Here is a 46,234-nt window from a genome sequence, read left to right as displayed (position 1 = left end):
CAAAATACAAAATCCAAAATCCAAAATCCAAAATCCAAAATCCAAAATCCAAAATCCAAAATCCAAAATCCAAAATTCCCCATTCATAGTTTATAATTGGGGATTGTGTCGAATTAACGCCAATATATGCCCAAACTAAAAACTCGCAAAGCAGCGGCGAAAAGATTTCGCGCCACTGGTAGTGGCAAAATCGTGCGCCGTAAAGCTTTCAAAAATCACCTCTTAGAGCACAAAAGTTCTAATAAAAAGCGGAAACTGTCCAAAATGGTAGTTGTCCACGAGCGCGATGAAGAAAATGTACGCGGAATGCTTCCTTATTTGTAATTAATTGGTGGAATAGAAAATATGACAAGGGTAAAACGCGGTAACGTTGCTCGCAAACGCCGCAAAAAAATTCTCAAACTAGCTAAAGGTTTTCGCGGTTCTCAGTCAACTCTGTTTAGAACTGCCAATCAACGAGTGATGAAGGCGCTTCGGAATTCCTATCGCGATCGCAAAAAGCGCAAACGCGATTTCCGTCGTCTGTGGATTACTCGCATTAATGCAGCTGCTCGCCTACACGGTATGAGCTATAGCAAGTTAATGGGCAATCTCAAAAAAGCAGATGTCCAACTCAACCGCAAGATGTTGGCGCAATTGGCAGTCCTCGATCCAGCTAGCTTCAGCAAAGTGGCTGAATTGGCAACACAAGTAAAAGGATAAAGGTAACAGGTGATGGGTAACGGATGTAACAGATGGAAAACTATCGATCGGTTATATCCTCTGTTATCTGCTGCCATTTTTGTGCTTCTAGCTTTCTGCTTTGTTTTTGCAGATGCACGATTGTCCGCATCTGCTGCCCAAATGCCAGAGATTCAACGAAGAGGCTACATCAAGATTGCTGTCAAAGATAACTTGCGTCCGTTAGCATTTAGAGATGCAAGGGGTCAATTGCAAGGTTTAGAAATTGATTTAGCAAAAGCATTGACAGTAGACTTACTGGGTAAAGAAGATTCGGTTCGCCTCCAACCCGTGACAAATCAAGATCGGTTGTCAGCCGTCTTGGAAGATAAGGTTGACATCGCCATTGCTAGAGTCACAGCAACGTCTTCACGTGCTCGTTTAGTGAGTTTTAGCGTTCCTTACTACTTTGATGGCGCTGCACTGGTGACAAAAGATAATACGGTGCAGCAGTTAAGCCATCTGACAAAACGGAAAATAGCTGTACTCGATCGCTCAAGCACAATTGCCTCAGTACGATATTATTTGCCAAGTGCTGAGTTAGTCGGAGTCGATTCTTATCAAGCAGCAATTGCTCTCTTGGAAAAAGATGCAGTTGCTGCTTTTGCCGCAGATGGAAGTGTTCTAAGTGGTTTGGTTCAACAGTATCGTCAGTATCGAATATTACCAAATAAACTGTCCACAGAACCATTGTCTGTGGTGATGCCCAAAGGTTTGCAGTATGATGAACTGCGAAGACGGGTGAATGTAGCGATCGCTCGCTATATCGATTCTGGTTGGCTTCAAGAACGTATCAAATACTGGGGTTTGCCGACGAAAAATGGGAACTGGGGACTGGCGACAGGGGAATAGGAGTCAAGCCTGGTGATTCAACCAGCGCTATTGAAGCTACAATTGTTATCTGAGCCATGAGTTCTATTTGAGAAAAGTTCTGCATTTTTGGCAATGGATAACAATTTAGCAACTATTTATCTCTCAGTTTTAGTCAGTCTGCTTGCATTTACAGTTGTCATCATCTTTCGCCAAATCATTAAAACTCGCAAGCGAGAGGGTTCTCTGTCACGCTTGCGAAAGAAGCTAGCCAAAGAAAAAGGTACGACTCAAGAATATTACGAATTAGCTAGTATTTATTCTGAAAAAAAGGTTTTCTCGCAGGCGATCGCTCTCTTTCAAAAAGCACTCAAAGCAGCTGAAGAAGAAGGAGAAGAAAATGTTGCATATATTTACAATGGGTTGGGTTATGCCTACTTTGCCCAAGAACAGTATGACTTAGCGATTCGTCAGTACAAAGAAGCGTTGAGAACCAAACCTGACTACGTAACAGCGTTTAACAATTTAGGTCATTCATACGAACGGAAAAAATTAAACACCCAAGCACTAGAAGCTTACGAAAATGCACTAAAAATTAATCCCAACAATGCTACAGCAAAACGGCGTGCTGAATCTTTGCGCCGCTTGGTAACTGCGTGAGTAGGGAGTAGGGGGTAGGGAGTAGGGGGTAGTGACAAATGACAAATGACAAATGACAAATGACCACTTACAAAGTATACGTAAAATCTTCAACCAACATACCCGGAACCATATTGCCTCCTAGTTGGCGAGCCTCGTAAGTCCCAACTTCAGCAATGAATTCTTGAAAATTAGTCATATCTATGAGATTTTCTCCCCAAAAACGGTAGAGACTGTCATCAAATCGCAAATTTTCAATAGGTGCAACAATTTCGCCTTTTTCCACCCAAAAACAAGCATATCTGGTCATTCCTGTGATTCTTCCTGTAGGGCGATCGCTCCAATTTAAGTAATGCAAATTCGAGACATATAATCCTGTATCCAAACTAGGAATAATCTCTTCAAATTTTAAATTTCCTGGTGTGACTTCTGGTGCTCGTAAAGCTTCATAGGCATTAGCACCATTGGCAACTTTTCCATACTCCTTAGCGGTACGAGAATTGACCAAAGTATTAACTAAAATTCCTTTCTCAATAATCTGTACTTCCAGCGCGGACATTTCTCCCCATTCATTGAAACGCGGTACTAGACCCCGTTGAAAATTTTCTTTTAAATTAAATGCAGGAGATAACTGCTTTTCATTACGCCAAAGAAAAGCTAAAGCGCTTCCTCCCTGCTGTAAATCAGCTTCACTAATACCTCCCCAAGAAAGCATATGCAATAAGTCGGAGACTGCTGCCGGTGCAAAGTATGTCTTATATTGTCCTCTAAGCAATTCTTTCACCGGACGATAAAGTAACTCTAACTGTGTTTTTGCATCGCTAATTTTTGCAGCATAAGCTTCGGGATTCCAATCACTACCAGCAAAAGTGCCTTTAACAGCTTGTCCGCGATTCGTGAATATAGAATAGTCTAATGTGAAAGTATCAGTACTAAACCAGTGTTTTTGACCATTAGAATCCGCATAAGCCCTAATGACCGATCCCCCAGCATATATCCCGGCAAAATCAAATTCTGCCACTGGTTCTAGTACCGTTGATACGACTAATTCATCAGCTAATAAATTCCCAACATGAACCTCTCGACTGGTATTAGTACCTGATGGCAATACTAAATAGGGGTCTACGGGTAATTGGGGAAGTTCTTCACGTAATTCGCGCAAAGCTGTGTACGCCACTTGCCAATCTACTTCCCAATTTCCAGTAAAGGGAAACTGACGAAAACTACTGCGCCCATCTTGCATCAAAGTCAGTTCTATCCAACCATCAGCAACGCACCCTGTTTGCCGTACTTTGGCATGATTGAAACGCGTAAATTGGCTGCTTTCGCTATTAAGTTTTATCGTGAATTGTTCGCTTTCTGCCTTTTTTATCAGGAGAGTGTCTATCAATTGGTTAAAGCTAACTTCTAAGCAGATAATTTTTCGTGTTTCATGAATTGGGAGTTATGCTAGGGATAGGGAGTAGGAGTAGGAGTAGGAGTAGGGAGGTGGAGAGTGGGAAGTGGGGATGGAAGAATATAAGAACTACATTCTACTTGTCCCCTTTTTCCCCTGTCCCCCCTGTCCCCTTGTGCGCGTGTGTGTGCCTTGTCCCTTTGATTCTCAAGAGCCTCCACCAAAACTTCAACGTTGGCAATAACAAACGGGAAACCTGACCTACCCAAATAGCTTGGTCGTGGTCTCCCTTACCCACAAAAAGGAGTACCGTACATCTGCCAATGGAGTATTACCTATTTTAACCAAACTTGCCAAAATTCTGGAGTTGTGGCTCGGTAGTTGGGTTGCGAGAGTTTTTGTCAGTTGGTTTCATCAGCTTTGCGTACTCGCAACCAAATGGATTTATATCGGCGATCGTCTATGACCAAGAGCGATTTGATTCCATGTAAACCTTTCTTACTGAGGCACGTGTCTCAAAAGAAAGCTTCCCCTGGAATCAAATCGCTCTTGGTCATAGACGATCGGCGATATAAAGCCATTTGGTTGCGAGTACGCAAAGCTGATGAAACCAACTGACAAAAACTCTCGCAACCCAACTACCGAGCCACAACTCCAGAATTTTGGCAAGTTTGGTTAAAATAGGTAATACTCCATTGGCAGATGTACGGTACTCCTTTTTGTGGGTAAGGGAGACCAAACCAAGCTATTTGGGTAGGTCAGGTCGACCCGTTTGTTATTGCCAACGTTGAAGTTTTGGTGGAGGCTCTTGAGAATCAAAGGGACAAGGGAAAAAAAGGGGAACAAGGGGACAGGGGGGACAGGGGAAAAGGGGGACAAGTAGAATGTAGTTCTTATATTCTTCCATCCCCACTTCCCACTCTCCACCTCCCTACTCCTACTCCTACTCCTACTAACCTATCCCTCCCTAACTCCCAACTCATGAAACACGAAAAATTATCTGCTTAGAAGTTAGCTTTACCAATGATAGACACTCTCCTGATAAAAGAGAAAGCGACAATTCACGTAAAACTTAAAGCGAAAGCAGCCCACACCCCGCGTTTTATTATGCCAAAGTACGGCAAACAGGTGCGTTGCTGATGGCTGGATAAACTGACTTTGATGCAGATTGGGCGAGTAGTTTTCGTCAGTTTCCCTTTACTGGAAATTGCGGAAGTAGATTGGCAAGTGGCGTACACAGCTTTTGCGCGGAATACGTGAAGAACTTCCCAATTACCCGTAGACCCCTAAGTATTGCCATCAGGTACTAATACCCAGCGAGAGTTCATTATGGAATTATTAGCTGAGGAATTAGTCGTATCAACGGTACTAGAACCAGTGCAGATTTGATTTTGCCGAGAATATGCTGGGATCGGGCATTAGGGCTTATGCGGATCAATGGTCCAAAGAACTGGTTTAGTACTGATACTTTACATTAGACTATTCTATATTCACGAATCGCGGACAAGCTGTAAAGGCATTTTGCGGGTAGTGATTGGAATCCCGAAGCTTATGCTGCAAAAATTACGATGCAAAAACACACGTTAGAGTTACTTATCGTCCGTGAAGAATTGCTTAGAGACAATATAAGACATACTTTGCACCGGAGCAGTCTCCGACTTTATTGCTATGCGTTCTTGGGAGGTATTAGTGAAGCTGATTTACAGCAGGGAGAAGCGCTCTAGCTTTTCTTTGGGTAATGAAAGCAGTTATCTCCTGCATTTAAAAAAAAATTTTCAACGGGGTCTAGTGCGTAATATGGGGAGAAATGTCCGCGCTGGAAGTACAGATTATGAGAAGGAATTTTAGTTAATACTTTGGTCAATTCTCGTGGGAAGAGTATGGAAAGTTGCCAATTGGTGCTAATGCCTATGAAGCTTACGAGCACCAGAAGTCACACAGGAAATTTAAAAATTTGAAGAGTTATCCTAGTTTGGATAACAGGATTAATGTCTCGAATTTGCATTCTTAAATTGGAGCGATCGCCCTAGGAAGAATCACAGGAATGACCAGATATGCTTGTTTTGGGTGGAAAAGGCGAAATTGTGCCCTATTGAAAAATTTGGCGATTGATGACAGTCTCTACGTTTTTGGGGAGAAAATCTCATAGATATGACTAATTTTCAGATTCATGCTGAGTTGGACTTACGAGGCTCGCCACTAGAGGCATATGGTTCCGGTATGTTGGTTGAAGATTTTACGTATCTTGTAAGTGTCATTTGTCATTTGTCATTTTCATTTGTCACTACCCCCTACTCCCTACCCCTACTCCTACCCTACTCCTACCCCTACTCCTACTCCTACTCAACTTTCACATCTGTAGGCTGATATTTAACCCTAGTTTATTTGCACAAAAACCAACTTCACGGACTTGATTGGGTTCAATGACACGTCCCCAATCCAAAGGAATCACAAGATAACGTGCTGTTCCTTTGGGTTGGAAATTAGCGTTCCATGAATTATTAATGGCAGCTTGCTGCATTTGAAAGGTCAGTTGCCAATTATTTACCTTAGTACTGCTCTGATTTTGAATTTTAAAACTCACACAAAATCCGGTTTGCCAATTGGTGTAAATGTCAGAAGTAACCGTAAGTTGACGAGAAGTTAATTGAGTAAAATTAACAGGAAGGAGTTGCGATAGCATTTGCTGTTTGGGAATATCAACATTTTGCCAATCATCTAGTAAAATACCACCTGTATCAGCACTGTTGGGATTCCAACTCCAGTAAGCAAAACTTAAGTTTTTTTCTTTAATGTATTTCACAAATTCATTTTGCCAAATTCCTTCTTTAGAACTTGTATCTACTTGCCTTCCACCAAATTCTCCAACAAAAATTGGGGCGCGATTTTGGCTGGAAATATAGTGAAATCCTATTTGCCATCGATCGATAAGATTTTTGGGAAAACTAGGTTCGGAAAACCAAGGCTGATCTGCAACTCCAAGACCGTACTCGTGTGGAGAATAGACTAGCTTTCTGCGATTTGATAAACGAACTGGATATCGCAGTACTCCTTCTAAATTTCCGCCTTGCCAATGCTTGGCTAGTTTTTGATTGGGAACATTTTTTTCTACTCCTCCAACTACAATAAGCCAGTTAGGGTTAACTTCAAGTATGGCATTGCCAGCCCTTTCTGCTGCCAGTCGCCAGTCTGTAGCTACATCATCTGTACCCCAGCTTGCTTTTCCATGAGGTTCATTTTTTAAGTCTGCCCCGATAACATTTGCTTGATTTTTATATCTATCGGCAAGCATTTTCCAAGTATCAATCCAGTCTTGTTCTGTAAAGCCATCTCCATACCACAATTCAGAGATGCGTTGATTGTTGAGGCGGTGACAGTCAAGAAGAATGAGCAATCCTTGTTGTTCGGCTTCTTGAATAATTACATCCATGACTTCTAAAGGATTTTTGCCTTCAAGTGCTTTGTTGCTACCAATAGTAAAGTCAATACCACTTATATTTGTCGAACGCAGGGCTTGTAAAGAATAGGGTAATCGAATTAAGTTATAGCCCAAGCTTTTAATCTGTGTCAGTATATCTTTATAATCACGCTTCCACAAACCGTGTGGTACGTTGGTTTCTGTCTCAATACCAAACCAGTTAACACCTCTAAGTATTACTGGCTTACCAGTAGTATCTAAGATTTTTGCACCACGGGTTGAAAGTGGCAATTGTATTGATGGTACATTGGCGATCGCATTTTCTTGGCTGTGAATGGGTGCGATCACCAGAAGGCAAAAAAAAATGACTAAAGCTAATGATAAACTCTTGAATTGATTGTAAAATATTAGTTTCTGTTTTTTACGTTTATAGATGTAGCGCATAATTTTCTGAGAAAGAAAAATACATGAAATTTAAGCAATCGGCTGTCGCACTTTTAATTGGCATATTAGCAGATCGCACTCGATAAAAATTGTCAAAAATTTGATTAACTTAAGAGCAAATTTGCCACTGCTATTGCCAGTTCATCTGGCTCGACTGGCTTAGAAACGTGCGTTTGAAAACCCGACGATATCGCTTGTTCCCTGTCTTCATCTCTTGCATAAGCTGTCAGGGCAATAGCTGGAATTTGTCCTCCCTGTTCTGCTGTGAGTTGTCGTACCTTATGAATCAGGCTATATCCGTCCTCAAATGGCATTCCAATATCGCTAATTAGTATGTCTGGTTTCAACTCTAATAATGCTTTCAAAGCCTCACCTGCTGAAGCTACGGCGATAGTTTGCACCCCAAACTCTTCTAAAGCGGCAACAAGAAACTCGCGTGAATCCGTTTCATCATCGACAATTAGGGTGCGTACCCCCTTAAGCACGGGTAAAAGTTTAGCATTTTCTTCCCTGTTCCCTACAGCAAATACTCCAACGCTGTCTGGAACAAGCGGTAGTTTCACTTTAAAGGTCGCTCCCTTCTCCAACCCTTCGCTAAAAGCATGAACTATACCACCATGCAGTTCTACCAATTGACGTACAATGGCTAAACCTAGTCCCAACCCGGAGTATTTTCTGGTGGTGGAACTATCTGCTTGCCGGAAGCGATCGAAAACATAAGGAACAAACTCTGGGCTAATGCCTTGACCTGTATCTGTTACAGTAATTTCTGCGTGGGAATCTACCCTTTCTAAGCGTACTATTACATATCCACCTTGGAGTGTAAATTTAATAGCATTTGATAATAAATTCCAAACTACTTGCTGCAAACGGTCTGGATCTCCTGCAACTAAACCAGCTTGGGAGTCAAACACAGTTTCGATTTGAATTTGCTTGGCGTCAGCTGTCGGACGGACTGTTTCTATTGCTGCTTCTATCACAGGAATGAGTTGAATAGGTCTGAGGTTTAACTGAAGCTTACCTCGAATAATGCGAGAGACATCCAGCAAATCCTCAACCAACTGTACTTGTGCCTTAGCATTGCGCTCAATGGTCTCCATTGCTCGTGCTGTCGTCACTTCATCAAACTTCCTGGTATTTAGTAACCGAATCCAACCGAGTATGGAATTTAAAGGCGATCGCAATTCGTGAGAAAGTGTTGTCAAAAACTCATCCTTAAGACGGTTTGCCGCCTCAGCTGTGGTGCGTGCTTCCTGTTCGCGAGCAAGCAGTTGGTTGCGTTCATCTTCAGCTTGTTTGCGATCGGTAAAATCACGCATAATTTTACAGAAGCCTTGTACCTGACCCGTCTCATTTCGTAAGGGGGTAACAATGCCACTTCCCCAAAACCGGGATTTGTCTTTACGGATATGCCAGCGTTCATTCTCAGCCCGACCTTCTGCCAATGCCTTACTAAATTCTTTCTTGTCCTCACCTTGTTCCAAGTCTTCGGGTGTGAAAATACAGGAACCAGGTTGACCCAGAATCTCTGCTTCCTGATAGCCCAAAAGTCTTTCTGCCCCCGCACTCCAACTAGTAATAATACCTTGGTTATCAAGGAAGAAAATTGCGTAGTCCTTCACATTCTCCAACAACAAACGGAAACGCTCTTCACTTGCTTGCAACGCTGCTTCTACTTGTTTTCGGTTTGTTATATCAGTTAAAATATATACAGCACCAGCAAAGGAATAATTCTCCTTAAATACTGGATCTACAGTAACAGAAAACCAGTTATTATTAGATTTAACTTCTATACTTTCGCGACATCGATTTTCCTTAGTTTTTCTAAAGGGTGTTGCCTCAAGAGAACTCAGCAGCGTTTGCGTCACTTGTTGATGCAAGTTACCAATAATTTCTGACAATGGTTTTCCTAACAGTGATACCATTGCAGTGTTACAGCGCAAAAACCGACCTTCTTCATCTAATAAACCAATCCCATCACTGATAGAGTCAAAGGTGGTTTGCCACTCCTTTGCCAGAGACAAAGCAGATTCTTCAGCCCGTCGAATACGGAGCAAAGATTTAACTGTTGCAATTAACTCCATTGGTTCGACTGGCTGGACTAAGTATCCATCGGCACCACTTTCTAGTCCCTGTGCTTTATCCCGACTTTCAACAAAACTGGCAGATAAATGAAGCACGGGAATAGAAGCCGTTTTTGAGTTAGATTTAATTCGCTGGCAAACCTCAAATCCATTTATATCGGGTAACTGTACATCTAAGATAATGAGATCTGGTGGTTGTGAAGCTACCAACTCTAGCCCTGCTTCACCAGACATTGCTTCCATAACCCTACAACCCGCAGTTCGCAACATCCGCCCAATAACATAGAGGTTAGCTTCATTATCGTCTATATGCAAGATAGTGATTGGCGACTCAGACATATCACTCTCCCACACTCACAAGAGCAAGCCCAGCTCTCAGCAATGCTTCCTTGAGGCGAGCGATTGCCACTTCTGAAGATGTCGCCTCTTTTGAAAGAATCGTAATGGTATTTTGAACTAGGTTTTTTCTATCTTCCTTATCAAGAAGACTGGATGTATGAATAATCACTGGTATATGCTGAGTTGCTGCATTGCTTTTCAGCAGGGATAGAACCTCAAATCCACTCATACTCGGCATAGATATATCCATAATAATACAATCTGGATTTTCTACTTGAGCTAAACGAATCCCCTTGCTTCCATCATTGGCTTCAGTAATCTGTAAAGCTAAGGTTTCTTGGCTCGTACAATCACTTAAGACTTGCTTTAGCACGTATCGAGAAGCGGGGTCATCATCAATGAGCAAGAGCTTTTGCGGCTTGCCCTGCTTGACAAGCATATTAATTTGATTGAGCAGTAACAATCTATCTACAGGCTTAATAAAAAATGTATTAGCACCTAGAGCTTTTGCTTTAGCTTCATTGTTAACTACACTCACGACAACAATAGGAATCTTTTGTGTCTTTTGGTTTTCCTTTAATTCCGTCAAAAAAGCCCACGTGTTTTGCTCTTTCAGCAAAATATCTAGCATAATGACGATTGGATTAAACGCTTGCAATGCCTGTTTTGCTTGTGAAAGTGTTTGAACTGTAACGAGTTGATAAATTGAACCCTCAAAATACTTTTCATATGTGAAAATTGTTTGGGGATCGTCCTCTATTGCTAGTACAGCAGCACGAGTATGGTCTTTTTGCAAGTTAATGGGTAATGACAAAGGTTCTTCCAAAGCACCGAAATAGCGGATGGGGATGGATGTATAAAATGTCGAACCAATTCCCAACTGACTCGTAACCCAAACACTTCCTCCCAACAATTCAGCTAATTTGCGCGAAAGAGGTAAACCCAAACCCGTCCCTTTGACTCGTTTTTGTAGGGAAGACTCAATTTGGACAAATTCTTCAAAAATCCTCTCCCGATCCTGTGGTGCAATGCCAATGCCCGTGTCAGCAACAGAAAAGGAAATTACGTCATCTGCTATTGCAGCTTCAACCTGTATTTCTCCGCGCTCTGTATACTTAAGAGCATTGGAAATAAAATTTCTTAAAATTTGGGCAACCTTAGCTTCATCTGTATAAAGTGATGGGAAATTTTTTGGTTCTTTAAAAGTCAGAGAAATAGAAGAATTATGGCTCAGTAGAGGACGCAACATACCTCTCAATGTTGCAAATAAATCGCTGACTTCAAACTGAGTTGGATGTACAACAACTTTTCCTGCTTCCACTTTTGCCAAGTCTAATAAATCATTAACCAAATCAGAAAGCTGTTCGGCATTTTTTCTGATGAAAGTGACTTGCTTTTCTTGCTCGAATGTTAATTCCCCGTCCGTTCGCTCTAACAGCAATCTAGACAGAGAAATAATTGAATTGAGGGGTGTACGAAACTCATGACTCATGTTGGAGAGAAAGCGAGTTTTCAGTTCATTAGCTCGCTTTAAAGAAGTCGCTTTTTCGTCTAATTCAGCGTAGAGAGCCACAACGCCACGATTGGTGTCTTCTAGTTCTTGGTTGAGCTGAGTTAACTCGTCTTCTCGCTTGCGTAACGCCTCTAAAGTACGAAGCAGTTCTTGGTTTTGCTGTTGTATTTCTTCATAGGGATTTTGCGGAGAATGCAATATTAATTGGGCGGCTATTTCTGCTAATTCCCGCTCTGTTAGTATTGAAGAGCGTTTAGGCAAGGATTTTCCTATGAGGATATTCGTACCTTGCCCTGGAATTGATTCAATTTGAAACTGCTCCATTAATCTTTTTGCGCCTAATATCCCTGAACTTGTATCAATATCTGATTTATATTGTCCGTCTAAAATTGTTTCTGGATTTGGGATAGTAGGATTGGTGTCACCAATACAAATCTGAAATATTTGAGGCGAAGTCCCTTCTACTCGAAATTCGACTTTCCCAACTCTAGTATATTGAAAGACATTGCGAGCAACTTCTGAAACAGCTGTAGCAAGGCGGGTTTGATCTTGAGACTCGAATCCTAGCATTTGAGCTAGTTGTCGCGTCCGTTGACGAGTCATAACAATGTCTTGTTCAAAATGAATTTCTACAGTTAGGAGTGTTATGCTCACTTTTAAGTATTGTTGGTGGTTAGTTGTTAGTTGTTAGTAGGGGCACAAGGCCTTGCGCCCCTATATATTCCTAGTAAATAATTATACACTGCTTTTTCATCTCCCTACTCCCTACCCCCTACTCCCTACTCTCTTCCTCGCGAGCAACTAGAACGGTAACATCATCGCGTCCCCGACTAAAATCTCGATACAGAATACCGGCAATTAAGCTAGGATGTTTGTGAAATAGTCCGGGATATTGTTCCAAGCGCCATTGAGTTTTTAACCCGTCGGTATGCATAATTAAGAGTGCTCCTTCAGACCAAGGGTAGGTAAACTCTTGAATTTTACGCATTTCATACCCGACAGTGCCGTTATGGGAAACCATGTTGCGGTTGCCTTGAGAAGTTAAAATCGTGCTAGCAATGTTACCAATTCCAGTATAGTTAACAATTTGTCGCTCAAGGTCTAGTTCGGCGATCGCTAAAGCAGATCCTCTTGTAGTTTGTAGCGCTTTGTGAGTCGCTTCTACGATCGCTTGGGGACTCATGTATGCTTTTTCGTGGAAAACTTTCACGGCTGCCAAAGATGCTTTAGCTGCTTCCGATCCGTGACCTAATCCATCCGCAACCAGCAACAAACATCTGTGAGTTTCTTGGTGGCTTGTCCAAGCATCTCCTGAAACTTCTTCGCCTATTTTGGGCAAACAAACCACACCTAATTCTAGTTTATTCTTTTGCTGCTTGTGTTGCGTTCCATCAGCCCAAAGGTGTGCTACTAAAGCTGTTCCCATATCAGAAACAGAGTAAATATCAAAAAAATTTGAAAGGCGAGCGATCGCACCCAAACCACTTCCTGATGTTCCCGCCGTGGAAAACCCGTCGCGCAAGCACTCATCAATATTATGCATTCCTGGGCCAGAATCTAAGGCGAGAATTTCTATACCTAGAGTCTCATTTTTGGTCTTGACTTGCATCACAATTTGACCATTTCTGGCATGGCGAACTAGATTATTAGCCATTTCCGTTACCACAATACCAACCTTACCCCGTTCGGTTTCATTGAAACCGAGATGACTGGCTAGTGAGAGTGCTTTCCTTCGCGCTTCCCCAGCCTGACTGGCTTCCAGGATGGATAAAGCAATGGGATTTGCCAAAATCGTGTCACCTCCATTTAGTAATAGTGACGCAAGTTCCCTCTCCTACACGGGAAACAATATTAAATTCGTTGACCAGCCGCTTGGTTCCACCTAGTCCCATACCTAAACCTTGACCGGTGGTGTAACCATCTTTAAGTGCGAGTTCAATATCTGAGATCCCAGGTCCTTGGTCTTCAAATGTCAACCGCAAACCCCGTCGGTTATCATCCTCAAGAGTTTCTAGTTTGACTGTTCCGCCACCTCCATAATTTAACGTGTTTCGGGCAAGTTCGCTTGCTGCTGTCACAATTTTGGTTTGGTCTACTAAGCTAAAATTTAGCTCAATAGACAACTGACGCACCGCTTGCCGAACCAAAACAATATCCGTTCCAGACTGAATGCTCATTATTTCAATCTTTTGCATAACGAGTCGTGGGACTTTCAGATGCTTTGCTTAATGAAGCTCTCAAGAGTGCCATTCCCCTTTCCACATTTAAAGCTGTGCGAATACCCGTCAGGCACACTCCTAGTTCTACTAACGTAATCGCTACTGCTGGTTGCATTCCAACGACAACTGTTTCCGCATCTAGCACTCGCGACATTTTAGCAATGTTTCCTAAAATGCGACCAATAAAAGAATCTACTATATCTAAAGACGATATATCTATCAGTACGCCGCGAGCATTTTTCTCAGTAATCTGGGTTGTTAAATCATTGTGCAAAGCCATCGCTAAGCGATCGTACATATCGACTTGAATGGTAACAATCAGAAATTCGCCCATCTGGAGTATTGGAATGCGCTCCATACAACTGCGCCTCTCTACCGCTCTGAAGAACAAGTAATCTTACAACCAATTTGGGATAGGGCTAGAGCAAAGGCATCAGCGAGGGTTGCCTTTGTAACTACATCAGACAAATCAACTCCCAAATACACGATAGTTTGAGCAATCTGGGGACGAATTCCGCTAATAATGCATTCCGCACCCATTAAACGAGCAGCCGTTATCGTTTTCAGTAAATGTTGAGCCGTTAAAGTATCTACCGTTGGTACGCCCGTAATATCAATAATTGCGACTTGCGAACTCGTGTCTACAATCTTTTGTAACAAAGATTCCGTGATAACTTGCGTGCGCGAGCTATCAAGAGTGCCGATGAGAGGTAATACTAAGATGCTACCCCACAGTTTGACAACGGGTGTTGACAGCGCTAGCAACTCCTCTTGTTGACGAATAATGACTTCCTCGCGTGCTTTTTGATAAATCTCAGTTGTCAAAAGCCCTAACTTATCCAGAAGAGTTGTTGCTAACCAAACTTCCTCACTTAAGGCGCTCCCATGCTGTTGGAGTTCGGAGCGCAAGCGGGAGAACAGGGGTTGTTTAAAGGAGAAAACGAAACTTGCCGTTTCTGTTGAGGTAAAGCCTTTTTGGCTGCGGTTGCGGGAAATACTGGTCAGTATCTCTCGGACAGGATTCCATTCTGGAGATAAAATGTCATTCAGGTTCCCTTGCTGTACGGCATTTTTCAACACCTCAAGAAACTCCCTGCATTCCTCGCGCAATTCTACATCTTTAAGCAACCCTCTACGGTTACTTATAGACTTTAGCTCTTGCAACCAGTCCGCCAGCAGTTCTGCTTCATATTTTTCTAAAATTTCTGGAATATGGGTTTTGCCATTCAAGCCCATACAATGGCTCCTTTTCCAACTTTCTATTGAGTGAGTGTACAAATTAAGTCTTAGGCTGCCAAATAAACTGGCTCACTCCCGAACCGTGTCACTGAGAAACTATTTCTAACACCTGTTATGTGTCAATAAGTAATAATGACTAATTGAGCAGTTTACAGTAGTTTTTTTAAAGGCTAATTGCTTTCCTTAATTATATGGAAAAGGTGACTGCAAAAATTATGCTATAGAATTTACCGCTTCGTCTTTTTTTAAGGACGATAAAGGGGATAGAGTGTTTGCTGTCAAGTCTAAAAATGCGATAGAATAAGATACTTATCACTCAATGTAACTTAGCCTAACCGCTTGTAACACAAGTGTTGGTAAAAATCGCCTGCACTTTCTCTTCGTTTGAGATGTCGTGCGTAGGGCGATCGCCAGTAAATCCATCCCCTCTGTAAAAATGTTGGCTTATGAAGTAAAAGATACACAAAAATTATACTTAGTTTCTACTTATGCTGGAACAGAGAAACTGATTGAAACAACATCCTAATAACTTCCCACATACTTCGGGAGATAAAACGCGAAGTTGTGTAGGACTGGCAATTCTACCGACCTTATACGGTTTTGTCTATTTCAAGCCACCAGTTGTTAATTATCCGCTTTTAGCAAACGATATGTGGGAAGCCATGGAAGTATCAAAAAAATCCAGGTTAAGCTAGAGAAGAGAGTTGAGGTTAGCTTTGCACCTCTCATTTGGGTAAGGAGCAAAACTCAAGCTCAATTGCAAGAATTTTCTCACGTTGGCAATGTCCTTACTCCATGCTGCGAATCATTACTCAGCAGGCAGATGTTAGAGCAGAACTACAACGGATCTGCGATCGCATCCAAGATGAACAGGTACTTCATAAAGAAGCAACCGTGCGGGAAGTGTTGCAGGCAGTGAAGCGCCAAGGCGATAAAGCTGTACTGCAATACACAGCCGAATTTGACGATCAAACCCTGAAGCCAGAAGAACTGCGCGTGACAGGCTCAGAACTGGATGCAGCCTACCAACAGGTATCGCAAGAGTTACTTGAGGCAATTCAGTTGGCGTGCCGCAAAATAGAAGCGTTTCACCGCCAGCGAATGCCAAAAAGTTGGGTGTACTTTGACGATGATGATGTAGTGCTTGGCAAGCGCTACACACCTGTAGATAGGGCCGGGTTATACGTGCCCGGAGGTCGTGCCGCCTATCCAAGCACAGTGTTAATGAATGCTATTCCAGCAAAAGTGGCTGGCGTACCGCATATAGTGATGGTTACGCCACCGGGACCTTTAAAAGCGATTCATCCATCCGTGTTGGTCGCTGCCCAAGAAGCTGGAGTGCAAGAAATATACCGTGTTGGAGGCGCACAGGCGATCGCCGCTTTAACTTATGGAACAGAAACCATTCCCAAAGTCAATATCATTACAGGTATAGGTAATATATATGTCACGTTAGCGAAAAAACTAGTATACGGTACAGTTGGCATTGATTTCCTTGCAGGACCAGGGGAAGTATTAATCATTGCTGACGATACCGCAAACCCTGTTCACGTTGCGGCTGATATGTTAGCTAAGGCAGAACAACATCCAATGGCAGCAGCCGTTTTGCTGACCACAGATCCGGGGTTGGCAAAAAACGTACAAGTAGCAGTGGAAAGACAGCTGATAGATCATCCCAGACGAACGCTGACAGAGAAAGCCATTGCCCACTACGGCTTGATTGTGATTGTGGAATCACTGCAAGCAGCAGCAGAACTCTCTAATGAATTTGCACCCGAACACTTAGCGGTGGAAGTGCAAGAACCATGGGAAATCTTACCACTTATTCGCAATGCTGGTGCAATTTTCCTAGGGCATTTTACACCAGAAGCCGTGGGCAATTATATAGCAGGACCCAATCATACCTTACCCACTTCTGGCGCTGTCCGCTATGCTTCTCCATTAGGAGTAGAAACCTTTATGAAACACTCTAGTATTATTCAATACTCGCAAACTGCACTAGAGAAAGAGGCTAATGCAATTGATGCCCTAGCATCCTCTGAGGACTTACCTTCACACGTTAACTCGGTACAACGCCGAATTGATAAGGAAAACGATGAGATGAATTATTAATTTTTGCCTAAACTTTTTGCAAAAAAGAGTTTGCGATTGGCAAACTTAAGGTTTGAGGCTATGCAAACTCTGCCCAAAGTTTGGGCATGGTGAGTATAGCCATTAACTATAATTACCTGTTATTCAGTGTGTGAGGTCTACTGTTTTGGAGACGACAGCGGTGATAAAAACGATTTTAGTAGCTTTAGACGATTCAGAAGTTACCGAACAAATTATTCAAACAGTACAGCAATTCATGCTGCCAAAAGATAGCAAAGTTATCCTGTGTCACGTGTTTGCTACTTCAGAATCAGAGATGGAACTTCCTGCCGATCGCCCTCACCTAGAAACTTCAACATTTTCTTACTCACAAGTTGAAAAACAACTCAAAGGGTATCAAACTCAATTGGCAGTTGAAAGTGACATAGAACTTGTTGCAGGCGATCCAGCCCAAGAGATTATTCGCCTTGCTAACATTTATAAAGCGGACTTAATTGTCACTGGCAGTCGTGGGTTGACAGGTGTAAATCGAATTGTTCAGGGTTCTGTCAGCAGTCAAGTTGTAGAAGATGCCTCTTGTTCCGTATTGGTAGTTAAAAATACATAATTAAGGACTTGTATTTAAATAAAATTTGAACCGCAGAGTACGCAGAGTACGCAGAGGGGAAAGATGAGGAATTACTGCCTGAATTAAAATTTTGTGAGTCACCTTGAGAGGGTTAGGTGGCAAAAATATGAAAACACGTAGGTTGGGTTGAGGAACGAAACCCAACATTTACAGGCATTTGTTGGGTTTCGTTTCTGTTATCTGTTCCTACAAAAATTCTTATCCCTTGCAGTATTGCCCCGACTTCTTGAAGAAGTTGGGGCTCTATAAAGCTGTAAAGAATTAGTAAACAGCTACCATTTAATCTAAAAAAGGAGTAAATTTAAATACCACTCATTTTGAGTTGGCTCATGAATTGTATTGATGAAAAATTTTACTTTCATTTACGTATGCATCGCGCTGTAACGGTAAGGAATGATAACACCAGCACCATTAAATAATCGGTATAAGGTACTAAGAGTCTTAGGAAGTGGAGGATTTGGGGAAACGTTCTTAGCAGAGGATACCCAAATGCCTTCTAATCGTCGCTGTGTGATTAAGCAACTTAAGCCGGTTGTTGATAACCCCCAAGTTTATCAATTGGTGCAGCAACGATTTCAGCAAGAAGCGGCGATTTTAGAAGAACTCGGCGATAGAAGCGATCGCATTCCCCGATTGTATGCCTATTTCTCTGAAAATGGGCAATTTTACTTAGTTCAAGAGTATATCGAAGGTCAAACTTTGAACCAAAAGGTGTATCAGCAAGGTTTGCTCGGTGAAAGTGAAGTCAAGGACATATTAATCAATATTTTGCCGATTCTGGATTTTGTCCACAGCAAGGGCATCGTGCATCGAGATATCAAGCCAGATAATATTATTTTGCGCTTTTCGGATGGCAAACCAGTCTTAATTGATTTTGGTGCGGTGAAGCTGACAATGCAAACAGAAATAGCTTCAGGAAACGCCAACCCATCCATTGTGATTGGCACTCCGGGATTTATGCCTACGGAACAATCTATAGGAAGACCGGTTTTTTCCAGCGATATTTATAGTTTGGGCTTAACGGTAATTTATTTGCTCACGGGTAGAATGCCACAACAGCTTGCTTGCGACAATACCACGGGTGAAACTCTCTGGCGGGATTTTGCTCCTCATGTCAGCTCTAGCTTTGCGGATGTGTTAGACAGGGCTATCAGAAGAACACCAAGCGATCGTTATTCAAGTGTCCAACAAATGCTGGGGGCATTGCAAACTCCTGCGATTCCTGTTGCACCCACAGTACCAGTTTACGTAGCTCCTACAGTCCCCGTTAACTATCCCGCTGTCACTCCATCCCCTCCATCAATACCAGCACAGCAACCAACCATCCCAGTTGGGCACCCTCCTGTTGTCTCTTACGAGCCAGCAGCTGCTACTGCATCTGTAACAAGTCATAATGGCATAGCACCTTGGCAACAGGGTATTGCCATCGGTGTTTTGGTTGGGGCATGTGTTGTGGGTAGTTTTTGGTTTTTAAGAGGACAAACACCCACTCCACCAGATCGAACAACTGTAGTCCAATCGGGTTCTACTTCAACATCTGGTTCAAACTCAACTGCTTCTACTGGAGGACAAAAACCAAGCACGATACAATCAAACAATTCTTTTGAGCAATCGCAACAGAATAATACAACATCTCCACCTACTTTCCGTGAAAATGAAGCAAGAGATTTGATTAATAAGTGGTTGCAAGCCAAACGAGTCATGTTTGCACCTCCTTACGATCCCCAACCAGCTGCTGAGTTAACAACAGGTAGCCAGTATGAGAGTACCGCAGGAGAGGGAGGTTCCATCAACTCCTTGAAGAAAGACGGTCACTCCTACAAGTATGGAGTACAAACTATAGATAGTGTAGATGAGTTTTCCGTGAATGGCGATCGCGCTATTATTCAAGTCAAAGTGACTGAAGATCGTACACTTTTAGATAGAAACGGCAACATTCTGCCCAAAGAAACCGATTATAAAACAAGAACAGTTCGTTATACTTTGAAATTCATCGATGAGCGTTGGAAAATAGCTTCAACTGAAATTATTAACAGTAATCAGTGACCAATGAATCCCCATATTTGAACATAGAGTATTTATATCCTTAAAAAAGGTTCGTAGTAGCGCTTTAGCGCATGCATCCCAAATACAAACCAGCTCAACCAAGGTGAATAAAAATATCAGGAAATCAATAGCCCTCTCACCTCTTACCTCTGCGTCCTCTGCGCCTCTGTGGTTCAATAAATTATTTTTAAACCGCAGAGGACGCAGAGAGCGCACCAGAGGGAAGATGAGGAATTGCCACCTAAATCACTCAATCCAAAATCCAAAATTTAAAATCTAAAATTGTATGAAATTTTTGAAAAAATTACCTCATATTGCACGAATTTTCATCATCGCGACAACCGTTTCATTTGGCATTATTCTGAGTGCAGCATTGGCGCTAAAATTCTCTGCACCAAACCCAACAACTGTTGAAGAAACAACCTCCTCTCCACCAAAGGTAGTTGCCGTCGTACCAACCTCCAATCCAACAGAAGCATCATCCGTTATCGTCTCATCCCAAGCAGTACAAATTCCAGCAAATCCTACCTTAGCCCAGAAACAATCGGTGGAAAATCAAATAGCGTATGGACATTTTCCCTATGCACAAGCCAATGCCAGCGAATTAATGATTGTCAGCAGTTATGCCACTGGCGACAAGCAACGCTTTGAGTCCTTAAATGTTGAAGCAGGACAAGCACTGATGCGGATGATGTATGCTGCTAGAGAAGAAGGTGTTTGGATAGTACCCGTTTCTGGTTTTCGTACCGTAGAACAGCAACAGAAATTGTTTCAAGATCAAGTGAAGCGTCGCGGTTCCGTGGAAGCAGCAGCAAAAATCAGCGCACCTGCTGGATTTAGCGAACATCACACTGGTTTTGCTGTGGATTTAGCTGATGGTAAATCCCCCAACCAAGATGTCACCTTGGAATTTGAAAGGACAAATGCTTATCGTTGGCTGACTCGTCATGCTCGAGAATTTGGATTTGAATTGTCCTTTAAGCGCAATAATTCTCAAGGTGTAAGTTTTGAGCCTTGGCACTGGCGGTATGTCGGTTCACCAAACGCACTAGCAACATTCGCTCATGCCAGAAAGCAAAGTTAAGTTAACTCATTACTTTTTGCCTAATAATTTGGTCAATAACTACGGCTATTTCAGCAGGCTCAACTGGTTTAGGGATATGCATTTGAAAACCAGCCGCAAGGGCTTGTTGTTTGTCTTTTTCTCCTACATATGCTGTGAGAGCGATCGCCGGAATTTGCCCTCCTTGCTCTGGTGTCATCGATCTAATCTGACGCAGCAGAGTGTAACCATTGACTTTTGGCATCCCAAGATCGATTAACAATATATCTGGCTTTGACTGTGCCAATGCTTCTAGCGCCTCAGCTGCCGATCCCACTGCGTTGACATTAGCCCCGTACTGTTTGAGAGCGAAGGTGATAAATTCTCGCGTACCAGCATCATCCTCTACTACTAAGACTTTTATACTGCTCAAATCCAGGAATAGCTCTGGCGTTTTGGGGGTTGGATTTTTCTGTTGAGGAGCTTTTATCAGGGGTAGCTCGATTGTAAAGGTTGTACCCTTTCCAACACCAAGACTTTCTGCCACGATTGTGCCACCATGAGCTTCTACTATTTGCCGGGAAATAGCCAGTCCTAACCCCAAACCCCCAAATTGGCGCGTCATGGAACTATCTTCTTGGCGGAAACGGTCAAATACAAAGGGTAAGAAGTTAGGATGGATACCTTGTCCCGTGTCACTGACTGTAATGTGAGCGTAGCGCTCCACTCGTTGTAGTTCTACAATAATGGAGCCGCCTTCTGGAGTAAATTTGATGGCATTTGAAAGCAAGTTCCAAAAGACTTGTTGCAGTCTGTCTGCATCACCCATGACTGGTTCTACAGTTGCTTCAAGTATCGTCTTAATATGAATTGATTTTGCTTCAGCAGCCAAACGAACTGTTTCAAGAGCAGCAGCAAGCGGTATAAGCAATGTCACTGTAGTTAAATTAAGTGTTAATTTGCCCCGCACAATTCGTGAGAGATCGAGCAGATCGTCAATTAACTTTGCCTGACGTTTGGCGTGCTCCTCAATGGATGCCATTGCCTCTTGTAGTTTTGCTTGCGGTAACTTATTTGTTTGCAGAAGCTTGGACCAACCCAAAATTGGAGTCAGAGGAGTCCTGAGTTCGTGGGAAAGCATGGCTAAAAACTCATCTTTAATTCGGTTTGCTGCTTCTGCTTCCTCACGGTTTGCCTGTTCCCGGTGTAGCAGAGACTCGCGTTCTTCCTCCATGCGTTTGCGGGCGGTAATGTCACGTTGAATGGCAATGAAGTGAGTTACGGTTTGGTTGACATTACAAATTGGGCTAATATTCCATTCCACATAAAATTCTGTGCCATCTTTGTGATAGTTGATTGCCTCACTATGAAATGGGATTGCCTCAGACAAATGTTTACGTAAGTCATCTAGCACTGAGCGATCGGTTTTGGGACCTTGCAACAAACGTGGAGTTTTACCGAGTACTTCCTCCATCTCGTAACCAGTCATTTGACTAAAGGCTGGATTGACAAAGACAATCTCCGGCCCTGGTGGATCGAGTTTTGCTGTGGTAATAATAATAGAATCTTTAGATTGTTGTACTGCAGACAGCAAAAGTCGTATGGTTTCCTCTGCGACTTGCAAGTCCCTCATAGCATGGCTCAAGTTCTCAAGAGCTTTTGTCAACCGACTTTGTTGATGTAAGGGTAATTTGCTGGCGTTCTTTTGCAGTTCAGCCACGCGTTTCTGCACGTATTGGAGCTGCTTGACAAACTCATCTTCGTTCACTGGTTCTCTTCCGGAGCACTCGCATCAAATTCCATTGTGAATGGTGATGTCTGGCACTTGCATTTATACTAGGAGAGATTTTAGATTGGGTTGGAAAAACATTAGTTTTTTTGTACTGTTCCATGATAGTGTAAAAAGCATTTCCATACTCTTTTGACTTTGGCTTACGATAACACCTGTAAATACCTTGCTGAAACTTACCCTGCTGAGTTTGCTTGATGGCTACTACAATCTGATACATCGGATATTCAAGTACTGAAGACGGAATTGAATCTAGAACCGACTCGTGCTGATTCTGTTACCTTCCTACAATTTGCTAACACGATACTGCACTTGGAATTTCAAACCCTGCCAAAATCGAAGGTTCCGTTAGATTTTCGGACGCTTGATTATTACACTCGGTTGAAACGGTTGTATTGGTGTGAGATTAAATAAGTGATTATTTTTTTACAACAAACAACTTCACCAATTGTTTATCAAACTCAATATGTAGACACAAACACAATCCACAACTATCGTGTTATTCGGGTTTGGGAAGAAGATCCAGCAACGCTATTGGCAAATCCAGGGCTTTTACCGCTAGCACCATTAGCGAGAAGCAATTCACCCAGTAACTTGCTAAAACAAGTGGCTGCTGCTGTGGATATGATTGAAGAAACACAAGAGCAACAAAATATCTCAGCGTGCGTACAGCTTCTAGCTGGTTTGCGATTCGATAAAAATTTGATTCAACAGTTTTTTAGCGAGGAAGTTATGCAAGAATCAGTTATCTATCAAAGTATCCTCCATAGAGGCGAGCAAAAAGGAGAGGCAAAATTAATTATCCGTCAACTCACTCGACGAGTTGGCGATATTGCACCTGAAATAGAACAACAAATTCAGAGGTTATCCACTGCTGAGTTGGAAAATTTGGGTGAAGCACTGTTAGATTTTTCCAACACAAACGATCTAATGGTTTGGTTAGAGAATAACTCTTAGTCAGATTCAGGATAAAGGATAAAGTATTAATTTTCTATCCTTTATCCTTGTCCGCACTCTTAGAGGTTGTTTGAAAAGTGCTTGGCTGTGATTTTCATCACATTATTACCCCCCTTAGTCCCCACGCGTGAAAGGGGGGAAAAAAGAAAAATCCGGTTCCCTCCCCAATGCATCGGGGAGGGTTAAGGTGGGGTAAAAAATATTTGATACATCAATCATGACTTTTCAAACATCCTCTTAGCACTTTGTAAGTTTCATGAAAATTTAGATAATATCAATAATTCCTGAAACCTTACTTTCGGTTAGTCCACAGCCAAGCTACACAGGTAAAGAATAAAGTTGCCACCATACTGAGAAACAAAGAGGCATAAAAAGGATGGGGTGGGTTATTGAGAGATATAGCACCTAAAGGTTTGTTGATATAGCTGATTTGTTGTGTTATGACTCCAGACGCGATCGCACCCGCACCCAAGCCTACTCCTAGAACTTGGATGGTTTTTTCCAGAGAGCGATCGCGCTCGGCTTGTGTTATTTCCACAATGCCACGAGTTGATGATATAGCTTGTTCTAATAATGTGGAACTGTGACGAAAATAACCTAAATCTGCTACAATTTGTTTTTGAAAATAAGAAGAGGTTTTTTCAGTGAAAACTTTAAAAAAGTCTAAATTTTCTTTTGTGATTCCATGAATTTGTTGCAATTTTTCTAAATAATTATATTCATGCAGGGTAATTGTGTTTTGATGTTCTTCCAAATTTCTTAACAGTCGGGTATATTTCAAACCTAATTGTGGTAACTCTTTTAAGAGATTTTTATATTCCTTTAAATCTTTTAATGTTAATGTTTTGCTCTCCTTCATTTGAGATAAATTATCAATAAATGATTCTATTTCCTCGTAAGACTTGACAAGAACAAGATAAATTTCTCTACTATCTTGAAAAGCCTTTACTATTTTAGTACGGAAGAAAAACAAATCCAATAACTCTTGATAGCACTGCTGCAACTGCTCATCAGCCGTATTATTGGTAAACAGCCAGATAAGAACGTGTTGATAGTTGTCTAACTGACTGAACAAACCATACTCAAAAATCGGACTGCCAAATAGCTCTCCCTGATAATTTAAGGCTAGTATTTTATTATTAAAAATAGATGTGAAGCACTTGTTCGCTATTTCTAAGTATTCTTTTGGTGTTAAATTAATATTTTGGTTATCTTTAGCGCCTGGTAACCAAGCAGTTATTAATAAAGTTTGTCCAAGTAAGAGATTACTTTTTTCTAAAATTAAGCAATTATCTGGATTGAGCTTGCTTAGCAAATGAATATCAATATCTTTAGTACGGGTACCATCATCATCATCTTCTGGACGGCGTAAATTTAACCAGAAACCACAGCTATCAGATAATCGAAAGGGATAAGTAAACCCTTTAATCACAAGTTGTTGCAGGTTATCTGTCAAAATTTTACCCGTAAATGGTAACGAGTAATCGCCATCTTTGACATCTAACTCATTCAGCAAATCAACGCGGCGACTATTAGGTTCTTTGTCAATATCTATATGCTGGATAAGATGTAAATCTTGTTGAAGAGTAGCATAGGCTATTTTATCGGCGTTTTGCCATAATTTGTTAGTTTCGTTTTCGTTTGCCTGGAAATTTGAGGCTTTGTAAAGCTGAAAGGCAAATAGATGAATATTCGGAGCATAAATTTTCATGTTGAGTCTTGTACTTAAGTTCTAATAAAAAATTCTAAGACACTATATGACAGAAAATTTAGGACGGGCGAGACACCCATCCCACAAGCAAACTACTCCCTTTCCACCATAAGATTATCAAACCTTCTTCTCTTCTTTCTTCGCGTCCTTTGCGCCTTTGTGGTTCATTAAATTAATTTTTAAATGGAACAAGAAGAAATAATTAACCGCAGCCTGTAGCAGATGGACGCAGATAAATCTATCCCTCAGCAAACTAGGAAACGCTATATTATATTTTACTGGAGCTGATTGTCCGATCGCTTTTTATTTTGTAAGTTTTGCAGTTCTTCTTGTAAAACTCGATAGCGGTTTTCAAGGATATTTTCTTGGTTTTGTGCTTTTGGCTTAGCCACTTTTTTAATTTCCCTGTCTTGAACTAAGACAGCATCTCTCACAGATTCGTGATTAATATACCACTGACGAATAACGTTTGCGATCGCTTCGCTACTGCTTTCGCAGGACGTATCAGGCGTGATACTTTCAAGATTAGCAAGATTTTCTTGCAGTATAGTAATGTCTGCTACTGTAGTAGAGGAAAACACATAGTCTTGTTCTCTTACCACTTGTGTAAAAGCTTCAATGATGTTATTTGCTTCCATGATATTGCTCCTATTGATTGAATTTTTAATACCAGCTCGCGTTCATAAATCTTTCTTTCCCCATGTCCCCCATGTCTCCCATGTCCCCCATGTCCCCATGTCTCCCATGTCCCCATGTCTCCCATGTCCCCTTGTCCCCATGTCCCTTGTCTCATAAACAAGTAATATCTTAAATCATCTCTTGTATTATTCTCCGATTGCACAAAAGCTGCCCAAAATCCTGGGTGCTTAAAAGGTTGATGTTCCGGCTTGTAGTTTTCTGACAATCTTTGTTTAATCTTCTGTTTGTGCTGAACATCTATATTTGTTTTACCATCAAGCCATTGGAGCAACTCTTGTTGAGTCACGTGACGAAACCATTGCTGGGCTTTATTGAGAGCCAATGGCACATTTCGAGTTAAAGTTTGTAAGTTTTCATAAAATTTAATCATTAGTAAGCTAGTAGAAAAGTCATCTATCGCCCACAAACTACTGATAATATTAACTGCACCTGCGCGGATAAAGCCACTGGGTAAACCAACGTATTCATCGCTAGTGTTGGTAAAGTCTACTAAGCCCGTTTCACAAGCAGAGAGGGTGACAAGACGACAGTTAGGTAAACTTAACTGGAAAGTATCTTCTAAAGTCAGACATTTTTGGAAATCAATGGCTTCTTGCTCAGACAGTCGAAGATAACGTGATGTGTCAGCCTCAGATGGTGGAGAAGAAATGAGAGAACCAGCTAGCTGTAAAGCAGATTTTTCAGGTAAATTAAAATTAAAATAACCATGGCAAGAAAAATGTAACCAGGTTGTACGGAAAGATCGATCGCTTAGTCGTTTTGTGAAAGCTGCGATCGTTGCTTCTGTCTTTTGTAAAATATGGTGTGGTTCAAATACAGTCGCTATGGATTCAACTTCGATATCTGAAAATTCTAAATTATCTGTCGGGTTTTGAATGGCAAATAAATGGCTGAGTTCTGTAGGTTGAAACCCTTCTGTATCGACTTGGTTGCAGAAATCGGTAAATGTCGTTGCTTGATTTTGAGTAAAACGCAGCAGTTGACAGCTAGGTGCATAGCTCACCCCTTTGGGAAACTTGTCAATTAGGTACCCTTGGTTTTGTGTATCTTGCAGAAGTGGTAGAGCATGGAGAGGTAGCAAATGTAGATAGCGATGTGAAATCAAAATTGCTTTCTCATATTGGTTAGGAATGAGAGAAAGAATTTCCTGGATGTGTAAAATTTGTGCTAGTTGAGTCAGCTTTTCATCAAGGATATACCGCCAGTATTTTTTGTTGTTAGAGTAAAGGTGCAGGTAATCGTTACTCCACCAGGCTTTCAAATTTTCTAAATCTTCAGGTTCTGACTGCCAAATTATTGGTTTCTCCCTAGCGTTAGTAATAATAAAAGCCCGAAAAGCATTCTTGAATATATACCATTGAATAATTACAGTTTCACTATCTAATAAGTTTTTAATCTCATCATAGCGGATAGGGTGAAAACCAATAATTCTCGTTATGAGTTGTTCGCGTTGTTGTCGTAACTTATAAAGCTGAGTGGAGTCTATATTTTGAGGATTAGATTTTTCTGCTTGTTCTATACGGCGATTCTCTTCCTCAATCTTTTGCTGTAGCTGTTGCAGTTGATTTTTTAGTTCTTCAGAAACTGAAATCTTAGGGTAGCTATCTCGGCTAAACAAAGTTTCCACTAAGTTTCGGGTTTTGCTTTGTTCAATATACTCAATTGCTTCTGTATATTTTTCTAATTCCAAACAAACTTCTACCATACAGCGATACAGGCTATTCCATTCTTCCGCTTGTTTGCGTTTTGTCTCGTCGCCAGAAATAATTTCTCCACGCAAAAGTTCTACTGTTTCAATCGCAGAGCGAAAAGTTGTGAAAGCTTCGGTAAATTTTTGTGTATCTTGATAAAGAAGACCTAAGTTAAACAGTGTATCAGCATTGTTTTGAGGAAAGGCGGTGCGGGTTCGGACTGACAAAGCCGCATTGTAAGCGGAAATCGCCAACTCGATATTCTCTGCTTTGTCTCCGAATATTCTGTTACGGTAAGCAAGCCCCAGATTATTTTGCGTCATCGCCCAATCTTGTGGCAAGGCGGTGCGGGTGTACACAATTAAAGCTATTTCATAACCTGCGATCGCAATTTCTACATTCCTGGCTTTGTCACCCAAAGAGCATTGTCTCATGAAGAGACTGAAATTAAAAACTTTAGCAGCAGTGGATTCTGCTTCATCCGGCTGCATATTTGCTAAAGTAGTTGTTCCCCAATCACGCAAAACTTCTACAAAAGTTTCATTAAGATACTTTATGTTTGCTTCCACCAAAGGGTAAACAACCTGCTTGTCACCGTTGCTTTCTGCTGTTGCTGCTAGTATTTTCAGTAAGAATTCTAAATAGACTGACTTCTCTGTGCCAACTGAAAGAAGAGAATTTTCTTGCTTTTTTGCTTGCGAAGAGAGAGGTTGAGGTTGGGGGGTGCGGTTCCTGAAATTGAATGCTTCTCTAAATTGATTTACCAAAGCTTCCAACCAATTCGTCCTTCTCCGCATTTTTCTTTACTCTTGTGTTATGGGTGTTGCGTTATTGAATCAATTTAGCTTGCTGTCGTTCGGCTTGCTGAATCTTTTTGTTCGGTTATAAAAAAGTATTTTATGGGAGTATTATATTTGCTATTTTACTACAGCTATTTTGATGCTCATTTCGGAGGAATACATGACAACCCAACTCGTCTTCGAGCACGTACTACAATCTTGATAGCATTTTTAACCAAGTCAGGGAAGTTTTTCTGTATAAATACGCTTTTCGAGCAGCACTATAGTATTAAATAAGACTATTTAAATTTTAATAGACTACATTTAGTTTTCTTTTTTGAGGATAAAAAAGCCATATATAGCAATCCTAATTTGAGTTGTAAAAATTATCAACCGCGAAGACGCAAAGAGCACGAAGAAAAGAGAGAAGAAAGAATTTTACCAATGATTTAGGATTGCTATAGTCCTACGTTATTAATTTATTAGTTGATATGTACTATTAATGATAGTATAAAAAAGTACTCTAAACTCTTTTGACCTTGGCTTACGATAATACCTGTAAATACCTTGCTGAAACTTATCCTGCTGAGTTCGCTCGATGGCTACTACAATCTGATACATCGGATATTCAAGTTTTAAAGACGGAACTGAATTTAGAACCGACTCGTGCTGATTCTGTCACCTTCCTAAAAATCGCCAACACAATCCTGCACTTAGAATTTCAAACCCTGCCAAAATCGAAGGTTCCGTTAGATTTTCGGATGCTTGATTATTACACTCGGTTGAAACGGCTCTATGGGTGTGAGATTATACAAGTGATTATTTTCTTACAACAAACAACTTCACCAATTGTTTTTCAAACTCAATATGTAGATACAAACACAATCCACAACTATCGTGTTATTCGGGTTTGGGAAGAAGATCCAGCAACGCTATTGGCAAATCCAGGGCTTTTACCGCTAGCACCATTAGCGAGAAGCAATTCACCCAGTACCTTGCTAAAACAAGTGGCTGCGGCTGTAGATATGATTGAAGAAACACAAGAGCAACAGAATATCTCAGCATGTGTACAGCTTCTAGCTGGTTTGCGATTCGATAAAAATTTGATTCAACAGTTTTTTACCGAGGAAGTTATGCAAGAATCAGTTATCTATCAAAGTATCGTGCAAAAAGAAGCATTAAGATTGATTATGCGTCAACTCACTCGTCGATTTGGCGATCTTGCACCAGAAATAGAACAGCAAATTCGGGAGTTATCCACTGCTGAGTTGGAAAATTTGGGTGAGGAATTGTTAGATTTTTCAAACACAAACGATCTCATTACCTGGTTAGAAAATAGATAATTACCTCTGCGTCCTCTGCGTCTGGTGCGGTTAAATAAATTTCTTTTAAACCGCAGAGGACACAGAGAGCGCACTAGAGAGAAAATGAGGAATTGCCACCTGAATCACAATTGTGCGAGTTATTATCAATTTTCTTCTGAAGATAAGTAAATTCTGCTAAATAAAGGTTAGTCTTTCTACGCCAATGTTTCAAATGTAGAGACGCGCCATAGCGCGTCTTTATTGGAAACGCGAATAGGCAGGGTATACCTTATCAGAATAAAAATGGCTATGGAAGATTTTTCCGACTTTATTTACACCCTATTAAGATATAATATATATGGTAAGATATAAATGATTTCTTCAAAAAATTGTGTCTGGCAAAATCTGCAAACAAATTTATATTGAACCTCATCAAGAGCATCTGCTAAAGATAATTGCCCAACAAAGAGGTGTCAGTGAAGCTGAAATTATTCGTCAAGCTATAAATTTACACATTAGCTCTATGACTAATTTTCAAACAAATATCGCTACATGGGAAAGTGAAAAAACCTTTATCAATAGCATTAGAAATAGATCTGCCCTACCTGGAGGAAGAGATTGGCAGCGAGAAGACCTATATGAACGGTAGGATTTTATTAAGATTGGACAGAAACTACATACCATCTGGAGGTTGAAATTAGCTCTGAGAGATACATACCGTCTATAGAACTAGAGGCTGAACTTATAGACCACGTAGCAGAAAATGGCAAAATCATCTCTTGCGTTCAGAAAGGCTTAGTCAAAGTACCTATTGATAAAATTAATATTTATTGTACGGGTAAAGTGCCTATGTATCCCCAAGAGGAATTACAACGGCTACAGAGATTGAAACAAACCGATCGTAAGAAATTTGATGCAGACCCGCAAAATGAAGAAAGGTGAGTGCTTATACGCGATCGCCTCAAGCATAATTGGGAACGCTCTATCGTCTTCAAGATATAAAGAATTTAACAAAACTTCCTGAGCCAGAGGTAATGGAGAGATTCTTCCATATTTATGGAGATCTTAAAAAGATTCAGACTACCATTGTATAATATCCTAGAGTATCTTCAGCCAAAATTCTAGCTAAACTAATATTATGTCCGGTAGTATAACCATTATAAAAGTTTCTTAATTTCTTAGCGCCTTTGCGTCTTTGCGTGAGTTTGGCGAGCGCTCCAATAATTACTTGGATAAGAATTTTGGTTGTTCGGGATCGCCGTGGAGAAACTCAACAAATGCTTGTAAATGTTGGGTTTCGTTCCTCAACCCAACCTACCTATTTTTGTATTTTTACGCAAAACCTACGCATTATTGGGGATCGCCCAATGCCCAATGCCCAATGCCCAATGCCCCAATTCACTTCACCTGAAATGTCCCAACAACTTGCTGTAACTCTTTAGCAATCTGTAGAGTTTGAGCAAAAGAGTTGGAAACTTGACTTGAAGAATCACTTGTACGCTGCGAGGTGGCTGCAATTGCTTTCATCAATTGACTCACAACTTGTGATGTGTTTACCTGGGAGGCTGTGGCTTCAGAAATTGATCGCACTAACAAATCGATTTGCCGAGAAATGTCTAGAATTTGGTTGAGATTTTGCTTGGCATCGTCTACAATTCGCGTACCATCCATAACTTGAGTTGTTCCTAACTCCATTGCTTGAACAACTTCTGTTGTTTCAAGTTGAATACTCTCAACTATCTGTTCAATTTCTCTGGTGGCTACCACAGTCTGGGCTGCTAATTCTCCTACTTCCTCAGCGACAATGACAAAACCCTGAGCTTCTTCACCCGCACGTGATGCTTCTATCCCCGCATTGATAGCAATCAGATTGGTTTGGGTGGAAATTTGGTTAATCAAAGCGACTACACGGGAAATATGTTGTGTTGACTCTCCCAATCTCCTGACTTTTTTAGAAGTGTCGCTGACTGTCTCGCGCAAACGCAGCATTTGCTGCACTGTCATATCCATCGCCCGCCCGCTTTTTGTCACGGTATGAGCAGCATTATGAGCAACTGTGGATGCTTGTTCGGCGCTTGCTGCAACTGCTTGAATTGATAGAGTCATGTTATCAACTGCATCAAGAGTGCGGTGAATTTCTGTTGCTTGAGCAAGGGCTTCTTCAGCTAGATGACGCACTGCTCCTTCATTTGAGCCGATCGCCTGATTCACTTGCAATGCTGATTCTTGGACTTTCATCACAATATCTCGCAGACTTTCAACAATGGAGTTGAAAAAGTCAGCCACAGTACCAATTTCTCCAACTGTCACTTCAGCACGTACTGTTAAGTCTCCACGAGCTGCACTTTCAATATTATCTATAAGCTCTGAGAGTTGAGCGTGCAGAGAGTCCTTGTATTGCTGTTCTTCGGGGGAAGCTATAGCGACACCACGTTCTACTTGTTGAACAAGTTGTGCTTGCTCTAAAGCATAACCAGCTTGAACTGCAACTTGTCTTAATAAGTCAATTTCTACAACTTGCCAGTGGCGGGGAGCCGAGCATTGATGAGCGACTAACAAACCGTATAGTTGCTTGTTCACATATATGGGTGATATGAGATATGCTTTCACACCTAATACTGCTAGTTGCTCCAAGCAAGACGGGCTTAAAGAGACTTGTTGAATATTATCAACTGCTTTGACACGTCCTATTTCGTATTCTTTAAAGTCTTCTTGAATTTGGTAAGGTTTAACAACAGTTGTTCCTATTGCTGCTGAGAAAGAATCACTGACACACTCCGCAACAATCTTACCTTGCAACTTCTCATCTAACTGGTAAAAAACAACTCTATCTGCTTGTATGGCTTCTTTGGTTGTTGAGACTAATGTCTTCAAGACTTTTTCAGGATTTAAGGTTTCTCTAATACAAGATATGATATTGTTGAGGTAAAATTCTAACTTTGCTTGATTTTCTCGGCATTGGTTTTGTTCTGCAAGGCTGTCTGCCATTGAGTTAAAACTCATAGCTAATTGCCCGATTTCATCAGTCGCAAAAACGTGCGATCGCGTCGAGGATTGACCGTCTGTAAATTTTTGTGCTGTTTGTTGCAGGTTTTTGATTGGTCTGATAATTGTCCGTTCAACAATCAATGTCCAAAGAGAAATCAGCAGCAATCCAATAAAAATCGTCAGAGCTTGTCCCTGCCAACCATTTCTTAATAAATCATTGAAAGCCGTTTCTGAAGTACCTCTAACCAAAACAGCCACAGGCTCTTCCCCAGGAACGATTTGATTGCCATCTACCCCTTCAATCATTTTATTAGGAATAGCTTTGGCTGCTATTGCATAAGTTTTGTTGCCCAAAACCAGGCGTTGAGTGACTGTTTTTCCTATAGAATTCTTGGTGGCTGTATTGAGTAAAGATAAAGCTTGTTTGGGTAGGGGAAGATTTTGTTTGGAACGTTCTGAGTCATCCTGATATAAAGATGTTGCTAGAGCGAACTCTCCATTAAGCGTGCGGAAATAAACAGCACTATAGCCACCTCCAATAGTTTCTACAGTCTTTTTGGCGATCGCATCTTTGCCACTCAAAATTTCTCCGGAAACTAAAGCACCAACGACTGTTTGTGTTTTTTCCTCTTTAACAGGTGTAACCGTATAACGAATGAGAGTATCTTCCTGTTTAAAACCCTCTGGTAAAGAAAGTGACTCTTGACTCAATTCCGCCCATGTAATAACACTATTTGCTGTTATTTGTTGAGATTTTTCTATAGCCTCACTGACTAGATTGTTGGGATTAAAAATCTCCCCTTGACGGTTATTGTTAGCATTGGCGATAATCTTGAAATCTCTACCCACTAGAGTCGCATACTCTATTTTTCTATTGCGGGCTGCCTCTTCAAGAATTTTTTTAGCATTCTCTTGTAAACTTGGACTTAAAGACTTGCCATTATATGCGATCGCAGCATAAATTATTGTAGAATTGATTGCTTTTTCTCGAAATACAGAACCGATTTGATTGGCTTGTGAGTCATAATTTACATTTGTAGCAGTCAATTCCGACTTAGCTTGTTCCAATAATTGAGTTTGCAGCCCTTGATTAATAATTAATATACTGCCAACACCTATACCTATAACAGAGACCAATTCACAAGTAATCAGACCAATAAATTGTTTGCTACTAATAGGGAGGTTATAAAAACGTTGTATTAAAGATGTTTTGTTTTTTTGCCTATCTACTTTAACAATTTGAGATTTTTTGGTACGCAATCTAGATTGAGAACCTTGCAAGCCGGAAATATTCACTTTATTATTAAGCATAAACAAAACACCCCGATTTGGTAAATGCCAGAAAAAAATGTGTTTTCTTCACAGGATAAACCTTACCTAACCAAATACAAATTATTGCAATAAATCGTGAAGACCTTGTGAAGATAAAACTGTATTTATTGCTGCTATCAATTTACAATATCTTTACAATATTAACTGTAAATAACGCGATCTTCGCCACGTTAAAATTACGGAAAAAGTAGTAAGATACTTTTTGCTTGTATCAGTATTTACACAGTTGTGTTTTGAAAATTATTTAATGATTTAAGTAACTTATACAGTTTTTATATGAAGATGCATACAAAGAACCCCACCGCCTACGGCAACCTCCCCTTGGTAAGGCTACAGTGGTGTACACAAGTCGAAATTACCCCACCCTAACCCTCCCCTTGTAAAGGGGAGGGAACAAGAAATCTAGTTTCCCCCCTTTATAAGGGGGGATTAAGGGGGGTAATTAGCAACATTAGGTTGGGTTAAATGGTGGCAAAACTCAACCTACATATTGGATCGTCATAATCCCAATTCACCCATTGCTTTCCATAAATTACGCCGTCGCTGATGCTCTGTTTTCCATTGAGCCAGCAAAGCTCCATAAGCTTGTGGATTTAACTCCTTAAGTGCAGCCATCCACTGAGCATGATTTGTGTAATCTGATTTTTGAGCGTTTTCAGGTTTGGGCACAAAGTTGTGTAACTGTGCTGTCCAAAAAACCATCACTTGTTCCCACAAATCCTTTGAGGTATAGTCTTGCAAATACCCTTGTCTGGATGCTTCGTCAGCAGTAGATAATTCGTTGGGTCGAATCACGACTTGGTAAAAGTTGGGATAAGGCTTTCGATCTGTTTGATGTATCTCTGTCAAATCTTTTGTCAGTAATCGCAGTATGTAATATGCTTCACTTAATTGTCTTCTGTCTTTAAGCAAACTTTCCAACCACTCCGAAATTTCCTCTTGAAACCAAGTAGCTCCTTTTTTGGAAGAAGCAATACTATTGATTAGCCAGTGCAGCCACCAAGTTTCGACAGTTTTAACTCCTCCAAATAATCTAAAAGATTGGGATTGGCGTCTGGTACGACGAGCGATGTAATCTCTCCAAGATTGAAACAAAGCTTGACGAGTTGGGTTGGAAACAGGAACTTCTGCAAAGGCTTTAAACATAACTGACCAATCATATCGATGTTCAAAAGCAATTCGCTGAATTTCCAAAGCGTTCATTCGTTCAGTTTGACCCAATCCTTGAGCGGTTTGTTGATAATAACGGAGTAACATTTTTTCGCTCTCTGCACCCTCATTTGTTGTATAACAGTCACCATTCTCGGTGAACAACAATGATGTTTCAGGTGACCAAGAGCGATCTTCTTGCTTGAATTTTAGTAATGCATTCAGCGTTTCTTCAATAACGGTCAAGCTTTCTATATAATCTTGTTTAGCTAACAAGTCTTCAATCACCAACAGACCGTTTTGCCATTTCTGAGGAATGGTTGTTCGGAGGTTTTCCAAATATTGTTCTGGCTTGTACTGATGGACAAGGTTTATATAGACTTGATACCAATGGGAATGAATATTATCTAAAGTTCCTTGCCACAAAGGTGTTGTTCTATCAGCAGTTAGTCCAGCAAAAATACACTGTTTTTGGGGATCGGATAATTTTGTAAAGAAATCGATTATGGCACTTCTTTCCAGACTAACCAGTGTAAATCGATTTTCCCATTGCCGAATTTGCAGGGCAAAATCAAAACCATCCTTACCCTCATCCTGAATTGTTAGCCACTCCCACTCTAAAAAACAAGCGGTTAGATGCTTTTCCAATTCAAACCCCTCAATATGCATCCACTCAGGTATACCATTTGAGATCTCGCTCTCTGCTTCCAAAAGGGCTGAAGCAAAGTCATTGTCAGGAGTAAATCCATGCTTGAAGGCTGTGTGAATTAGAGGTTGCATTTGTGCAGCAACTTGTTCTAAGTCTTCCACCAGAGTGTAAGTGTCAAAGTAAGGCTGTTCCCAACTCGCTTCTTGTTCTATGTACCTTCCTTCTTCTTCTGCAGCTTCGTATATAATCTCGTTCCATTCTTGCCAAAGCTGAGACCAAGTTTGAGCTAATTTAGCTAGCGAAACTGGTTGTTCTTCAGTGACTTCAGTTTGTATATCTGTTTGTGATGGAGTTAAGATTTGCTGCACCGTTTCTTGAGTGTTCGCTTGAAGTTGGGCTAGAACTTGACTGAGTGTTTCATTTGATAAAACTGCAAACAATACATCAAGTAGCTGCGAAATTTCTTGCTCTGTCAGCGCAGCAAGAATGCGATCGCCGACACTACCAGAAGAATTGCCCTGCTCCTGTTTTGACATTGGCGATCGCACTCCTGTTGTATTGTTAATTGCTATCCATAGCTTACTTTAAAAAGGTCTCGTTCAGTGTCAAAAATAGTTTGCGCTTGAATGCGCTTATCCCAGATAAGTTTTGCGGTTTTTATCGCAGGAGATTAGTCAATCTGGATCGAGGCGTGGATCTAGCAAGCGTATTACAAGGGGTAGAGAGGTTTGTATGAACTTAAGTGACCGATGATTTGCTATTTTTAATGAAATGGCAAGAGGTTAAGGTATGCGAAGCATCAAGGTACGTTCTCACGTGGGCGCGGACGGAACGCTACATCTCAATATTCCGTTAGGACTGAGCAATCGGGATGTAGAGGTTATGGTTATCTATCAGCCTTTAGAGACGGAAAGTCAAACTAAAACACCGCAAGAATTAGGGTGGACACCTGGTTTCTTTGAGAACACATTTGGTGCTTGGGAAGGAGAACCTTTAGTTCGAGAACCTCAAGGAGAACCGCAGGAAAGGAACTGGGATGATTTATTTGCTTGATACTAACACTTGTATTGGATATATTAACCGTCGAATGTTGGGTTTCGTTCCTCAACCCAACCTACGTATTTTCGCATTTTTAGTAAGAAAAAAGCCTGCATATGCAGGCTCTACAAAAGGGAGTTAATAAACGAAAACTTGCTAACAAAATCAAAAATATTCGACCTTATTGCTAACTTCTTTATCTACAGAATAACTAATTCCCAAAATAAATCATTATCAGCGTCCATCTGCTACAGGCTGCGGTTCATAAATAAATTTATAAATCTCATTTAGCAGCCCCTGCAAACGGAAAAATAATATCATCTAAAGTCCTCAACAACTCTTGTTCGTTGTAAGGCTTAGAAAAATAAGCTCGCGCACCCAACTGCATAGCTAATTGACGATGTTTATCACTACTGCGAGAAGTCAGCATCGCAATGGGTATATCCTTAAAGTCAGTATTTGATTTCACGCGACCCAAAAATCCATAACCGTCAATGCGAGGCATTTCAATATCACAAATCACAGCTTGAACCTTTAAACCACTTTGAAGTTTTTCCAAAGCGTCTTGACCATCTTTAGCTTGTTCGACTTGATACCCTCCCTTCTCTAACGTCAAGGCTAAAAAGCGCCGCACGTTAATTGAGTCATCCACAATCAAAATAGTGCCTTTATGATTTCCTGGAAGCGCTGCTTGTTTTTCCTCTGCTGGTGTTAAGAAAACCGTCTTTAATTTAGAGGATGGAAGCTGAGTGGTTCTGGGTAAGCGCTCATTAGTCGCAATCCAATAAAGCATCTCATTGGCATTGACTAACGGTACAACGCGACCATCACCTAAAATTGTACAGTTACTAAAACCACTTGGTAAAGCAATATTTCCTTCTACCCGACGGATAGCAACTTCTTGCTCGCCCCAACACCGATCCACTTGCACTGCGACGGGCTGATTTCCTTGGCTAACAATAATAACGCTGGATGCATTAATTGCTGGCGGAGTCTCTAGGGTGGGATTGTCATAACGGGGACAATTAAACTCTAAGTGACGACCCAAACGAACCAACGGAAGCATGGTACCCTGCCAATTGAGGACTTCGCTTGTCGCCATTGGGAAGACGTGCTCTTCGTTAAGCAGAAATATCTCGGAAACCACATCTGTGGGGAATGCCAAGAGCATGCGATTGCTTTCCACAAGCAACACTCGTGCAACTGAAAGTGTAAATGGTACGGAGAGGGTGAATGTAGTCCCAATCCCTACCTTTGTATCAACTTTGACATCGCCTCGGATTTGCTTGAGGTTGTTACGCACAACATCCATACCAACACCACGCCCAGATAGAGCTGTCACCTGGTCAGAAGTGCTAAATCCTGGCTCAAAAATGAGCGATAGGAGTTCTTCGTCTGTTGCTTGTGCCAATAAAGTCGGTTCCAATCCCATCTCGATCGCACGAGTCCGGATTTTCTCTAAGGAAATCCCACGCCCATCATCTCGAAGCGTAATAATAGTACGATTGCCCTGATGGGTTGCTTTAATTTCTATCAACCCTTGTTCGTTCTTACCAGAAGCACGACGTGTTGTTGGATCTTCAATCCCATGGTCAAAGGCATTTCGAACTAAGTGCATCAAAGGTTCATTCAAAGCCTCTAGAATGCTTCTTTCAATTAAAGTACTTGCACCTTCAATTTTCAACTGTACGTTTTTGCCGTATTCTACGCACAAGTCGCGCAAGGCTCTAGGAAAGCGATCGACAATGTCAGAAAGCGGGCGCATTCTGATTTGCGTGAGCTTTCTTTGCAGTTGCTTGGATGTTTTGGTGAGTTTGCGGGCAAATTGATCTGTATCGTCAATGCTGAGTTGAATGTCAGTTGTGACTTCTTGCACTTGAACGATGGTTTCCATCACTTCTTGGGACAGCAAGTTGAGTTCGTTGTAGCTGTCCATTTCTAAAGAATCAAATTCCCCGTCCACTCCATTTGCTCCATCACCATTCTCTAAAACTGGGGGTGGAAGTTCTTCTGGTGGTTCGGCTGGTGCTAGTGCTGGAAATGGAGTTCCAGATGGCACTACACTTTGAGTCGCTATTTTGTCGTAAGCTGTCCGGAGTTGTTGGTTTTCTCTTTCCAAAACTTGGACTCGTTGGTTCAAATTGCGAATGAGTTTGCGTAACCTTTCAAGTTGCAAATTCATCCCATTGCGCTGAATAATCAGTTCTCCAAATAGATCGTTAATTTGCTCGAGTTGTCTGCTGGGAACTCGGACTGTATTTTCTGGAGTTTCGCTCTTATGGCTAGCCGCAGTTTGCTCGGCTTTGCGATTATAACTTGGTGTAGGAATTTCTCTAGAAGATACTGTAGCTGGCTCTGGTTCTGGTTCTTCAACTTGAGCGTTGCTTTCTTCAGCAAAAGCTGCTTCCAAGGCTTCAAAATCGGCTGCAATGATTTCTCGATCCAGCCAGGATTCTTCTGTCTCTTCTGGTTCTGTAACTCGTGCTTCTATAAATTCTGGTTTTACTTCGGGAATTGGGGCTGGTTCTACTTCCTGCAGTACTGTTGGAGTGTGGTCTAATGCTTCAAAAGATACCTCTTCTATATGTAATTTTACTGGTAAACTCTCTAGTTGATTTGTCAGTACTAAAGCTTGCGATCGCCGCCATGCTTCCAATGCTGAGCGAGCAACTGTTTCCACAAAGGAAGGTTCTGCAGCTTCTATATAACTTGCAATTGACATACATAACTGAGAAAAAGCTGACAGTTGGAGCATTTCACCCAACCCACCCAACTCAGCTGCCATAATAGCCACTTCTTCCTTCAGACAAGGCTGTTCGCCATCTGCCAGTACTGCTTCAAGGCGCTGCAAACACCCTTCCACTTCCGTTTCAAACAGTAAAGGTACGATATCTTGCCCATCTTCTGGCGACAGCATAGTTGCTGCATCTTCAGGAGTCGGATCGCCCAAGCGTTGATGCAACTCATCAAAAACTGGGTAACAAAAAGTACTCAACCACTGCTCGTCTACTTCCCCGCCTTCCGATAGCAATTCCACTATCTGACGCAGCCAGTCTACGGCTGCTAGCAGTAAACTTTGCAACTCAGTATCTATTTCTAAAGAATTTTTCCTAGTTTTTAAAACTTTAAATGAATCTTCTAAACGGTGAGCCAGATCGCTGAGAGAGCGAAATCCCATCATACCAGCACCACCTTTTATAGAATGGGCGGCTCTCAGTGCAGCATTAATTTTTTCTGGAGAAATGCGATTGCTGGGGTTAATCTCCAGCAATACCCCTTCCAAGGTATTGAGGTAATCATTCGCTTCCTCCAGAAATTGCATCTGGATTTCTAATTCTTTGTCTTGTGACATACGGCTAATAGCTAATGGCTAATTGCTAGTGGCTAATGGCTAATGGCTAATGACTAATGGCTAATGGCTAATGGCTAATGGCTGATGGCTGATAACTAATGTTTAATTAATTGTCTGGCAATTAGCAATTAGCTATTAGCAATTAGCTATTAGCAATTAACATTAATCTACTTTGAAGGTACCAACAGTTGCTTGCAATTGTTGCGAAATCTCCACAGTTTGTTGCAGGGACTCCGAAACTTGACGTGAAGAATCACTGGTGCGTTGCGAGGAGGAGGCAATTTCTCTCATCAACTGACTGACTGTTTGTGATGTTTCCACTTGAGAGGCTGTTGCTTGAGAAATTGACTGCACCAGCAAATCGATTTGCCGCGAAATATCTAAGATTTGAGTTAGATTTTGCTTGGCGTCTTCGACAATGCGTGTACCTTCTACAACCTGGGTTGTTCCCAGTTCCATCGCCTGCACCACTTCCGTTGTTTCGCGTTGAATATTTTCAACAATTTGTTCTATTTCTTTTGTCGCCGCCGCACTCCGGGCTGCTAATTCTCCTACCTCCTCAGCTACAACTGCAAAGCCCTGTCCTTCTTCTCCCGCTCGCGCCGCTTCTATACCGGCGTTGATGGCAAGTAAGTTGGTTTGCATGGAAATCTGATTGATCAAAGCTACCACACGGGATATTTGTTGTGTTGATTCTCCCAATCGCTTCACTTTCTTGGCTGTTTCCCCCACAGTTTCGCGCAGGTGCAAAATGTTTTGTACTGTCATATCCATTGCGATCCCGCTCTTTTTCGCCGTGTTCGCAGCCGTGTTGGCAACTACGGCTGCTTGCTGGGCGCTTGCTGCCACTGCTTGAATTGAGTGGGTCATGTTATCAACAGCATCAAGGGAGCGGTTGATTTCTGAAGCTTGGGCGAGTGCTTCTTCTGCAAGGTGACGAATCGAACCTTCGTTTTCACCAATAGCTTGGTTAACTTGGATGGCAGCTTGTTTAACTTGGGTAACAATATCCCGCAAGCTTTCCACAATGGAGTTAAAGAAGTCAGCAACTGTACCAATTTCTCCGGCTGTCACTTCCGCACGTACTGTTAAATCTCCACTTGCTGCTCCTTCTACTTCGCTTAAAAGTTCTAGGAGTTGCATTTGCAAAGCTTCTTTTTGCCGACGCTCATCCTCTGAGGATTTTTCGGCAATGGATCTTGCTTTTTCTACTTCTTGTAGAAGTAAGGCTTGCTCTAAGGCATAGCCTACTTGAATGGCAATTTGCTTAAATAATTCAATTTCTGATTGCAGCCAAATACGGGGGCTATCACAATGATGGGCAATCATCAAAGCAATCAGTTGTCCGTCACTAATAATTGGTGCGACTAAATTTGCTTTGACAGCAAATTTTTCCAACATCTTAATGTAGCATTGAGCGTTACTGAGATTTGGGTCTTGATATATGTTGGATATTGCTCGAATCCTACCATCTTTATATGTTTCTATATGGCGTTCTCTAAAACAGGGATCGTCTATTTGTACGCCTAACATTCTTGGCAAACCAGCAGTTACCGACTCAGCAACAACATCTCCATCAAGGGTTTCTGGATTGAAATGATAAATCAGAACTCGATCCGTTTTGATTGCCTGACGAACTTCTCTCACTGCTGTTTTGTAAATATCCTCCATGTTGAGGCTTCTACGGGTTCGCAGGGTAATTTCTGCTAGTGATTTTGCTCTTTCTGTATCCTGTTCTTGTTGTTTAACCAATGTTTGTAACTGGGCTGCCATTTGGTTGATATTGGCGTTTAAAACACCTAATTCGTCTTCTGACTCTACCTCCAAACGGGTTCCTAAATCTCCTTGTCCGAGTTTGGCAACTGCGTCTGTTGCTTTTACAATTGGTTCTGTAATTTTTTTCGCCAATAAGACTGCGATCGCGCCTACAATGAGTGCTGCCAATCCCATTCCCAAGATAATTGTCAAACCCAATTGTCTTTGAGGTGCAAATGCAATTCCCGCATCTGTTGTCAGAAGGGCTTGCCATTTCAGATCTGGCAATCCTTCTTGGATTTTGGATGTGTAACTGACGAGTTGTTCTTTCCCTTCAAGTTTATTAACTGTAGTAAAAGTATCTTCTTTGCTTATTGTTTGACGTTGACTTATACCTGGAAAATCTGCTTTAACATCTCTACCTATATAAGTTTTTTCCATCGGCAAAAATAATTTTCCCGATTCATCACTTAAATAGTATTTATGCCCTACTCCATAATTTTTCAGGAGATCGTCTAGAGATTTTACGGGCATACTGGCTATGACTACTGATGAAAATTTCCCCGTGGTAGAATCCTTAATTGGCGTTGCAATAATAATGTTACCATTCCCCGTCTCTTTTGAGACTTCAGGCTGACTGATATAAGTGCTGCCTTTGTCCTTAACTGCTTCAAGGAATTCTTTGTTATTTTGATTGGTTATAGAAGCTTTTTGAGTTTGTGCGATCGCATCCCCATTTAGATTAAAGATCGAAATGCTGTCATAGACTTTATAACTTTCTATATATTTGTCTAATAAAACTTGTTTTTCTTTTGGAGATAGAGAATCCCTGAGTTTAGGATTTGTGAGAATTGGCATAGTTGATAAGACTTGCATATCAGTATACCGCTCTAACATAAAGCGGTTTACTTTATCTGCCATATCGTTGACTTCTAGTTGTTGCGTTTGGGCAACTTTACTACCTGTTGCCAAGCTAGCAACATGATAAGCTAATGAGCCAACCGCTAATACTGGGAGTGTTCCAATTGCGAGGGCAAGTAATGTAGCTTTAGTTCCCAAATTCAACCGCTTAAACGGTGCTGATAACCGACTTAGGCTAGAATCAACAGTTAACTCAGTATTTCGATCTCTATCGAGTTCTTCAAAATTGCTATCTTTAATTTTTGAAGAATTATTGGCTACTCCATTTCTTTCAGCATCTAGGCTATCTTTAGCATCATTAGTTTTATTAAACATAGCAAATTCTCCTGAGGTGGTGAATAAACATACTTAAAACAGTTTTTCTTAGTAGTACACCCTAATCACTGCGGAGAATAGAAGATTGCACAATAGCCTGTGCATCTAATACAAGTAGTATTTCTTTTTGTTGAACAACACACCCGCGTAAATAGGGAATCAAACTGGATGCCACTTGTCCTACAGGAGAGCGTATATCATCCGGCATAAACTTAGTTGTACCTTGTATTTCTTGTACAACTAAGCCCAACAGTAATGAATCTACCCGAATAATAATTACGTTATATTGTCGCAATCGATTGTCAAGATATTCTAGATTAAACATTCTTGGCAAATCGATAGCCCAAACTATCCGGCTGCGCCAATTCATCAATCCCAATACGCATCCCGGCATATTGGGCATTGATGTTATGGCTTCAATTGGCACTATAATTGCTTCTTGCGTGTGCCTCATTGGCAACACGGCGGATGTTTGTCTGTTTAACTGAAACTTGAGATAACCATCTCCCAAGTTGTTTTGACTAACTTTTGTTGAAAGAGTAATTTTAGAACTATTCATTAGAATTAAATCGCCACAGATTTAATAGCCCGGAGGAGCTGTTCGCGAGTGTAAGGTTTTGTTACATAAGCATCAGCTCCTTGTCTCATTGCCCACAATCGGTCAATCTCCTGGTTTTTAGAACTACATATCACGATTGGTACCGTTTGTGTCATCGGATTTTTTTTCAAGGAACGACACAATTCAAAACCACTCATTCCCGGCATCACAACATCTGTCACGATCACATCCGGGTTGTGTAATTGGGCTTTTTCCAAAGCTTCTTTTGCGCCAGCTGCTTTAATAACGTTGTAACCACTTTCTTTGAGATAATGGCTCATCAGCTCCAATTCACTGGGAGAATCTTCAACAATCAAAATTGTGCCTAACAAAGTAATACTCACTCCTCAATCTCCTGAATCAATGACTAAATTTATCTTGCTTGTTACTTAACTACCAATGTGTTTAAACACCATTTTTAGCAAGTCTGATTGGGAAAAAGGCTTTGTCAAGTACCCCGATGCTCTGACCATTTTTGCTTTAGCTCGGTCTATAAATCCCGTTCTACCAGTCACCATAATGATTGGAGTATTTTTAAAAGCCGAATGCCTTCGCAACAAAGAGCATAGCTCGTAACCATCCAAGTTAGGCATTTCAACATCTAGTAAAATAATGTCCGGCTTGCTGCGAAGTATTTGCATGAGCGCTTTTACTGGATCGTTAATCGTCACCACTGAAAATGCGCTTTCATCTAAAAAGTGTTTGATCGAATTTAATACCGTTGGGCTGTCGTCAATACAAGCGACAGTGTACGTGTTTTTATTACTTGGTTGTTGGTATTTACTACTATTGAGATGAGAATTTTCAAAATTGTTTGTGTTTTGCAATTGTTCTCCCAATTTTAGTTGAGAGGATGATGGCTGAACTTGGGGTTGTGAAACAGGTGTTGAATAGTAGGCTGTGGTATGAACTGGTGCTGTAACCGCCGTTGGGGAATTTTGTCGATTGCGAAGTTGCTTTTGACAGTGTTCCACAAGCAATCGCAAATCCAATCGGCAGAATCTAGGCATTTGGTTCAAGGGAGATTCACCATTAAATTCGTAGTTCCCTTGTTTGATGGCAAGAAATGCCTCAAGCACTTCCTTAGCCATTTCATCAATCAATATGGCTGCTTGAGGAGGAGTTATGTATTCCTCATTGACTAACCAGCAAATAGCTTGATAATCTGGTACGGGCATGGATTGATTGTCACCATTTGCTTCAAATATCAGCCGTACCTGCATCATAAGTGTACTGTTAAGCGTCGGAATTTGCTGACTTAAGCGCGAAGTATGCTCTTCAAGTCGGTCAAACATTTTATCTGAGGACGCATAAATCAGTTTACCGTCTTCTAGATAAATTGACCAAGACACCGACTCTGTGAATACTTGTAAGCAGCCTGTAGCACGCCGACTGGTTAGTTGTGCTAATAGAGATAGCGGGTGTAGTTTCTGGAAAAACTTGTAGCTACCTATAGGAGTTGTGCTCATGAGTGCTGTTTTTGGCTAAATTCAATTAGGTGTGAGCTTATTTGTTGCAGAGTTTCTCCACAAGTCAATAGAATTTGCTAGAATCTTTGTTGCAAAGAATACAAAGTTTTGACTTTGAGGCTTTCAGGAAACTCAGTGGTAGCACCCTTCTTTTAAGATGAAAAATCTCAGTTAACCTGTAAATTGCCATGAAACTTACTAATGATACTGAGATTAGCAGACATTTCTACACGGCAAGTAAAAAAAGTGTAAAGACTGGATGAAATCACCTACCTAAATAGAACTTGTGTGACAGCAACCGAGATAATACTGTACGTGAGTGACTTTGATTTGCAAGAGCGAACCTGCTATTTTGAGTACTTATCTTTCAGTATAGTACGGTTTCTGACGACAGGATAAAGTCTCAGGTGACATTTACCGTGCCTTCAGTAGTTTTACTTGCAGAACGTGTAAATCTAACATTAAAATGCCCTCACCGTAGAATAGTGCCACTGTCTGTTATATACCCTCTCTGGTACATTTGCCAGCTATATTATTAACTGCACGAATGAAAATCATGGAGTTGAAGTTTATACGAAACAAAATTTAACAGTATAAATGTCAAAAAACTTCCGGATAACTTTTATTTAACATCTCAGGGTATCAAATTGTTTTTAAAACAAAACTCTATCATTACGCGTAGAAGACCTACCTTTCTTTGAGTGAAGAAAGTTAGAAGACAAAGGGCAGAGGGCGATTTGTTTTTTTATACAAAAGCGAGTCTCAAACCCTCAATGCAGTAGCACTGCCCACCAATCTCAAATGGCAGGCAGTGCTTACCCTACTCCTTATTATGCGGATGAAAGGACTTGAACCTTCACACCTTACGGTACTAGAACCTAAATCTAGCGCGTCTGCCAATTCCGCCACATCCGCATTAGTATCTCATGTTATCACAAGAAATTATTTGTGGCAATAATGTTATGGTTAGTTGTTGGTTGTTAGTTGTTGGTTGTTAACCACTAACCACTAACCACTAACCACTAACCACTAACCACTAACAACATCCCACTAACAACAAACAAACTAGAAACAAGAAAATAGAAGATAGATATTAAAGAAAATTAAAAA

General features: G+C 41.1%; 33 protein-coding genes, 1 tRNA gene and 1 pseudogene. 14 read left to right on the top strand and 21 right to left on the bottom strand.

The genetic code is table 11. The annotated features are described in order from the left end of the window. The first annotated feature begins 126 nt into the window (after positions 1-126). From rpmI to F7734_RS34805, 4 genes are all read left to right on the top strand, one after another. Positions 127-324 carry a 50S ribosomal protein L35 gene (gene rpmI / locus F7734_RS34820; protein WP_155749080.1) on the top strand — a complete coding sequence of 66 codons (198 nt, stop codon included), beginning with the start codon at positions 127-129 and terminating at the stop codon, positions 322-324. A gap of 21 nt (positions 325-345) precedes the next feature. Further along, positions 346-702, top strand: coding sequence for a 50S ribosomal protein L20 (gene rplT / locus F7734_RS34815; protein ID WP_155749079.1), 357 nt, complete (start codon positions 346-348; stop codon positions 700-702). Positions 703-714: 12 nt separating this feature from the next. After that, positions 715-1,572, top strand: a complete 858-nt coding sequence (locus F7734_RS34810; protein ID WP_155749078.1) for a transporter substrate-binding domain-containing protein — start codon at positions 715-717, stop codon at positions 1,570-1,572. 93 nt (positions 1,573-1,665) lie between these two features. Beyond that, a complete protein-coding gene (locus F7734_RS34805) occupies positions 1,666-2,190 on the top strand; it encodes a tetratricopeptide repeat protein (protein ID WP_155749077.1) in 525 nt (174 codons plus the stop codon). A gap of 67 nt (positions 2,191-2,257) precedes the next feature. On the opposite strand, the gene F7734_RS34800 is transcribed toward F7734_RS34805, so the two are convergent. After that, a complete protein-coding gene (locus F7734_RS34800; protein ID WP_155749076.1) occupies positions 2,258-3,559 on the bottom strand; it encodes a TldD/PmbA family protein in 1,302 nt (433 codons plus the stop codon). A gap of 426 nt (positions 3,560-3,985) precedes the next feature. On the opposite strand from F7734_RS34800, the gene F7734_RS34795 reads away from it, so the two are divergent. Continuing rightward, on the top strand, positions 3,986-4,183 hold the full coding sequence (locus tag F7734_RS34795) for a hypothetical protein (RefSeq protein WP_155749075.1): 198 nt from the start codon (positions 3,986-3,988) through the stop codon (positions 4,181-4,183). A 1,533-nt stretch (positions 4,184-5,716) separates the two neighbouring features. Further along, complete coding sequence (locus F7734_RS34785; protein ID WP_155749073.1) at positions 5,717-5,932, top strand: hypothetical protein; 216 nt, start codon at positions 5,717-5,719, stop codon at positions 5,930-5,932. Here F7734_RS34785 and F7734_RS34780 read toward each other — a convergent pair. The 8 genes from F7734_RS34780 to F7734_RS34745 form a co-directional block, all read right to left on the bottom strand. Further along, the gene (locus tag F7734_RS34780) at positions 5,916-7,427 is read right to left on the bottom strand and encodes a cellulase family glycosylhydrolase (RefSeq protein ID WP_155749072.1); all 1,512 of its coding nucleotides are present in this window, start codon (positions 7,425-7,427) and stop codon (positions 5,916-5,918) included. The genes F7734_RS34785 and F7734_RS34780 overlap by 17 nt on opposite strands. A gap of 104 nt (positions 7,428-7,531) precedes the next feature. Continuing rightward, the gene (locus F7734_RS34775) at positions 7,532-9,850 is read right to left on the bottom strand and encodes a response regulator (protein WP_155749071.1); all 2,319 of its coding nucleotides are present in this window, start codon (positions 9,848-9,850) and stop codon (positions 7,532-7,534) included. 1 nt (position 9,851) lies between these two features. Next, on the bottom strand, positions 9,852-12,017 hold the full coding sequence (locus F7734_RS34770; RefSeq protein ID WP_166482337.1) for an ATP-binding protein: 2,166 nt from the start codon (positions 12,015-12,017) through the stop codon (positions 9,852-9,854). Positions 12,018-12,135: 118 nt separating this feature from the next. Then, on the bottom strand, positions 12,136-13,152 hold the full coding sequence (locus tag F7734_RS34765) for an ATP-binding SpoIIE family protein phosphatase (protein WP_155749070.1): 1,017 nt from the start codon (positions 13,150-13,152) through the stop codon (positions 12,136-12,138). Positions 13,153-13,159: 7 nt separating this feature from the next. Further along, the gene (locus F7734_RS34760) at positions 13,160-13,558 is read right to left on the bottom strand and encodes an anti-sigma regulatory factor (protein ID WP_155749069.1); all 399 of its coding nucleotides are present in this window, start codon (positions 13,556-13,558) and stop codon (positions 13,160-13,162) included. Next, positions 13,545-13,940 (bottom strand): STAS domain-containing protein, encoded by a 396-nt coding sequence (locus F7734_RS34755; protein ID WP_155749068.1) that lies wholly within the window; start codon positions 13,938-13,940, stop codon positions 13,545-13,547. Before F7734_RS34755 ends, F7734_RS34760 begins: the two co-directional genes overlap by 14 nt. A 14-nt stretch (positions 13,941-13,954) precedes the next feature. After that, positions 13,955-14,818, bottom strand: coding sequence for an STAS domain-containing protein (locus F7734_RS34750; RefSeq protein WP_155749067.1), 864 nt, complete (start codon positions 14,816-14,818; stop codon positions 13,955-13,957). A 329-nt stretch (positions 14,819-15,147) separates the two neighbouring features. Beyond that, positions 15,148-15,285 carry a hypothetical protein gene (locus F7734_RS34745; RefSeq protein WP_155749066.1) on the bottom strand — a complete coding sequence of 46 codons (138 nt, stop codon included), beginning with the start codon at positions 15,283-15,285 and terminating at the stop codon, positions 15,148-15,150. Positions 15,286-15,616: 331 nt separating this feature from the next. Here F7734_RS34745 and hisD point away from each other — a divergent pair, with 331 nt between their 5' ends. The 4 genes from hisD to F7734_RS64145 all read left to right on the top strand — a co-directional run bounded on the left by hisD (position 15,617) and on the right by F7734_RS64145 (position 20,670). Next, positions 15,617-16,933, top strand: a complete 1,317-nt coding sequence (gene hisD / locus F7734_RS34740) for a histidinol dehydrogenase (protein WP_155749065.1) — start codon at positions 15,617-15,619, stop codon at positions 16,931-16,933. A 160-nt stretch (positions 16,934-17,093) separates the two neighbouring features. Next, complete coding sequence (locus tag F7734_RS34735; RefSeq protein WP_166482336.1) at positions 17,094-17,519, top strand: universal stress protein; 426 nt, start codon at positions 17,094-17,096, stop codon at positions 17,517-17,519. Between the two features lie 414 nt (positions 17,520-17,933). Next, entirely contained in the window at positions 17,934-19,586 is a 1,653-nt protein-coding gene (locus tag F7734_RS34730) for an IMS domain-containing protein (RefSeq protein WP_155749064.1), read from the top strand. A 286-nt stretch (positions 19,587-19,872) separates the two neighbouring features. Next, positions 19,873-20,670: a M15 family metallopeptidase gene (locus F7734_RS64145; RefSeq protein WP_243147246.1), complete on the top strand. Its 798-nt coding sequence runs from the start codon at positions 19,873-19,875 to the stop codon at positions 20,668-20,670. Position 20,671: 1 nt separating this feature from the next. Here the strand turns inward: F7734_RS64145 and F7734_RS34720 are convergent, their stop codons facing one another. Further along, positions 20,672-22,396 (bottom strand): ATP-binding protein, encoded by a 1,725-nt coding sequence (locus F7734_RS34720; protein ID WP_207714286.1) that lies wholly within the window; start codon positions 22,394-22,396, stop codon positions 20,672-20,674. Positions 22,397-22,642: 246 nt separating this feature from the next. Between F7734_RS34720 and F7734_RS34715 the strand changes: the two are divergent. After that, positions 22,643-23,374 (top strand): annotated as a pseudogene (locus F7734_RS34715) (DUF4351 domain-containing protein). 292 nt (positions 23,375-23,666) lie between these two features. On the opposite strand, the gene F7734_RS34710 reads toward F7734_RS34715, so the two are convergent. From F7734_RS34710 to F7734_RS34700, 3 genes are all read right to left on the bottom strand, one after another. Next, positions 23,667-25,085, bottom strand: coding sequence for a hypothetical protein (locus F7734_RS34710; protein WP_155749063.1), 1,419 nt, complete (start codon positions 25,083-25,085; stop codon positions 23,667-23,669). A gap of 275 nt (positions 25,086-25,360) precedes the next feature. Next, the gene (locus tag F7734_RS34705) at positions 25,361-25,723 is read right to left on the bottom strand and encodes a hypothetical protein (protein ID WP_155749062.1); all 363 of its coding nucleotides are present in this window, start codon (positions 25,721-25,723) and stop codon (positions 25,361-25,363) included. After that, the gene (locus tag F7734_RS34700) at positions 25,681-28,272 is read right to left on the bottom strand and encodes a CHAT domain-containing protein (protein ID WP_207714285.1); all 2,592 of its coding nucleotides are present in this window, start codon (positions 28,270-28,272) and stop codon (positions 25,681-25,683) included. The genes F7734_RS34705 and F7734_RS34700 overlap by 43 nt, the downstream gene beginning before the upstream one ends. A gap of 521 nt (positions 28,273-28,793) precedes the next feature. Between F7734_RS34700 and F7734_RS34695 the strand changes: the two genes are divergently transcribed. After that, positions 28,794-29,597 (top strand): DUF4351 domain-containing protein, encoded by an 804-nt coding sequence (locus tag F7734_RS34695; RefSeq protein WP_155749061.1) that lies wholly within the window; start codon positions 28,794-28,796, stop codon positions 29,595-29,597. A 352-nt stretch (positions 29,598-29,949) separates the two neighbouring features. Beyond that, positions 29,950-30,207 (top strand): ribbon-helix-helix domain-containing protein, encoded by a 258-nt coding sequence (locus F7734_RS34690; RefSeq protein WP_166482335.1) that lies wholly within the window; start codon positions 29,950-29,952, stop codon positions 30,205-30,207. Positions 30,208-30,956: 749 nt separating this feature from the next. Here the strand turns inward: F7734_RS34690 and F7734_RS34685 are convergent. Next, positions 30,957-33,857, bottom strand: a complete 2,901-nt coding sequence (locus F7734_RS34685) for a methyl-accepting chemotaxis protein (protein WP_155749060.1) — start codon at positions 33,855-33,857, stop codon at positions 30,957-30,959. 519 nt (positions 33,858-34,376) lie between these two features. Further along, positions 34,377-36,212, bottom strand: coding sequence for a hypothetical protein (locus F7734_RS64140; RefSeq protein ID WP_155749059.1), 1,836 nt, complete (start codon positions 36,210-36,212; stop codon positions 34,377-34,379). A gap of 253 nt (positions 36,213-36,465) precedes the next feature. Here F7734_RS64140 and F7734_RS34675 point away from each other — a divergent pair, with 253 nt between their 5' ends. Further along, on the top strand, positions 36,466-36,729 hold the full coding sequence (locus tag F7734_RS34675) for a hypothetical protein (protein WP_155749058.1): 264 nt from the start codon (positions 36,466-36,468) through the stop codon (positions 36,727-36,729). 268 nt (positions 36,730-36,997) lie between these two features. On the opposite strand, the gene F7734_RS34670 is transcribed toward F7734_RS34675, so the two are convergent. The 6 genes from F7734_RS34670 to F7734_RS34645 all read right to left on the bottom strand — a co-directional run bounded on the left by F7734_RS34670 (position 36,998) and on the right by F7734_RS34645 (position 46,039). After that, complete coding sequence (locus tag F7734_RS34670; protein WP_155749057.1) at positions 36,998-40,066, bottom strand: hybrid sensor histidine kinase/response regulator; 3,069 nt, start codon at positions 40,064-40,066, stop codon at positions 36,998-37,000. Between the two features lie 162 nt (positions 40,067-40,228). Beyond that, positions 40,229-43,057 carry a methyl-accepting chemotaxis protein gene (locus F7734_RS34665; protein ID WP_155749056.1) on the bottom strand — a complete coding sequence of 943 codons (2,829 nt, stop codon included), beginning with the start codon at positions 43,055-43,057 and terminating at the stop codon, positions 40,229-40,231. 61 nt (positions 43,058-43,118) lie between these two features. Further along, positions 43,119-43,616: a chemotaxis protein CheW gene (locus tag F7734_RS34660; protein ID WP_155749055.1), complete on the bottom strand. Its 498-nt coding sequence runs from the start codon at positions 43,614-43,616 to the stop codon at positions 43,119-43,121. Between the two features lie 5 nt (positions 43,617-43,621). Continuing rightward, on the bottom strand, positions 43,622-43,999 hold the full coding sequence (locus F7734_RS34655) for a response regulator (protein WP_166482334.1): 378 nt from the start codon (positions 43,997-43,999) through the stop codon (positions 43,622-43,624). 45 nt (positions 44,000-44,044) lie between these two features. Beyond that, positions 44,045-45,124: a response regulator gene (locus F7734_RS34650; protein WP_155749054.1), complete on the bottom strand. Its 1,080-nt coding sequence runs from the start codon at positions 45,122-45,124 to the stop codon at positions 44,045-44,047. Between the two features lie 833 nt (positions 45,125-45,957). Continuing rightward, positions 45,958-46,039: transfer RNA gene (locus tag F7734_RS34645), tRNA-Leu, on the bottom strand. Between the last annotated feature and the right edge of the window lie 195 nt (positions 46,040-46,234).

The sequence above is a fragment of the Scytonema sp. UIC 10036 genome, assembly GCF_009725235.1.
Note: the sequence above shows the minus strand (reverse complement) of the source record. Positions and strands in the feature narration are given on the sequence as shown.

Coding starts and splice junctions, on each gene's coding strand:
- F7734_RS34650 (WP_155749054.1), bottom strand. CDS start 45,124: ATGAGCACAACTCCTATAGGTAGCTACAAGTTTTTCCAGAAACTACAC.
- F7734_RS34775 (WP_155749071.1), bottom strand. CDS start 9,850: ATGTCTGAGTCGCCAATCACTATCTTGCATATAGACGATAATGAAGCT.
- F7734_RS34700 (WP_207714285.1), bottom strand. CDS start 28,272: ATGCGGAGAAGGACGAATTGGTTGGAAGCTTTGGTAAATCAATTTAGA.
- F7734_RS64140 (WP_155749059.1), bottom strand. CDS start 36,212: ATGTCAAAACAGGAGCAGGGCAATTCTTCTGGTAGTGTCGGCGATCGC.
- F7734_RS34660 (WP_155749055.1), bottom strand. CDS start 43,616: ATGAATAGTTCTAAAATTACTCTTTCAACAAAAGTTAGTCAAAACAAC.
- F7734_RS34755 (WP_155749068.1), bottom strand. CDS start 13,940: ATGGAGCGCATTCCAATACTCCAGATGGGCGAATTTCTGATTGTTACC.
- F7734_RS34670 (WP_155749057.1), bottom strand. CDS start 40,066: ATGTCACAAGACAAAGAATTAGAAATCCAGATGCAATTTCTGGAGGAA.
- rpmI (WP_155749080.1), top strand. CDS start 127: ATGCCCAAACTAAAAACTCGCAAAGCAGCGGCGAAAAGATTTCGCGCC.
- F7734_RS64145 (WP_243147246.1), top strand. CDS start 19,873: ATGAAATTTTTGAAAAAATTACCTCATATTGCACGAATTTTCATCATC.
- F7734_RS34810 (WP_155749078.1), top strand. CDS start 715: ATGGGTAACGGATGTAACAGATGGAAAACTATCGATCGGTTATATCCT.
- F7734_RS34730 (WP_155749064.1), top strand. CDS start 17,934: ATGATAACACCAGCACCATTAAATAATCGGTATAAGGTACTAAGAGTC.
- rplT (WP_155749079.1), top strand. CDS start 346: ATGACAAGGGTAAAACGCGGTAACGTTGCTCGCAAACGCCGCAAAAAA.
- F7734_RS34760 (WP_155749069.1), bottom strand. CDS start 13,558: ATGCAAAAGATTGAAATAATGAGCATTCAGTCTGGAACGGATATTGTT.
- F7734_RS34710 (WP_155749063.1), bottom strand. CDS start 25,085: ATGAAAATTTATGCTCCGAATATTCATCTATTTGCCTTTCAGCTTTAC.
- F7734_RS34665 (WP_155749056.1), bottom strand. CDS start 43,057: ATGTTTAATAAAACTAATGATGCTAAAGATAGCCTAGATGCTGAAAGA.
- F7734_RS34785 (WP_155749073.1), top strand. CDS start 5,717: ATGACTAATTTTCAGATTCATGCTGAGTTGGACTTACGAGGCTCGCCA.
- F7734_RS34675 (WP_155749058.1), top strand. CDS start 36,466: ATGCGAAGCATCAAGGTACGTTCTCACGTGGGCGCGGACGGAACGCTA.
- F7734_RS34780 (WP_155749072.1), bottom strand. CDS start 7,427: ATGCGCTACATCTATAAACGTAAAAAACAGAAACTAATATTTTACAAT.
- F7734_RS34685 (WP_155749060.1), bottom strand. CDS start 33,857: ATGCTTAATAATAAAGTGAATATTTCCGGCTTGCAAGGTTCTCAATCT.
- hisD (WP_155749065.1), top strand. CDS start 15,617: ATGCTGCGAATCATTACTCAGCAGGCAGATGTTAGAGCAGAACTACAA.
- F7734_RS34750 (WP_155749067.1), bottom strand. CDS start 14,818: ATGGGCTTGAATGGCAAAACCCATATTCCAGAAATTTTAGAAAAATAT.
- F7734_RS34805 (WP_155749077.1), top strand. CDS start 1,666: ATGGATAACAATTTAGCAACTATTTATCTCTCAGTTTTAGTCAGTCTG.
- F7734_RS34705 (WP_155749062.1), bottom strand. CDS start 25,723: ATGGAAGCAAATAACATCATTGAAGCTTTTACACAAGTGGTAAGAGAA.